Source organism: Actinotignum sanguinis, assembly GCF_003957255.1.
In the GTDB taxonomy this organism is placed as follows: domain Bacteria; phylum Actinomycetota; class Actinomycetes; order Actinomycetales; family Actinomycetaceae; genus Actinotignum; species Actinotignum sanguinis.
The window spans coordinates 1-56,596 of the sequence record NZ_QDIE01000003.1; the positions used below are offsets into that span (position 1 = coordinate 1).

The following is a 56,596-nucleotide window of genomic DNA, read 5'->3' on the forward strand; positions in this document are numbered from 1 at the left end:
GATGAAAACCGAGATTTATTACGGGAAGAAGTGGGCTACAACTGATGAGTTATGCGAGGCGATAGACGAGTATATGCTCTTTTATAACCAGAAGCGTATTACCTTGAAGTTCGATGGTTTAACTATCACGGAGCACCGTCAAACGGTTTTAAGCAATAATGTCCAATAAACAGTCCACAGCCCCAAATCGTTTTGATGTCGTGGGGTTGCATCCTGTGGGTCCCGCTGTCGTGGGGTTGCATCCTGTGAGGTTCGGTGTTGTGGGGTTGCACTTTGCGAGCCGGCGGCGGTGCCCGCGGCTAGCCATTCGAAGAAAGCTCTCGACTACACTGGCACGGGTGAGCCTGGAAACAGATCCGGGTACTAGGTCGCGTACTAGGCCGGATACGAAGTCCGATCCGAAGCTGGATCCGAAACTTGATCTGAAGCCGGGTGCGAGCCTGAAGAGGATAACGAAGACTAACACGAAGACGAACGTGAAAATGACGCAGGAAACGACGACGAATCACAGCCCTGAATCACGCCCAAACCAGAGCTCAACGCAGAGCTCAATGCAGAACCCTACGCAGAGCTCGAAAAACAGCTCGAACCCGAGCTCGAGTGCAGCCCTGAGCTGGCTCCGCTCACCCCGGGTGATATCCCTGCCTGGGCCGCACTGGGCGCGGCGGATCCGTCGCTGCTCCATTCGGCCACCGAGCGCGATCTGCGCGATTTCCTCTCCAATCCGGAGGTCGATCCGGCCACCGAAACCCTCGCGCTCTACCGCGGGGAGCACCTCCTTGCCGGCGCTACGGTGTCCATTATGGGCGACGTCGACCAAGATGATGACCTTGATATTTATATCGGTTATGCCTGCCCGGACCTCAAGTACCTCCCGGAGCTTCTCAGCCGGTGCGAGGAACTTGCCACCGGGCTTGCCGAGCGCTCCGAAATTCGCTATTCCGGACTGTCGGTGCAGGTGGCGCGTGACGATGACGCATCGGAAACGAACGCAGCGCTGGGGGAGCTCGGCTATCACCCCACCCGTAAGTACGAGGTAATGCGCCGCCCGGCCGCCGAACTTCCCGCCACTCACATAGCCGGAGTTAGCTTCCGCGCCCCCACGCTTGCCGACGAAGAACCGCTGCGCCTCGCCCATGCCGAAGCTTTCCGTGACCATTACGGGCGTTATGATTACGACGCCGCATCCTGGCACTCCTTCCTCACCGGGTGGCGCATGCGCCTGGACTGCTCAGTCGTAGCGCACAGCGAAGAAACCGGCGCTGTGGTGGGCTATGCGCTGGCGAATGACTACGGCACGGAGCTGTATATCGAATACCTCGGATCTTTGCGCGCGGTGCGCGGGCGCGGAGTGGGGGGCCAGCTCGTGGATCGTGTTATTACGAACGCGGCGCGGGCCGGGTATGCCACCGTCGGATTGGACGTGGATACCCATAGCTCCACCGGAGCCGGACGACTCTACGTTGCGCACGGTTTCGAAGGATACTGCGCTGAAGTGACCCTGGAAAAACGCTTGCGTTAGCGGAAAGTGACCACGCGGGGCCGCGGCGTCGTCGTGCTGGTGGAGGGGGCGTTGAGCTGCCTCGACGCGCCCGCACTTGCATGTACGCCATTCTTGTGCGAAAGTACTTTCGGACGATGAAGTTCGGATGAGATACCGGTACCACCGTGCGCTGGTATCCCTATATGTGACCCCTCGCATAGGCCGGGGGCCTTGGTTCTTGCCGTTAAAACGTGTAGTGTAGAAACTTGCGTTGACACTCCTATGCCCTTGATCACCTCCGCAGCGCTTTTTGGCGTGATATCGCGGTTTTCGGTGAGGGTGACTGGATTGTCCTTCTGCCAGATTCGTCAGGGAAGGATCCACTTTGGCTGCTTCGCGCACATACTCGCTCGCTACATCTAACGGCAAGCCGGTTGTTGACCGCGTATCTTTCGCGAAAATCCATGAACCACTGCAAGTGCCGAATTTGCTCGGCCTCCAGACCGATAGCTTCGGGTGGCTGATCGGCTCGGATAAATGGGTCGCGGAAAACCCCGGTGCTCAGTCCGGGCTCGAAGAAATCTTCGAAGAAATTTCTCCGATCGAAAACGCCGCGCAAACCATGGGCCTGGTGCTCTCCGCCCCGCATCTCGAGGAACCGAAGTATTCCATCCTCGAATGCCGCGAACGTGATCTCACCTATTCGGCGCCCCTGTACGTCACCGCGGAATTCCAGAACTACGAAACGGGTGAAATCAAGTCGCAGACCACCTTCATTGGTGATTTCCCGCTCATGACGGACCGCGGCACCTTCATCGTTAACGGTACCGAGCGCGTGGTTGTGTCCCAGCTGGTGCGTTCTCCGGGTGTGTACTTCGAACGCACCGCGGATAAGACCTCCGATAAGGACATTTACAACACCAAGGTCATCCCCTCGCGCGGCGCCTGGCTCGAATTCGAAATCGACAAGCGTGACGCGGTGGGCGTGCGTGTGGATCGCAAGCGCAAGCAGTCGGTCACCGTATTCCTCAAGGCCCTGGGCATGACGGAATCGGAAATTCGCGAAACCTTCTCCGAATTCCCCATCCTCATCGACACCCTGGAAAAGGACACCGTCCACAACCAGGAAGAAGCCCTCCAGGATCTGTACCGCAAGCTCCGCCCGGGTGAACCGCCCACGGCGGAAGCGGGCCGCACCCTGCTCAATAACTTCTACTTCAACCCCAAGCGCTATGACACCGCGAAGGTGGGGCGCTACAAGATCAATAAGAAGCTGGGCCTGCCGGAAGATAACACCGCACGCCAGCTCACGCTCACGGATATCACCGCCGCGCTGCGCTACCTCCTCGCCCTCCACCAGGGCATGGACCGCATGGGGGAGGATGGCGAATTCCCGACCATCCTCTGCGCTGAAGGCGCCACCCCGGTGCGCGTGAGCACCGACGATATCGACAACTTCTCCAACCGGCGCGTGCGCGCTGTTGGTGAGCTCATCCAAAACCAGGTGCGCACCGGTTTGGCGCGCCTGGATCGGATGGTGCGCGAACGCATGACCACTCAGGAAGTGGAAGCGATTACGCCCTCCTCGCTCATCAACATCCGCCCGATCGTCGCCGCGATTAAGGAGTTCTTCGGAACATCCCAGCTCTCGCAGTTCATGGATCAGAACAACCCGCTTGCGGGCCTGACCCACAAGCGCCGCCTGTCGGCCCTGGGCCCGGGCGGTCTGTCCCGTGACCGCGCCGGCATGGAAGTGCGCGACGTGCACCCCTCGCACTACGGGCGCATGTGCCCCATCGAAACGCCGGAAGGCCCGAACATCGGCCTTATCGGTTCGCTGGCATCCTTCGCGCAGATCAATTCCTTCGGCTTCATCGAAACGCCCTACCGGCGCGTGGTCGATGGTCGGGTCACGAATGAGATCGATTATCTCCAGGCCGGCGACGAAGACAACCACAATATCGCCCAGGCCGAAGCACCTATTGATGCGGACGGCCACTTCCTGGAAGAAGAAGCGCTCGTGCGCGTTCCGGGTGGCGAGCCGGCTCTCGTTCCGGTAGACGAAATTGATTACATGGACGTGTCCGCGCGCCAGATGGTTTCCATCGGTACCGGCATGATTCCCTTCCTCGAGCATGACGACGCCAACCGCGCCCTTATGGGTGCGAATATGCAGCGCCAGGCTGTGCCGCTGATCCGCCCGGTTTCCCCGTACGTGGGTACCGGCTGGGAGATGCGCTGCGCGGTTGACTCCGGTGACGTGACGGTGGCTGCGGCCCCCGGCGTGGTCACCGAAGTGGACGCCGATGCCGTGCACGTCGAGCAGGACGACGGGCGCCATGTCATCTACAAGATGTCCAAGTTCGAGCGTTCCAACCCCGGTAACTGCATCAACCAGCGCGTGGTGGTCTCCGCCGGGGATCGCCTGGAGGCGGGCACTCTTATTGCCGACGGCGCAGCTACCGAAGGTGGCGAACTCGCGCTGGGGCAGAACTTGCTCGTGGCTTTCATGTCCTGGAATGGCTACAACTACGAAGACGCCATCATCCTCTCCGAGCGCTGCGTGCGCGATGACCTCCTCACCTCGATTCACATCGAGGAACACGAGGTTGATGCGCGCGATACCAAGCTCGGCCCCGAGGAAATCACTCGCGATATCCCCAACGTGTCCGAGGAAATGCTCTCGCATCTCGATGACCACGGGATCATTCGTATCGGTGCGGAAGTGCGCGCCGGCGATATTATCGTGGGCAAGATTACCCCCAAGGGTGAAACGGAGCTCACCAGTGAAGAGCGCCTGCTGCGCGCCATCTTCGGGGAAAAGGCCAAGGAAGTTCGCGATACCTCGCTGCGCGTCCCGCACGGCGAATCCGGCATCGTTATCGATATCCGCCAGTTCGACAAGGAAAATAACGACGAACTTCCCTCGGATGTCAACGAAACCGTCCGCGTTTACATTGCCCAGCGCCGCAAGATCACGGTGGGCGATAAGATGGCCGGCCGCCACGGAAATAAGGGCGTTATCTCCCGCATTCTTCCGGTGGAAGATATGCCCTTCATGGAAGATGGCACCCCGGTTGATATCATCCTCAACCCGCTGGGCGTTCCCGGCCGCATGAACCTCGGTCAGGTTTACGAATTGCACCTGGGTTGGGTGGCTTCCCGCGGTTGGGATGCCAGCGCCGCCCGCGAAGCGGGTGAAGAATGGGCCCTGCGCCTTCCGGAAGATACCGTCAAGGCCGCCCCGGGCACCCGGGTTGCCACTCCGGTATTCGACGGTCTGCAGGCCGATGAGCTGGATGGACTGCTGCAATCCACCCTGCCCGATGCAGAAGGCCACACCCTGGTCAATCGCTTCGGCAAGGCTCGCCTTTTCGATGGGCGTACCGGCGATCCCTTCCCGGATCCGGTCTCGGTTGGCTACATGTACATGCTCAAGCTGCATCACCTTGTGGATGATAAGATCCACGCCCGTTCCACGGGTCCGTACTCGATGGTGACCCAGCAGCCGCTTGGTGGTAAGGCACAATTCGGTGGCCAGCGCTTCGGTGAAATGGAAGTGTGGGCCCTGGAAGCTTACGGTGCCGCGCATACCCTGCAGGAAATGCTCACGATCAAGTCCGACGACACCGTGGGCCGCGTCAAGGTGTACGAAGCCATCGTCAAGGGCGATAACGTCCCCGAAGCTGGTATTCCGGAATCCTTCAAGGTTCTCATGCAGGAAATGCGGTCGCTGTGCCTGAACGTGGCAGCTCTTGACGCCTCCGGGCAGGTCATTGACCTCCAGGATGCGGAAGAAGATCGTATGCGCGCTGCGGCCGGCCCGGAGGAGCCCGTGCTGCAGACCGGTCTGGAGGATCTGTCCACCGGAGCCGACTTCTAAACTCTCAAATCTTCTTAGTGGCGCACAACATCGGAAGTAGGAATCTTGCTCGACGTTAATCGTTTTGACCAGCTCCACATTGGTCTGGCAACCTCGGATGATATCCGTGCCTGGTCGCACGGTGAGGTGAAGAAGCCGGAAACTATCAACTACCGCACCCTCAAGCCGGAAAAGGACGGCCTGTTCGGTGAACAGATCTTCGGGCCCACCCGCGATTGGGAATGTGCCTGCGGTAAGTACAAGCGGCCGCGGTTCAAGGGTATTGTCTGCGAACGCTGCGGCGTGGAAGTCACCCGCTCGAAGGTGCGGCGCGAACGGATGGGCCATATTGAGCTCGCCGCTCCCGTCACCCATATTTGGTACTTCAAGGGCGTGCCTTCGCGCCTGGGCTACCTCCTGGACGTGGCCCCCAAGGACCTTGAAAAGGTCATCTACTTCGCCGCCTATATGGTGACCGAAGTTGATGAAGAGGCGCGCCGCGCGGATATGCCCACCCTCCAGTCTGAATACGAACTGGAGCGCCGCGCCCTGGAAAAGAACCGGGATGTCACCCTCGAAACCCGCCAGCAGGAGCTCGAAAAGGAGCTCGCGCAGGCGGAAGAAGATGGTGCCACCGATTCCCAGAAGCAGAAGATCAAGCGCCAGGCTGATAACGATCTCGCTAAGATCCGCAAGAATACGGATCGTGAACTCGAGCGCCTGGAAACCATGTGGGATCGCTTCACCAAGCTCAAGGTGGGGGATCTGGAAGGCGACGAAGATCTCTACCGGGAAATGGACGCGCACTACGGCGACTACTTCAAGGCCGCCCGTGGTGCGGAAGCGATCCAGGCTCGGCTGCGCTCTTTCGACCTGCAGGCTGAACACGACCGCCTCGTTGAGATCATCGAATCGGGTACCGCTCAGCGCAAGGCTCGCGCCCTCAAGCGCATCAAGGTGGTTAACGCCTTCCTGCACTCGGATACCAAGCCCGAATCGATGGTGCTTGATGCGCTGCCGGTGATCCCGCCGGATCTGCGCCCCATGGTGCAGCTGGACGGTGGCCGTTTCGCGACCTCCGATCTCAACGACCTCTACCGCCGTGTGATCAACCGGAATAACCGCCTCAAGCGCATGCTTGACCTGGGTGCTCCGGAGATCATGGTCAATAACGAAAAGCGCATGCTCCAGGAATCCGTGGACGCGCTCTTCGATAACGGCCGGCGCGGGCGCCCGGTGCAGGGTGCCGGCAACCGTCCCCTCAAGTCGCTTTCCGATATGCTCAAGGGCAAGCAGGGCCGCTTCCGCCAGAACCTCCTGGGTAAGCGCGTGGATTACTCGGGCCGCTCCGTGATCGTGGTGGGCCCGACCATGAAGCTGCACCAGTGCGGGCTGCCGCGCGTCATGGCTCTCGAGCTCTTCAAGCCCTTCGTGCAAAAGCGCCTCGTGGACCTGGAAATCGCCAAGAATATCAAGGCGTCCAAGCGTTTTATCGACCGCCAGCGCCCCGAGGTGTGGGACGTCCTCGAAGAGGTTATGCGCGAACACCCGGTGCTCCTCAACCGCGCCCCAACCCTGCACCGCCTGGGTATTCAGGCGTTTGAGCCGCTCATGATTGAAGGCAAGGCTATCCGCCTGCACCCGCTGGTGTGCTCCGCTTTCAACGCGGACTTCGACGGCGACCAGATGGCTGTACACCTCCCGCTCTCCGTGGAGGCCCAGGCCGAGGCCCGCATCCTCATGCTCTCCTCGAATAACATCCTCAAGCCTTCTGACGGGCGCCCCGTGACCATGCCTTCGCAGGACATGGTGATTGGGCTGTTCTACCTGACATCTCAGGTCGACGGCGCCACCGGGGAAGGCCGCTCCTTCACCTCCATTGATGAAGCGCGGATGGCCTATGACATGGGCAGTCTCGATCTCAATGCCAAGGTCAAGATCCGTTTCGAAGCGGATGTTGTTCCCCCGCGCGGCTGGAAGGCTCCGGAGAACTTCGAAGAAGGGGATCGGCTGCTGCTGGAAACCACCCTGGGCCGCGCGATCTTCAATGATTCGCTCCCCGTGGACTTCCCCTACGTCAACGAGACGGTCGACAAGAAGGTGCTGGGCGGCATCGTCAATCGGCTGGCCGAACGATACGAAAAGGTCTACGTAGCCGCCTCGCTGGACGCCCTGAAGTCGGCCGGTTTCTACTGGGCCGGGCGCTCCGGCGCCACCATTGCGGTATCGGACGTCGTCGTACCCGAATCGAAGCCGGAAATTTTGGCGGAAGCCGAAAAGAAGGCCGCGGTTATCGAAAACCAGTTCCTCACCGGTCGTATCGAGGACGAGGATCGCCGTCGCGACCTCGTGGATCTCTGGTCCGAAGTCACGGACGCGATCGCCGTGGAGATGCGTGAAAACTTCACCGCGGATAACACCGTGAACCGCATGGTGTCCTCCGGGGCGCGCGGTAACTGGGAACAGGTTCGTCAGATTGCCGGTATGCGCGGTCTGGTTGCTGACCCGAAGGGCGCGATTATTCCCCGCCCGATTACCTCGAATTACCGCGAGGGACTCTCGGTTCTCGAATACTTCGTGGCGACCCACGGTGCCCGCAAGGGCCTGGCGGATACCGCGTTGCGTACCGCCGACTCCGGGTACCTTACCCGCCGTCTCGTGGACGTGGCGCAGGATGTTATCGTGCGCGAATCCGATTGCGGGACCAGTCGCGGCCTGCTGAAGACCATCGCAGAAAAGGGCGCGGACGGCACTCTCGTTCCCGATCCGCAGCTGGATACCTCGGTGTACGCTCGCACGCTGGCCAAGGATGTAGTCTCCGACGACGGCGAAGTGTTGGCGGCGGCCGGAACCGATCTAGGCGATGCGATTATCGAGCACCTCATCGAGAACGGTGTCACTCAGGTATCGGTGCGTTCGGTGCTGACCTGCCAGTCGCGTACCGGCACCTGCGCCAAGTGCTACGGCCGTTCCATGGCCACTGGCAAGCTCGTGGATATTGGCGAGGCCGTAGGTATCGTGGCCGCTCAATCCATTGGTGAACCGGGTACCCAGCTGACGATGCGTACCTTCCACACCGGTGGTTCGGCCTCCGCAGACGACATCACCCAGGGTCTTCCCCGTGTGCAGGAACTCTTCGAAGCCCGTACCCCGAAGGGTGAGGCACCGATCGCGGAAGCGGCCGGGCACCTCCAGATCGAGGACGGGGAGCGCGTGCGTCGCCTCATTATTCAGCGCGACGACGGCGAAGAGGACCTTGTCTACCAGGTCGCCAAGCGAGCCAAGCTCTTCGTTCCTGAAGGTGGCCACGTCAATGTGGGTCAGCAGCTCGTGGAAGGCAGTGTCGACCCCAAGAAGGTGCTGCGTATTTCCGGGCGTCGGGTGGCTCAGGAACATATCGTTTCCGAAGTGCAGGCCGTGTACCGCTCCCAGGGCGTGGAAATCCACGATAAGCACATTGAGGTTATTGTGCGCCAGATGCTGCGCCGTATTACGGTGCTGGAAGCGGGAACCACGAAACTGCTGCCGGGCGAATTGGTGGACGTGGCGCGCTTTGAAGATGAGAACCGCGCGGCGATGGCCGAAGGTGGCAAGCCCGCCTCCGGGCGCCCGGAGCTTATGGGTATTACCAAGGCCTCCCTGGCTACGGATTCCTGGCTCTCGGCTGCCTCCTTCCAGGAGACTACCCGCGTCCTCACCGAGGCCGCGCTCAATTCCAAGTCCGACCCGCTCGAGGGTCTGAAGGAAAACGTTATCCTCGGTAAGCTCATCCCGGCCGGTACCGGTCTGGAGACGATGCGCTCGGCCAAGATCGAACCGACTGCCGAAGCTCGGGTGGAGTTCGAAAAGAACAACGGCTTTGCCGCCACCGATTTCGACATGTTCGATGACACCTTCCCGTATACCGACTTCCAAGAGTTCGATCTCGGAGCCGGCTACGGAATGTTCTCCTAAACAAGTTCCCCGGTAGCGGGGGAGTTCCCAGCGGGGCGGCCACGGTGTGGCCGCCCCGCTGCGGCGTCGTCGTACAAAGAAGAACCGGGACGGACCCGCAACCCGTGTGTTTCCTAACACCTCAGCCCGCGAAGCTTTGACGGCTCCTCGTGTTAACCGCTATTCTTGTTTAGGTTGCCTGTTTGCGGGTCTGTTGTGGCGGCCTCCGGCCGTCCCGTAATGAGCGGTGTGCGTTCGGGCAGATTTGGCAAACGTTATAATATTCATCTGTCTATCAGGAGAAGTAGTGCCTACAATTCAGCAGCTGGTCCGCGAGGGCCGCGCGAAGAAGAAGCGCGCTCCTAAGCGCCCGGCGCTTAAGGGGAGCCCCCAGCGTCGTGGGGTGTGCACCCGCGTGTTCACCACCACCCCCAAGAAACCGAACTCTGCGCTCCGTAAGGTTGCCCGTGTTCGCCTGTCCTCCGGTATCGAAGTGACGGCGTACATTCCCGGTGAAGGTCACAACCTGCAGGAACACTCCATCGTGCTCGTTCGCGGCGGTGGCGTGAAGGACCTCCCCGGTGTGCGGTACAAGATTGTCCGCGGCGCCCTTGACACCCAGGGCGTGAAGAGCCGCAATCAGGCTCGCTCCCGTTACGGCGCCAAGAAGGAGAAGAAGTAATGCCTCGTAAGGGTCCGGTTAAGAAGCGTCCGCTGGTCAGCGATCCGGTTTACAATTCTCAGCTGGTGACTCAGCTGGTCAACCGCGTCCTCGTGGATGGCAAGAAGTCCCTGGCGCAGTCCATCGTCTACGGTGCGATGGAAGGCGTGGCGGAAAAGTCCGGGCAGGATGCCCTGGCGGTTCTCAAGCGCGCTATGGATAACATTCGTCCGCAGCTGGAAGTGCGTTCCCGCCGTGTTGGTGGTGCCACCTACCAGGTGCCGGTGGAAGTCAAGGCTGGCCGTTCCACGGCCCTTGGCCTGCGCTGGCTGGTGGAATTCGCGCGCCAGCGTCGCGAAAACACCATGACGGAACGTCTCCTCAACGAAATCCTCGATGCCTCCAACGGCCTTGGTGGCGCTGTCAAGCGCCGCGAGGATACCCACCGCATGGCGGAAGCCAATAAGGCCTTCGCCCACTACCGCTGGTAATCACCAGGGTTATCTGACCCGCGAGATAGAAGAGAGCGAAAAGTGGCACAAGAAGTGCTTACGGACCTTTCCAAGGTTCGCAATATCGGCATCATGGCTCACATCGATGCCGGCAAGACAACGACCACCGAACGCATCCTGCTCTACACCGGCATTAACCACAAGCTGGGTGAAACCCATGACGGCGCATCGACGACCGACTGGATGGAACAGGAAAAGGAACGCGGCATTACGATTACGTCCGCCGCGGTCACCGCGTTCTGGAAGGGTACGCAGTTCAATATCATCGACACCCCCGGCCACGTTGATTTCACCGTGGAAGTGGAGCGCTCCCTGCGTGTGCTGGACGGCGCCATCGCGGTGTTCGACGGTAAGGAAGGCGTGGAGCCGCAGTCCGAAACGGTGTGGCGCCAGGCTGATAAGTACCACGTGCCGCGTATTTGCCTCATCAACAAGATGGATAAGTTGGGGGCCAACTTCGACTTCTCCGTCCAGACCATTCGGGATCGCCTCAGCGCTCACCCGACGGTCATCACGTTCCCGATCGGTGCGGAAAATGACTTCTCCGGTGTGGTGGACGTTCTCAAGATGAAGGCGATCCGCTTCCCCGAAAAGGACGCGCAGGGTAATGACACCTGGGGCGCCGTGGTGGTGGAAGAGGAGGTCCCGGCGGAACTCCAGGCCAAAGCAGAAGAACTGCGCATGGCCGCTATGGAAGATGCCGCGGAAGCTTCCGATGAACTCATGGAGAAGTACCTTGAGGACGGCGAGCTGAGCACCGAGGATATGATCAAGGGTCTGCGTATCCGCACGATCGCCTCGGAAATCTACCCCGTGTACGCCGGTTCGGCCTACAAGAACAAGGGTATCCAGCCCGCGCTGGACGGCGTGGTGCACTTCCTGCCCGCCCCGATTGACGTTCCCGCTATCAAGGGCTTCAAGCCGGGTCACGAAGAAGACGGTGAAACCGAAGAACGCCACCCGAGCGAGAACGAACCGTTCTCCGCGCTGGCTTTCAAGATTGCGGTGCACCCCTTCTACGGCAAGCTCACCTACATCCGCGTGTACTCCGGTAAGGTCTCGGCCGGCACCCAGGTGCTCAATTCGGTCAAGGGCCGCAAGGAGCGCGTGGGCAAGATGTTCCAGATGCACTCCAATAAGGAAAACCCTGTTGAAGAAGCGCATGCCGGGCATATTTACGCGTTCATTGGGCTGAAGGACACCACCACCGGTGATACCCTCTGCGCCCAGGACGCCCCGATTATTCTTGAGTCCATGTCCTTCCCGGAGCCCGTTATTCACGTGGCCATTGAGCCGAAGTCGAAGGGCGACCAAGAAAAGCTTTCCGTGGCTATTCAGAAGCTCGCGGAAGAGGATCCGACCTTCACGGTTCGTCAGGATGAGGAAACCGGCCAGACCGTTATCGGCGGTATGGGCGAACTCCACCTCGACATCCTCGTCGACCGTATGAAGCGTGAGTTCAAGGTTGATGCGAACGTCGGTGCTCCGATGGTTGCCTACCGCGAGACGATCCGCAAGAAGGTCGATAGCGTCGAATACACCCATAAGAAGCAGACGGGTGGTTCGGGCCAGTTCGCACGTGTCATCGTGACGTTTGAGCCGCTTGACTCCAACGAAGACGGCGACACCTACGAATTTGTCAACGCCGTGACCGGTGGTCGCGTTCCGCGTGAATACATCCCGTCTGTCGATCAGGGTATCCAGGAAGCCATGCAAAATGGTGTCCTCGCCGGGTTCCCGGTGGTGGGCGTCAAGGCCACCCTGGAAGACGGCGCTTATCACGACGTCGACTCCTCGGAGCTGGCGTTCAAGATCGCGGGTAACCAGGTGTTCAAGGAAGGCGCACGTCGCGCCAACCCGGTGCTCCTGGAACCCATCATGGACGTGGAAGTCCGCACCCCGGAAGAGTACATGGGCGACGTTATCGGCGACCTGAACTCCCGGCGCGGTATGATCAAGTCCATGGAGGATGCGACGGGCGTCAAGATCGTGCGTGCCAACGTGCCGCTGAGCGAAATGTTCGGCTACGTTGGTGACCTGCGGTCGAAGACCCAGGGGCGCGCGGTGTATTCCATGCAGATGGATTCCTACGCCGAAGTCCCGAAGGCCGTTGCGGAACAGATCATCGCGGAATCTCGTGGTGAATAGTCGCCGGTTTCGTTTACAATAGGTAACTGTTCGGAACAGACCGGATTATGCGCGAGCATCATCCACATAGCTGTAAGTAATTTCTAGAGTCCCAGGAGGGCCCAGTGGCGAAGGCCAAGTACGATAAGTCCAAGCCGCATATGAACATTGGCACCATCGGTCACGTCGATCACGGAAAGACGACCACGACCGCTGCGATCACCAAGGTTCTGTCGGATAAGTACCCGGATCTGAACGAGTACACCCCGTTCGATCAGGTTGACAACGCTCCCGAAGAGCGCCAGCGCGGTATTACCATCAACGTGTCCCACGTGGAATACCAGACCGAGAAGCGTCACTACGCACACGTTGACGCCCCCGGCCACGCGGACTACATCAAGAACATGATTACCGGTGCGGCCCAGATGGACGGCGCGATCCTCGTGGTTGCGGCGACCGACGGCCCGATGGCCCAGACCCGTGAGCACGTGCTGCTCGCCCGTCAGGTGGGCGTGCCCCAGATCATCGTTGCTCTCAACAAGTCCGATATGGTTGACGACGAAGAGCTGCTCGAACTGGTGGAAATGGAAGTTCGCGAACTTCTCTCCTCCCAGGATTACCCGGGCGATGACCTCCCGGTCGTGAAGATCTCCGCTCTCAAGGCGCTGGAAGGCGATCCGAAGTGGGTTGCTTCCATCGAAGAGCTCATGGATCAGGTGGACAACTACTTCGAGGATCCGGTGCGTGACACCGATAAGCCGTTCCTCATGCCGATTGAGGACGTCTTCACCATTACCGGCCGTGGCACCGTGGTCACCGGTCGCGTGGAGCGCGGTATCCTCAACCTCAACGAGGAAGTGGAAATTCTCGGTATCCGCGATACCCAGAAGACCACCGTTACCGGTATCGAAATGTTCCACAAGCAGATGGATTACGCCGAAGCCGGCGAAAACTGCGGTCTGCTGCTCCGCGGCACCAAGCGTGAAGATGTTGAGCGCGGCCAGGTTGTGGCCAAGCCCGGCACCATCACCCCGCACACTCAGTTCGAAGCTCAGGTCTACGTGCTGAAGAAGGAAGAAGGCGGCCGTCACAACCCGTTCTTCTCCAACTACCGCCCGCAGTTCTACTTCCGCACCACGGACGTCACCGGCGTCATCACGCTGCCCGAAGGCACCGAGATGGTCATGCCCGGCGACAACACCGAGATGTCGGTTGAGCTCATCCAGCCCATCGCCATGGAAGAAGGCCTCGGCTTCGCTATTCGCGAGGGCGGCCACACCGTTGGTTCAGGGCGCGTCACCAAGATCATCAAGTAACTTGATGCATCGACGCGAAGTTACTCGGTCACCGGGTAACTGAGCACAACGTCCGCCGCGAGGCGGGAAGGGACCCTAGCATTGCGCTAGGGTCCCTTTGTATTTGCACGACGCCGCAGAACTTGGCAGAGTGGCGCTATGGCTCTCGAGGATGTGTATAGAAAAATCGGGTTTCTCGCTAATCCGGCGGGCGGCGGGGCTGGTGCGGAAAACGCAATCGCGGTAAGCGCGGTCCCGGCGGTGCCGGCCGCGGTGCTCTGGGATATGGACGGCACCCTGGTGGATTCGGAAGAGGAATGGGCCCGGGTATCGGGGAATGTGGTGCGTGCCCACGGCGGAACATGGACGGATGAAGATATCGTGGCTATCCGCGGGGCGGATACCATCGCGCACGGACGGCGCATGATGGATGCGGTGCGCCGCGGCGGGGGAGAGGTGGACCCCTGGAAGATGTTTGCCGAGGTGCTGCGCGCCATGGCCGATCACATGGCAGATGCCCAGCTTATTGACGGTGCGGGGGCGCTTCTCGATGCTTTTTCCGAGGCGGGTATCCCGCAGGCTCTTGTGACGGCCACCCCGGGCCGTCCCGTGGAGATCTTCCTCGCCGGTCCGGGCAGCCGGTTGGAAGCGGCGGTTACCGGGGACGATGATGTCCCCGGTAAACCGAATCCCGCTCCTTACCTCCTGGGTGCTGAGCGCCTGGGCGTTGCTATTGAGAACTGCCTCGCTTTCGAGGATTCCGGGCCTGGATTAGCCGCGGCCCGGAGCGCCGGCGCTTTCACCGTGGATGTGGGGGAGTTCCCCCTGGTTGAACTCGCGGCCTTACTTTAGCTGGTGCGCCGACGAGTTCCTAGCCACATCTGGTGGCGCAGTCGAGGCCGGCAGCGCAGCTAGAGCGCCGCTAGAAGGACGTGATAACCACGCGGCCAATGCCGGCGTGGTGCTCGGCCATCGCCTGATAGGTCGCATCGATATCATCGAGGCTAATCTCGGTGGCAACAAGGTCATCGAGGTGGAGGCGGCCCTGTTGGTAGAACTCTACGTACTGGGGAATATCCGTCTTGATATCGGTATTCCCCATGTACACCGCGTGGATATGGCGCCGGTGCACGAAGAATTCGTTGAGCGGATTGATCGTCCACTCCATCTCCGGCTTAAAGACCCCCGCCACGTACACGTCCCCACCCTGCCGGGTTGCCGCGATGGCCGTTTCCATCGTGGGCACGATGCCGAGCGCCTCGAAGGACTTATCGACCCCGCGCCCATCAGTAGCCGCGAAAATCTGCTCGATAGCGTTCGGATCACCCGCGTTGACGAAATGGGTCATCCCAAATTTCTTCCCAAATTCTTCCTTCTCCGGGTTGGTATCCACCCCGATAATCCGCCCGGCCCCGGCAATGCGGGCGCCGTTGACGATGCTCAGGCCCACCCCGCCCAAGCCCACCACGGCCACGGTGTCGCCGGGGCGCACCTGCGCGGTGTTAAGAGCGGCGCCCGCGCCGGTAATAACCGCGCAGCCGATCACACAGGCCTGCGGGAACGGCATCTCGGGGTCAATTTTCGCCACCTGGTGTTCGTGTACGAGCGCTTGTTCAGCAAAGCCGGCGATACCGTAGGTCTGGAAAATCGGTTCGCCGTTGCGGCTCAGCCGCGGGGCTTCATCTGGGCCGCGCAGCGTTTCCTCCGGGAATTCGCATTCGTACATACGCGATTCCCGGCAGGCCCGGCAGTGCCCGCAGTATTGGATAAGGGAGGCAACCACGTGGTCTCCGACCTTAATTTCCTTCACGTCCGGGCCGACGGCGGTTACAATACCGGCGGCTTCGTGCCCGAGCACCTGCGGGAAGGGGAACCCGAAATTGGTGGTGGAGAGCGTGAGATCCGAGCGGCACAGGCCGGAGGCCTTGACGTCGAAAAGGACCTCGCGGCCGATGGGTTCGGCAATCTCGATATCTTCGATGGTGAACCCGCCACCCACAGAATTTACTACTGCTGCTTTCACTATGACTCCTTTCCTGAAAGCGAGGAGAGAAACTCCGCCGCGGAGATTCCCTCCGGGAGAAGAATCGACTGGATATTGGCGAATTCGCGTACCCCTTCGTAGCCCATCTCGCGCCCGAAGCCGGAGCGCTTGACGCCGCCGAATGGCATGCCGGCGGGAACAGCGGGAACCGGGGAGTTAATGGCAACGGTGCCGGTATCTACCCGAGCGGCAACGCGCGCAGCGTGCGCCACGTTCACCGAATGAACCGTTCCGCCCAGCCCGTAGCACGAATCGTTAGCCAGTCGGATTGCTTCTTCTTCCGAGGATACCCGGTAAACACTCCAGACCGGCCCGAAAATTTCCTCGTAGAAAATGGGATTATCCCGCCCAACGTTTTCCAGAAGCGTCGGCTGCACCCAGGTATCTCCCTCGGGAACAATATGGCCCAGGGGAGTGGCGCTCGCCCCGCCCTCGATAGCCCGCCGGATCTGATCATTGACCGTGGCGGCTTGCTCGCGGGAGGACATGGGCGGCACGGTGGTATCTTCGGCAGCTGGATCCCCGGGTCGCAGCTGCGCGGTGCTCTCTTTGAGCCCGGCCACGAACCTGTCATAGAGAGCATCGGGAACGATCATGCGCTTGGGGGAGGCGCAGACCTGCCCAGCGTTGAAGCAACGTCCCATAATCGCCAGCTGGATGGTGGCCTCAATATCGGCGTCGTCCAAAATAATAAAGGGATCAGAACCGCCCAGTTCCATAACGGATTTCTTCAGGTGCCGGGAAGCGAGCTGTGCGATTTTTGCCCCCGCGGCTTCCGAACCGGTGAGCGTGACAATCCGCACCCGATCATCGCTGATGAGCCGCTCCACTTGCGCGTGGGTGGCGTAGAGATTTTGCCATACCCCGCGGGGTAGTCCGGCATCGTAGAGTACGTGAACGATAGCCGCGGCACATTGGGGCAAAATTGACGCGTGCTTGAGAATAACCGTATTGCCGCAGAGCATTGCGGGAGCGAAGCCGCGAATGGCCTGGTAGTAGGGGAAGTTCCACGGTTCAATTTCGACGACGACGCCCTCGGGGCGATAGGCAATATAGCCTTCAAAAGGCGCGGCGGTGGAGCTGACCGGGCGCGGAGCTAAAATATTTTCCGCTTCATCAGCGAGCCAGCGCAGCATGGTCGGCACGGTGTTACCCGCTTCCCCGGTGGCCTCTCCGATGAGTTTGCCCATTTCCAGGGTCGCCAGCGCCCCCAGTTCGCTCGCGCGCTCTTCCGCGATATCGGCGGCCCGGCGCAGAATCGCGGCACGTTCGGCAAGAGAGGTGCGGCTCCACGTCTGGAAAGTTTCGTGGGCCAGCTCAAGCGCCTTATCCACTTCTTCATCGGTGGCATAGGGGAATTCGGCGAGCACTTCGCCGGTGTAGGGATTTGTTGATCGATAGGACATCTTCGTCTACCTCCTCGGTATGGTGGATGATCACTCGCCCGCGACACCCGCGTCGCTAAGCGATGTAAATCACTTAACGCCATGCTAAGTGGTGGCGCACCCCGGGGCAAGGGTGGGGGAAATGGTGCTATTGGCGGCCCGTGGGGCCGAGAGGTCGAGAGGCGTCGTCGTCGTACTATGACGTGAAGCGCCTCACGACGCGCGTTTCTTGCGTGAGCTGCGGCCTTTCGGTAAAATTTTTACCCGTGCCGGCTGGCCTTCGGGCTCGCTGGAAATGAGAAACGGCGCACGTTCGCCGTGAAAGTCTTGAAAGTAAGCCGAAGCTTTTGGCATACTTAACAAGTTGCTCGGATTACGAGCGAAGGAACTTAATCGGTTACCCAACGCCGATTATCGTATAAAGGGTTCTCCGTAACCTCACATAGGGCATGGCTACTAGATTTACCTCCGGTACGACACGCCCGAGTGCGGGTACCGGGCACCGAAGCTAAAGAGAGGTAGACGCGCCATGGCGGGACAGAAGATCCGCATTCGGCTGAAGTCATATGACCACGAGGTCATTGATAGCGCGGCCAAGAAGCTCGTCGATGAAGTTGCGCGTACCGGCGCGACCGTGGTGGGACCCGTCCCGCTGCCGACGGAAAAAAACGTTTTTTGCGTTATCCGCTCGCCCCACAAGTACAAGGACTCCCGCGATCACTTTGAGATGCGCACACACAAGCGCCTTATTGACATCGTGGATCCCACCCTGAAGACGATTGACAGCCTGCGCCGTCTCGATCTTCCGGCTGACGTCAACGTGGAAATCAAGCTCTGAGGTAATACGCAATGAACTCCAAGCAAGCTGTTGCCAGCAAGCCCGTGAAGGCTTTGCTGGGCACGAAGCTGGGGATGACCCAGCTCTGGGATGAGGACGGGCGCCTCCTTCCCATTACTGTTGTGCGCGTGGGCACCAATGTGGTGACCCAGGTTCGCACCCCCGAGGTCGACGGCTATTCCGCCGTGCAGCTCGCCTCGGGCGACGAAAAGACGAAGAACGTCACCAAGCCGCTCCAGGGCCACTTCGATAAGGCCGGTGTCACGCCGCGCAAGAAGCTGGCGGAAATCCGCACTCCCGATGCCAGCGAATACACGCTCGGGCAGGAACTGACCGCGGATATCTTCGAAGCGGGTCAGTCCGTTGACGTTATTGGTACCTCCCGCGGTAAGGGCTTCGCCGGTGTTATGAAGCGTCACGGCTTCGCCGGTGTTTCGGCCTCCCACGGTGCGCACCGCAACCACCGCAAGCCCGGTTCCATCGGCGCCTGCGCCACCCCCTCGCGCGTCTTCAAGGGTCTGCGCATGGCTGGTCGCATGGGTCAGGACCGCGTGACGGTGCAGAATCTGTCCATCCACTCCGTTGACCTCGAGAACGGCCTGTTGCTCGTGGTTGGCGCCATCCCCGGTGCAAAGGGTGGCTCGGTTGTGGTCCGCACGTCCGTGAAGGGAGCCTAACAATGGCAGACTTCAAGATTGACGTTCTCGATGAAACCGGCAAGGTGACCTCGCAGGCCACCCTCCCGGCTCAGCTCTTTGATCTCGACTTCAATATGGCGCTGGTGCACCAGGTCGTCAACGCGCAGCAAGCTGCGGCTCGCCTGGGTACCCACGCCACGAAGACCCGCGGTCAGGTGTCCGGCGGCGGTAAGAAGCCGTGGCGCCAGAAGGGGACCGGCCGGGCCCGCCAGGGTTCGATCCGCGCTCCGCAGTGGGTCGGTGGCGGCGTCGTCCACGGCCCGCAGCCGCGTGACTACTCGCAGCGCACCCCCAAGAAGATGATTGCGGCCGCGCTGTTGCAGTCCCTCTCGGACCGGGCTCGCCACGAGCGTATTCACGCCGTGACGGCTTTTGTTGCTGGCGAGACCCCGTCCACCAAGGCTGCGCGTGCGCTCATCGAAAAGATGAACGAAGGGCGCAAGGCGCTCGTTGTGGTCCAGCGTGAAGATGATGCGTCGGTACTCTCCGTGCGCAATCTCCCGCAGATCCACGTCCTCTACGTTGATCAGCTCAATAGCTACGACGTTCTTGCTGCTGACGACGTCATCTTCACGGAAGCCGCGCTCGGCGCGTTCGTGGAGAAGAACACCAAGAAGGATGAGAAGTAATGACTGAGAACGGTAACTTCTGGAATAAGAACCCGCACGATGTCATCCTCGCCCCGGTGATGTCGGAGAAGAGCGCGCTGCTCGAAGAACAGGGTAAGTACACCTTCTTCGTGGATCCGCGTTCGAACAAGACCGAAATCAAGCAGGCCGTCGAAGCGATTTTTGGCGTCAAGGTTGCCTCCGTCAACACGCAGAACCGCCAGGGCAAGACCCGGCGTACGCGCAACGGCATCGGGCGGCGCAAGAATACCAAGCGGGCCATCGTGACCTTGCGCGAGGGCTCCATCGACATCTACGGCGAAATCGTCTAATAGGCGATTCGAGGAACTGAGGAATAAGAACTCATGGGAATTCGTAAGTACAAGCCGACGACCCCGGGTCGTCGCGGTGCGAGCGTTGCCGACTTCGCCGAGATCACTCGTTCGACCCCGGAGAAGTCCCTCGTTCGCCCCCTGAAGAAGACCGGTGGACGCAACAACCAGGGACGCATCACCACCCGCCACAAGGGCGGTGGGCACAAGCGCCAGTACCGTCTCATCGACTTCCGTCGCTGGGATAAGGACGGCGTGCCGGCCAAGGTTGCGCACATCGAATACGATCCGAACCGCACCGCGCGTATCGCGCTGCTCCACTTCGCTGATGGCGAGAAGCGTTATATCGTTGCTCCTCGCGGCGTCAAGCAGGGCGATCTCATCGAAACTGGTCCGAATGCGGATATCAAGCCCGGCAACAACCTGCCGCTGCGCAATATCCCCCTCGGTACCACGGTGCACAATGTGGAACTCAAGCCGCTCGGCGGAGCGAAGATCGCCCGCAGCGCCGGCGCTTCCGTGCAGTTGGTCGCCCGCGAAGGCAAGTACGCGCAGCTGCGTATGCCTTCCGGTGAAATCCGTAACGTGGACGTGCGTTGCCGCGCCACTGTCGGTGAAGTCGGAAATGCCGAGCAGGCGAATATCAACTGGGGCAAGGCCGGCCGTATGCGCTGGAAGGGCGTTCGCCCGACCGTCCGCGGTGTTGTCATGAACCCGGTGGACCACCCGCACGGTGGTGGTGAAGGTAAGACGTCCGGTGGGCGCCATCCCGTTAGCCCGTGGGGCAAGAAGGAAGGCCGTACCCGCCGTCCGAACAAGGCCAGCGACAAGCTCATCGTGCGCCGTCGCAAGACCGGCAAGAAGCGCTGAGGAAGGATTAGCTGATGCCCCGCAGTTTGAAGAAGGGTCCGTTCGTCGACGAGCACCTCTACAAGAAGGTCGACGAGCAGAACGAGAAGAACACCAAGAACGTAATCAAGACCTGGTCGCGTCGGTCGGTTATCACCCCCGATTTCCTGGGTCACACCTTTGCAGTGCACGATGGACGCAAGCATGTGCCGGTATTCATTACCGAATCCATGGTTGGCCACAAGCTCGGGGAGTTCGCCCCGACCCGCACCTTCCGCGGGCACGACAAGGACGACCGAAAGGGCCGCCGGCGCTAAGCCGGGGCCTCGAGCGAGAGAGTAAGGCAGAACTATGGAAGCAAAGGCGCAGGCGCGCTTCGTGCGCGTGTCGCCCATGAAGGCCCGTCGTGTCGTGGACACCATCCGCGGCCGGCGCGCCCTGGACGCTATTGACGTACTGCAGTTCGCACCGTTTGCAGCCGCCACTCCGGTTCGTAAGATCGTGGAGTCGGCTATTGCCAACGCGCGCTACGCCGCCGAGCAGGCGGGGGAGCGCTTCGATGAGTCTGAGCTCTTCATCGGCGAAATTTACGCCGACGAAGGCCCGACGATGAAGCGTATCCAGCCGCGTGCTCAGGGCCGGGCGAACCGCATCAACAAGCGGACGAGTCACATCACCGTTATCGTTACCGACGAGAAGCCCAAGACCAAGAACCAGAGGAGGGCCCGCTAGTGGGACAGAAAGTCAACCCTATTGGGTTCCGTCTCGGCATCACGACCGACCACCGCTCCAAGTGGTTCGCTGATTCCACCAAGAAGGGGCAGCGCTACTCGGACTACGTCCTCGAAGATGTCAAAATCCGTGACATGATCGAAAAGACGCTCGAGCGCGCCGGTATTTCCAGCGTGCATATCGAGCGCCGCGCCGAGCGCGTGGTTGTGGATATCCACACCGCTCGTCCCGGTATCGTCATCGGCCGGCGCGGTGCGGAAGCTGATCGCCTCCGCGCCGACCTCGAGAAGCTGACCGGCAAGGCCGTCCAGCTCAATATTCTCGAAGTGAAGAACCCGGAAGCTGACGCCCAGCTCGTAGCGCAGGGTATCGCGGAACAGCTCGCCTCGCGCGTGTCTTTCCGCCGCGCTATGCGCAAGGGTATCCAGTCCGCCGAGCGCGCCGGTGCCAAGGGCATCCGCGTGCAGTGCTCGGGCCGTCTGGGTGGCGCGGAAATGTCGCGTAGTGAGTTCTACCGTGAAGGGCGCGTGCCGCTGCACACCCTGCGCGCGAATATCAACTACGGTTTCTACGAAGCGCGTACCACCTTCGGCCGCATTGGCGTGAAGGTGTGGATTTACCGCGGTGATCTTACCGACGCTGAGTACTACCGCAGCCTCGCGGAAGCACCGCGCGGTGGGCGCGGAGGCCGTTCGGATCGTCGCGGACGTCGCGGCACCGGTCGCGGTCGCGGTGGCCAGCGTGGGGAAGCCCGCAGCGAACAGGCTCAGAGCCCGGCAGCCGGAGCTGAAGCTCCGGTAGCCGCGCCGGAATCAACCGGAACGGAGGCATAACTCATGCTGATTCCTCGTCGTACTAAATGGCGCAAGCAGCACCGTCCGCACCGTAAGGGTATGGCCAAGGGCGGAACGCAGCTGGCTTTCGGTGAATACGGCATCCAGGCGCTCGAGCCGGCCTACATCACCAACCGTCAAATTGAAGCAGCTCGTATCGCCATGACGCGTCACGTCAAGCGTGGCGGCAAGATCTGGATTAACATCTTCCCGGATCGCCCGCTCACGAAGAAGCCGCTCGGCGTGCGTATGGGTTCGGGTAAGGGCCCGGTGGAAACCTGGGTTGCCAATATCAAGCCCGGTCGTGTCATGTTCGAAATGGCCGGTGTTGACGAGGCTCTCGCCCGTGAGGCCATGAGCCGCGCACAGCACAAGCTGCCCATCAAGACCCGCTTTATCACCCGTGAGGAGGTTGAGTAATGGCTAAGGGACTGACCACCGCGGAACTCGACGCGATGACCGACGCGGAGCTTCTCGAGAAGCTTGCCGAGTCGAAGAAGGAACTGTTCAACCTCCGCTTCTCGGCGGTGACTCACCGCCTGGAGGACAGTGGCCGCCTGCGGGAAGTTCGTCGCGAGATTGCTCGCATTTACACCATTAAGAGCGAGCGGGAGAAGAACATTCGAACCGCTCCGGCCGCTCAGTAAGTGAGGATGAGATGAGCGAGAACGCAACCACTGAAACACGTAATCACCGCAAGACGCTGCGCGGCTACGTGGTCTCCGACAAAATGGACAAGACCGTTGTCGTTGAAGTTGAAGATCGCGTTAAGCACCCGCTATACGGTAAAGTTATTACCCGCACCAAGCGAGTGAAGGCGCACGACGAAAATAACGAGGTTCGCGTAGGCGATTTGGTCTCCATTATGGAAACCCGCCCGCTGTCCGCGACCAAGCACTTCCGGGTCGTTACGATCATCGAGAAGGCGAAGTAGTTAGGGCTTTCCTAGCTTTAGCGAATGTGACCGGCCTGAACGCAGGCGGCCCTCGCATGTGGGCCAAAGGCGTTTGGGCCGGCGCAGTTCGCGCAAACCCATTCGTTCGGCAAGGCTCGAATCCGAGAACCGGCACGACAATAGGAGATAGAAACACATGATCCAGCAGGAGACGCGGCTTAGCGTCGCCGATAACACCGGTGCCAAGGAACTTTTGTGCATCCGGGTGCTCGGCGGCTCCGGCCGGCGCTACGCCGGAATTGGTGACACCATCGTCGCCACCGTCAAGGATGCTATTCCGGGCGGAAACGTAAAGAAGGGCGACGTCGTCAAGGCGGTCGTCGTCCGTGCAGTTAAGGAAACGCGCCGCAAGGACGGGTCCTACATCAAGTTCGACGAAAACGCAGCCGTGCTGTTGAAGAACGACGGCGAACCCCGCGGCACCCGTATCTTCGGGCCCGTCGGGCGTGAGCTTCGCGATGCGAAGTTCATGCGCATCATTTCGCTGGCTCCGGAGGTGATCTAATGGCGAAGATTAAGAAGGATGATCTCGTCCAGGTTATCGCCGGGCGCGATAAGGGGATGCAGGGTCGCGTGCTGTCCGTTGACACCAAGCGTGATCGCGTGATCGTGGAAGGCGTCCAGCGCGTGAAGAAGCACGTGCGCGTGGGGCAGACCTCGCGGGGCGGCACCACCGGCGGTATCGAAACCGTCGAGGCACCCATTCACATTTCGAACGTTGCCCTCGTTCACGATGGCAAGCCGATTCGCGTGGGCTACCGTGAGGTAGAAGTTGAGCGCGATGGCAAGAAGAAGATTGTCCGTGAGCGCATCGGACGCCGCGGCGGGAAGGAAATCGAACTGTGAGCGATACCCCCCGTCTCAAGGTGAAGTACCGGGAACACATCATCCCGGAACTCCAGGAAGAATTTAAGTACGTCAACGTTAACCAGGTTCCCAAGATCGTCAAGGTCGTGGTGAATATGGGCGTGGGTGATGCTGCGCGCGATTCCAAGGTGCTCGACGGCGCCGTCGCTGATATGACGGCGATTACCGGCCAGAAGCCGATGATCACCAAGGCCAAGAAGTCCATCGCGCAGTTTAAGCTGCGTGAGGGCCAGGCCATCGGGTGCTTCGTGACCATCCGCGGCGACCGCATGTGGGAGTTCCTTGACCGGCTGATTTCCACCGCGCTGCCGCGTATCCGCGACTTCCGCGGCCTTTCGCCCAAGCAGTTTGACGGCAACGGGAACTACACCTTCGGTTTGACCGAACAGACCGTGTTCCACGAGATCGACCAGGACAAGATTGATCGCGTGCGCGGTATGGACATCACCGTGGTGACCTCTGCCGGGAGCGACGACGAAGGGCGCGCTCTTCTCAAGCATCTCGGATTCCCCTTCAAGGAGGCCTAAATATGGCAAAGACCGCTCTGAAGCAAAAGGCCGCCGGTAAGCAGAAGTTCGCCGTTCGTGCGTACACCCGTTGCAACCGGTGCGGCCGTCCGCATTCCGTTTACCGCAAGTTCGGCCTGTGCCGTATTTGCCTGCGTGAGTTGGCCCTGCGCGGCGAACTCCCCGGTGTTAAGAAGTCCAGCTGGTAAAGACTACGTCGCAGGTCCATCGGAAACCGCGACGAGGAAGGGCCACAGCCCAAAATGACAATGACTGACCCAATCGCAGACATGCTGACGCGTCTGCGTAACGCCAATTCGGCGTTCCATGAGTCGGTGTCTATGCCGTACTCCAAGATTAAGTCCCATATCGCGGACATCTTGAAGCGCGAAGGCTACATCGACTCCTACGAGGTGGAGAGCGCCCAGGTGGGCAAGACCCTCACCCTCACGTTGAAGTACGGATCTAACCGTGAACGCGCCCTCGCTGGCGTCCGGCGCATCTCGAAGCCGGGCCTGCGCGTTTACGCGAAGTCCACCAACCTGCCGCGCGTTCTCGACGGCCTGGGTGTGGCTATTTTGTCCACCTCCTCCGGCCTTATGACGGACCGTGAGGCCAAGGATAAGGGCGTTGGCGGGGAAGTCCTCGCTTACGTCTGGTAATGGGAAGTAGGTGCAATAATGTCTCGAATTGGTAGGCTTCCCATCGCTATCCCCAGCGGCGTCGATGTGTCGGTTTCCGGCCAGAACGTCACTGTCAAGGGCCCCAAGGGTCAGCTCGAGCTCTCGGTAGCCGAGCCGATCGCGGTCAATGTTGATGACAATACGGTTCTGGTGACCCGGCCGAATGACGAGCGCGAATCGCGTTCGCTGCACGGCCTGACCCGCACCCTCGTTGCGAATATGGTCGAGGGCGTCACCAACGGGTACAGCAAGGCGATGGAAATCGTCGGAACCGGGTACCGCGTGGTCGCCAAGGGCTCTGACCTCGAATTCTCGCTGGGCTACTCCCACACGATTCTTTTCGAAGCTCCGGAAGGTATCACCTTCACCGTAGCCACCCCGACCAAGTTCACGGTCTCGGGTATCGATAAGCAGCTCGTGGGCGAAACCGCCGCGAAGATTCGCAAGCTTCGTAAGCCCGAACCCTACAAGGGCAAGGGCGTCAAGTACGCTGACGAAGTTATTCGTCGCAAGGCTGGAAAGGCTGGTAAGTGATGGCTGTTACCATCAAGGGCAAGGGCAAGTACATCGCTCGTGCGCGCCGCCACTTCCGGTTGCGCAAGCGTATTTCCGGTACCGCCGCGCGGCCGCGTCTCGTGGTCTCGCGTTCCAACCGCCACATTTACGCCCAGGTTATCGACGACGTCGTGGGTCGCACTCTCGCGGCCGCCTCGTCCTACGAAGCTGACCTGCGCGAAGCGGAGGGTACCAAGACAGAAATCGCGCGGAAGGTCGGCGAACGTGTCGGTCAGCGCGCCAAGGACGCTGGGATCAGCGCCGTGGTCTTCGACCGCGGTGGCAACCAGTACCACGGTCGCGTTGCAGCTGTCGCCGAAGGTGCGCGCGAAGCTGGACTCGATTTCTAACGGCTGAGGAAAGGCAGAGGAAAATGGCTGCAGAGCAGCAGGATCCGGCCCAGAACGGCCGGGAAAATCGCAACGAAGGTCGTCGCGGACGCCGCGATAACCGTCGTGATAACCGCCGTGACAACCGTCGCGGTGAAGAAAAGAACGCTTATATCGAGCGCGTGGTGACCATTAACCGCGTTGCGAAGACGGTCAAGGGTGGCCGCCGGATGTCCTTCACCGCTCTCGTGGTGGTGGGCGACGGCAATGGCCTCGTGGGTGTCGGCTATGGCAAGGCCCGCGAAGTTCCCGCCGCTATCGCTAAGGGTACCGAGGAAGCGAAGAAGAACTTCTTCCGCATCCCGCGTATCGCGCGGACTATCCCGCACGTGGTGCAGGGCGAAGACGCCGCCGGCGTCGTGCTGCTGCGCCCGGCCGCTCCCGGTACCGGCGTAATTGCCGGCGGCCCGGTGCGTGCCCTCATGGAGTGCGCGGGTATTCACGATGTGCTCTCCAAGTCGCTCGGTTCCTCGAACGCGATCAATATCGTGCACGCCACCGTGGCTGCCCTCAAGCAGCTCGAGCAGCCCGAAGCGGTTGCTGCCCGGCGTGGGCTCCCCATCGAGCGTGTTGTCCCCGAAGCTATGCTGCGGGCGCGCGCCGAAGCGGAAGCCAAGGAACGCGAGATCGAAGAGGCCGAAGCCGCCAAGGCGGAAAATGAGGCCGCGGCCGCGGGAGTTGGTGCGTAATGGCAAATCTTAAGATCACCCAGGTCAAGGGTGTTGTTGGTGCGATCCAGCGCCAGAAGGACACCCTGCGCACGCTCGGGCTGCGTAAGATCGGGCAGTCCGTTGTGCGCGAGGATACCCCCGAGGTGAAGGGCATGGTTCGCGCCGTGGCTCACCTCGTTACCGTGGAGGAGGTTGACTAATGGCGGAAACGGAAAAGGATTCCATCATTAAGCTGCACGACCTGCGTCCGGCTCCGGGTTCGAACAAGGCGAAGATTCGCGTTGGTCGCGGTGAAGGATCCAAGGGTAAGACGTCCGGCCGCGGTACCAAGGGTACCCGGGCGCGTAATACCGTGCGTCCCGGTTTCGAAGGTGGCCAGATGCCGCTGCATATGCGCCTTCCGAAGCTGCGTGGTTTCAAGAACCCGTTCCGGGTTGAATACCAGGTCGTTAACGTTTCGGCGCTCGGCGAGCTCTTCCCGGAAGGTGGGAAGGTAACCTCTGCGGATCTCGTGGCCAAGGGTGCGGTTCGCAAGAACTCCCCGGTCAAGGTTCTCGGAACCGGTGAGATTTCCGTCAAGCTCGACGTCGAAGTGGAAGCGTGGTCGAACTCGGCTAAGGAAAAGATCGAGGCTGCCGGGGGTTCTATCTCCGCGCCGCAGGTCGAATCCAAGTAATACGCGCTGGCCGCACGGCCACCGTTTGACTGAGCACTCACCCACACTCTGTGGATGAACAGTGCGAAATTTGCTCGTCCCCGCTATTATGGCGGGGGCGAGCTTTTTTCTGGGCGCAGGCAGCGTTGCTGAAAGATTGCTTTCAGTGGCGAATACGCAGCGTTGCCAGTGCGCCGTCGTGCGTACTTTCCCCGAAAATACGCTTGTCCCCATTTCCGTCACCCGACGGTTCTCGACGATAACGGACTGCCCCGCGCGATCCGTCACCATCAGGAGGAATCTTGATTAAGGCTTTCGCAGCTGCTTTCCGCACCCCGGATCTGCGCCGCAAGCTGCTTTTCACCATGATGATTATGGTGATTTACCGCTTGGGTAGCTTCATCCCGGCTCCGTTCGTGAGCCTGAGCAATATTCGGGAGTGCACCACGCAGCAATCGGGCGCGCAGGATCTCATCGATATGCTCAACCTGTTCTCAGGCGGCGCGATGATGCAGCTTTCCGTTTTCGCCCTGGGAATTATGCCCTATATTACGGCCTCGATTATTGTGCAGCTGCTGCGTGTGGTCATTCCGCGTTTCCAGGAACTGCATAAGCAAGGCCAATCGGGTACCGCGAAGCTGACGGAATACACCCGCTACCTCACCATCGGGCTGGGCCTGCTCCAGTCCTCGGTCGTGGTAGCAACCGCGAACTTCACCCTGTTCGCCGGCTGTAAAGAACCGGTGATTCCGAACGCCACCTGGTGGACCTACACCATGACCATCCTCGCCATGACGGCCGGCACCGGCCTCATCATGTGGATGGCGGAACTCATCACCGAACGCGGGGTGGGCAACGGCATGTCCATCCTCATCTTCACCGGTATTTGCGCCGGTTTCCCCTCGATGATGGGTCAGATCTACGCCGGGCACGGGGTGGGCACCCTTCTCATCGTCATTGCGGTCTTCGCTCTCATCACCCTGGTTGTTACCTTCGTGGAGCAGTCCCAGCGCCGCATCCCTGTGCAGTACGTCAAGCGCGTTATTGGCCGGCGCACCTACGGCGGGTCCACCACGTACCTGCCTATCAAGATCAATATGGCGAACGTTATCCCGGTGATCTTCGCGTCCTCAATCCTCATGCTCCCCACGATGATCTCCACGTTCGGAAATCAGAATTCTTCCTGGGTGGTCTGGATTCAGCGCAATTTCCAGCACAACGGCTGGGCCTACATCCTCACCTACGCGCTTCTCACTTTCGCCTTCACCTTCTTCTACACCTCGATCGCTTTCGACACGGACGAAGTCGCGGACAATATGAAGAAGTACGGTGGCTTCATTCCGAATGTGCGCGCGGGTAAGCCCACTGCGGATTATCTCCACTTCGTCTCTAATCGCCTCACGTGGGTGGGCGCCACCTACCTCACCATCGTGGCCCTCATCCCGCTGCTGCTCTTCAGCGCGCTCGGTATTGTGCAGTCCGGTTTCGGCGGCACCTCCATCATGATTCTGGTGGGTGTGGGCCTCCAGACCGTCAAGGACATCAACGCCCAGCTCCAGCAGCGCCATTACGAAGGCTTCCTCGGCGGTATCCGCTAACGCGGCCTCGCCCCCTCTTTCCGGCGGGGCGCAGGCGCGCTCCGCACCGATAACACAGAAAGGTGCCACTCATGTCAGTACGTTTGATTTTGGTTGGCCCCCCGGGCGCGGGCAAAGGCACCCAGGCGGCCGGTATTGCGGAGCGTTACGGTATCCCGGCTATTTCCACCGGTGATCTTTTCCGCGCGCATGCCAAGGCTCAGGATGAACTGGGGCGCCTGGCCGCCTCCTACTCGGAAAAGGGCGAGCTGGTTCCCGATTCTGTTACGAACCAGATGGTGGAGGAGCGCCTAGGTGAAGCCGATGCGGCTGCCGGTTTCCTCCTGGATGGCTATCCGCGCAATCTCGATCAGGTGAGCGCCCTCGACGCCATGCTCGGTGAGAAGAACGTGGACGCCGTGGTGGAACTGCAGGCCGACGACGACGTGGTGGTCCAGCGCCTGCTCGGGCGCGCCCAGGAACAGGGCCGGGCTGATGATACGGAAGAGGTTATCCGCCACCGCATCGAGGTCTATCACGCCACCACCAAGCCGATTATCGATGCCTACGCCAGCCGCGGGCTCGTGGTGTCCGTCAACGGCCTGGGCACCGTGGAGGAAGTTGCTGCCGCTATTGATAGCGCGCTGAGCGATTTCTTGGGCCGGTAGGCGCAGCAATGATTAATCTTCGTTCCGAGGCGGATATTCTGGGCATGCGCCAGGCAGCTCTGGTGGTGCGCGCGATTCACGATGACCTGCGGGCCCACGTGGCAGCCGGGATGTCGACGGCGCAGCTCGACCAACGCGCCAAAGCGGTCTTGGAGGCACACGGAGCCGTCTCGAATTTCTACGGGTATTACGATTACCCGGCCCAGACCTGCATCTCGGTGAATAACACCGTGGTGCACGGTATTCCCAGCGAAGAAGAAATCCTGGAGCCGGGGGACCTGGTCTCCTTTGACTGCGGGGCTCTTCTCAACGGCTGGAATGGCGACTCCTGCTTTTCCATAGTCCTCCCGGGTGGGGATGAGAAGCAGATGGCTGCCCGCCAGCGACTCTCCGACATCACGGAAGAGTCCATGTGGGTGGGTATTGCGGCGATGGCGACCGGGAAATTTGTATCTGATATCGGGGCGGCCATTGATGATTTTGTGGTGAGCCAGGATCCCGAACCGGGTATTGTTGAGGAATTCACCGGGCACGGGATTGGGCGCGCCATGCACGAAGATCCCACGGTCTTCAATTACCGCACCCGCGGGCGCGGGCCCCGCCTCAAGGCTGGCATGGTGCTGTGTATCGAGCCGATTCTTACCGCCGGCTCCCAGGAGAACATCACTCTGGCCGATGGTTGGACGGTGAAAACCGCCGACGGCCAGGATGCCTGCCATTGGGAAAGCCAAATCGCGAAGCACGCCGGTGGTATTTGGGTGCTCAACGAACCCGATGGGGGAGCGGCCCGCCTCGCGAAGTACGGAGTGGTTCCGGTTCCTCTCGGGGACTAGGCTGCGCCGTCGTACCGCTTCGCAGCTGGCACGCGATTCCGGTGTTGCGGCCGCGCCTCGCATACACGTGATCCATAACATCGAAGCCGCCCCTTACGTAGGGGCGGCTTCGTGCAGTAGTATTGAACGTCGGTGCCGTGTGCCTGTATGGCGCACGCCTGCGCACCGATTTTGATGCCCCGCACAATCCGGTGCGGGCAACACTGTTAGCGAGGAACATGGCGAAGAAAGACGGCGTCATCGAAGTTGAAGGTAGCGTGATTGAAGCGCTGCCCAACGCGATGTTCAAGGTCGAGCTGGAAAACGGGCACGAAGTTCTGGCCCATATTTCCGGCAAAATGCGTCAGCACTACATTCGTATCCTGCCCGAGGATCGGGTGGTTGTAGAGCTCACGCCCTATGACCTGAACCGCGGGCGGATTGTCTACCGCTACAAGTGATCAACAAGGAAAGTTATTCATGAAGGTCAAGCCGAGCGTTAAGCGCATTTGCGATAACTGCAAGGTCATTCGGCGCCACGGTCGCGTCATGGTGATCTGCAGCTCGAATCCGCGCCATAAGCAGCGTCAGGGCTAAATGCCCCGTTGCACAAGCACTGTTAGCCGCAAGGCAACCCCCGGTCCGGAGGCCGGGGCTCACGGAATAGAGACCCGTGGGAACAGCAGTGCCCGACACCTCCGGCATAACTAAGGGAGCTAAGAAATTGGCACGTCTCTCCGGCGTTGATCTCCCCCGCGAAAAGCGGATTGAGATCGCGCTTACTTACATTTTTGGCATTGGACGCACCCGCGCCCACGAGACCCTCGCCGCTACCGGGGTGAACCCGGATACCCGCGTGCGCGATCTCACTGAAGACGATCTGGTGAAACTCAAGAACCATATCGACGAGAACTACAAGGTTGAAGGCGACCTGCGCCGCGAAGTCCAGGCTGATATTCGCCGCAAGATCGAAATCGGTTCGTACCAGGGCCTGCGTCACCGTCGCGGCCTGCCCGTGCACGGGCAGCGCACCAAGACCAACGCGCGCACCCGCAAGGGCCCCAAGCGCACCGTGGCCGGTAAGAAGAAGGCCAAGTAGGCTTCGTCGTAGTTCAGGAGAAATAGATTATGGCTCGTCAGACTCGTTCTGCTAACGCCGGTGCGCGCCGTCCGCGTCGCAATCAGCGTCGTAATGTCACCGTGGGTCAGGCCCACATTAAGTCCACCTTCAATAACACCATCGTGTCCATCACCGATCCCACCGGTGCGGTTATTGCTTCCGCTTCCTCCGGGATGGTTGGCTTCAAGGGCTCGCGTAAGTCGACTCCCTACGCCGCGCAGCTCGCTGCGGAAAATGCCGCGCGTCAGGCCATGGAACAGGGCATGAAGAAGGTTGACGTATTCGTCAAGGGTCCGGGTTCCGGGCGCGAAACTGCGATCCGTTCCCTGACCGCCTCCGGGCTGGAAGTCACCTCCATTTCCGATGTGACTCCGCAGGCCTTCAACGGGTGCCGCCCGCCCAAGCGCCGTCGCGTCTAGTTGCGGCGCGGTGCGTTGCGGCGTCGCCTTTGTAGGTACGACGCCGGCGCAGAGGCCACGGCCTCTGCGGCACCCCTCCCAGGGCGCGAGCTTTGACAGGAAAAGCCGTGCCCGCACCTCGCGGACAGACAGAGTTTCGCGAGGGTACGCAAACCTCATATAGCGGTTGTTTGCGGAAAGGAAAGAATCGTGCTCATTGCACAACGTCCCGTTCTGAGTGAAGAGAAGATCTCCGAATTCCGCTCCCGGTTCGTCCTCGAGCCGCTCGAGCCCGGATTTGGGTACACGCTGGGTAATTCCCTGCGCCGTACCCTGCTGTCCTCCATCCCCGGTGCTGCGGTCACGTCGATCCGCATCGATGGGGTGCTCCATGAGTTCTCCACCATCCCCGGTGTGAAGGAAGATGTTGCGGAAATCATCCTCAACCTCAAGGAACTTGTTGTCTCCTCGGATAACGACGAACCGGTCCTCATGTACCTGCGGAAGACCGGCCCGGGCGAAGTGACCGCCGCGGATATCACCCCGCCGGCGGGCGTGGAAATCCTCAACCAGGATCTCCATATCGCCACCCTCAATGACAAGGGCAAGCTCGAAATCGACCTCACGGTTGAACGCGGGCGCGGGTATGTTTCCGCGGCTCTCAACAAGGGCGATAACGATGAGATCGGCCGCATTCCGATTGACTCGATCTACTCGCCGGTGCTCAAGGTTTCCTACAAGGTGGAAGCCACCCGTGTGGAACAGCGCACCGACTTTGATCGCCTCGTGGTTGATGTGGAAACCAAGGAATCGACGACGCCGCGGGACGCTCTCGCCTCTGCCGGCAAGACCCTCGTGGAGCTCTTCGGCCTGGCCGTGGATCTCAATGACGAAGCCGAAGGCATCGAAATTGGTCCGGCTCCGGTCACCGAGCAGCGCTCCTCGGATCTGCAGCGTCCGATCACCATCCTCAACCTGCCGGCACGTTCCCAGAACTGCCTGCAGCGCGAAGGTATCCATACCATTGGGGAACTGGTGCAGCGCTCGGAAGCCGATCTGCTCGATATTCGCAACTTCGGGGCGAAGTCCATCGATGATGTCAAGGATGAACTGGCGAAGATGGACCTGAGCCTCAAGGATTCCGGATCGAGTTTCCTCGGTGGCGGATTCGATGACTACGGGATGCAGTTCAGCGACGATTCTCAGGCCTGAGCAGCCACATAATTTACTAGGAGAGTAGACAATGCCTAAGCCCACCAAGGGTCCGCGCCTCGGCGGCAGCCCCGCCCACCAGCGCAAGATTCTTGCCAATCTGTGCAAGGAACTTATTCATCACACGTCGATTAAGACCACTGAAGCGAAGGCTCGCGCGGTGCGTCCTCATATCGAAAAGCTCATCACGAAGGCGAAGAAGGGTGATACCCACAATCGCCGCCTGGCCCTCAAGGTGCTCGGCGATCGTGAAACCGCCTACATCCTCTTCGAGGAACTCGCCCCGCTGTTCGCGGAACGCGAGGGCGGCTACACCCGCATCACCAAGGTGGGCAACCGCCGCGGTGATAACACCCCGATGGCCGTTATTTCGCTGGTGACCGAGAAGGTCTCCCCGAAGCAGGCGGTTGTCAAGGAAGCGGAAAAGGCCGCTGAGCGTGCCGCTGCCGCGGAAGAGGCCGAAGCTGCAGAATCTGCTGAGTCGGCCGAATCTGCTGAAAGTGCGGAGTCCGCTGAATCTGCCGAAAGCGCAGAGTCGGCCGAGTCGGCCGCCAGCGCGGATGAGGCTGCGGAAGCCGAGAAGGCTGAAGAAGCCAAGTAAAAGCCTGCGGTAGGTCCGGCTGCTTGACTGGCCGGGTCGTCCGGGAAGCTTGAGAAAAGGGCTTCGGAAACATGAGTTTCCGGAGCCCTTTTCTGTACGCTTGAGAAGAAGCGCGCTTATCCCTCCGCCCGGGCACGTTCGGAGGCCGCCACTAAATCCCAGGCCCGCACCCCGCCGCTCATCCCGGCCGCATTGGGAATAAATACCACGGAGCCGCTCAGGCGTTCGCGTACCGTATCGGTTATGCGTGCCGCGTTGCCGCCCCCGAGGTAGAGGGTGTCCCAGCGGATTACCGGGTAGAGCGATTCGATAGCGCGCGCCACCTGCCGGCTCCACGCAGCGTCGCCCAGGCGGATACGTTCGATTTCACCGATCACGTCATCGTAGGTGAGTCCCCACCGCAACGGCGCGTGGGAAAACTCCAGGTGGGGGGCCAGCACCCCGTTATCGACGATTGCATTGCCCAAACCGGTCCCGAAGGTCAGCACCACTTCCAGACCGTGACCGGTCACGGTCGCGGCGGCGGCCACTTCGGCGTCGTTGAGAACCAGAGTGGGGCGCGAAAAGCGCGCGGCGAGGGCGGTACGAATATCCAGGCCGTTCCAGACTGCCTCCATATCCGGGTCGAGGCGGGTATGCGGGCCGGCGCGGCGAATGTAATGCGGGGTATACACCACAACGCCGTGGCGTAACATTCCGGGCATGCCCACCGTGAGTCGCTCGAAATCAGCGCCCTCGGCACGCAGCGCGGCGGCATCCGTGGCAATGATATTTTCGAGATCCGCGGGTGAGAAGGGGTAGCGGACCGGGGTACGGCGAGCGGGTCCGATCTGGGTGCCGGCCGCGTCCAATAGCGCTGTTTTGATGCCGCCCCCGCCGCAGTCCACCGCGAAGGTGCGCGGGCCGGAGGCAGCGGCTGCCGGGGTGGTAGTGGCGGCATCCTCCGGGCTGGGCGCGCTTGCGTACAGCGGCGCGGTGCCGCGGGGGAGGGCCGGCTCCTCGTTCTCCGGTATGCGGGCGAAGGGCTCGGCGTGGGAAACTGGATCCATGAGTGACACGCTAGCGCAAAACCTTCGGCTTCGGCTTGATCTTTCCTACGACGGTACCGAATTTCACGGTTGGGCGGCGCAGCCCGACCTGCGTACCGTGGAAGGCACTCTCACGGAGGCGCTCAGCACGGTCCTGCGCGTACCGGTCACGCTCACGGTGGCCGGCCGGACCGACGCGGGGGTGCATGCCCGCGGGCAGGTCGCCCATATGGATGTGCCGCGGGAGGTGCTCGCCGCGGTGCAGGGGCGCTCCGCGGAGGCGCCTACCCGGGTGCTGGTGCGCCGGGTACAGGGTATGCTGGCTCGCGGTGCGAGCGGTCCACGGGGGAGTGCCGATATTGTGCTGCATAGCGCCCGTGAGGTTCCTCCTGATTTTGACGCGCGTTTTTCGGCGGTTTCGCGCGAATACACGTACCGTATTGCGGTGGGTCACTTCGATCCTTTACGACGACGCGACGTCCTCTGGCTGGCCGGTCCGCTAGATCTCACTGCGATGCGGGAGGCCGCGGCCTCCCTTCTGGGCGAACACGATTTCCTCTCCTACTGCAAACCTCGCGCGGGAGCGACGACGATTCGGGAGCTCCTGGCGCTGGACGTTGCCGAGGAAGGCGAGTTGGTGACCATCCACGCCGTCGCGGACGCGTTTTGCCATTCCATGGTGCGCACCCTCGTCGGCTCGCTGCTCCGGGTGGGTGAGGGACAGCGCGACGCCGCCTGGCCGGCCCGCCGCCTACGCGAAGCGAGTCGGGATGGGGAAGTAGTGGTAGCTCCGCCCCATCCGCTCACCCTGGAACGCGTGAATTACCCCGAGCCCGGTGAATGGGCCGTGCGCGCGGAGGCTTCGCGGGCCATCCGGACGCTGCTGGAGGACTAACCGAGAGTGTCGTAGGCCCCGGGTAAAATCGATAACGTGACTCAGGAACAAAGCCAAGCTGCGCAATCTACGCCGGTACGCTCGGTGCGGCACAGCGCTGACCAGCGCTGGCCGGTTCCCTCGCGCCCGCCCGCCTATGCACGCCTGCCCCGGCAGCGGCTGCGGCGGGGCTTTCCTCTGTATGCCGTATTGGCAGGGCTCTTCGTCGTCGTCGCTCTTATCTATAGTTTCTAGTTGGCCGTGCTCCTTTTGTTGCGCGGGTTGCCCGGGCAGCCGTTGTGGTGGCTGCACCTGTTGGTGTTTTGGGCGCTCGCGGCGTATTTCGCTTTCCCGCGGCTGCATCAGCTGTTTTCGCTCATGTACGTGCCGGATTATTTCTTCGGGCGCACCAAAACTGCTGATGGTATTCTCGGGGACCCGGTCAATATTGGCTGGGAGGGGAGCGAGGTGGATATTCACGCGGCTATGCGGGCCGCGGGCTGGATCGAAGCCGAACCCATTACTTTCCGCACGTCCTGGCGTATTATCGTGGCCGCGGTGCTGCGTCGCTCCTATCCTTCCGCGCCGGTCTCTGATCTGTATTTATTCTCCCGAAAGCAAGAATTCGCCTACCAGCAGGAAGTGGACGGAAATGCGGCCCAGCGCCACCACGTGCGTTTCTGGCGCTGCCCGCCGGATTGGACACTCCCGGGCGGGGAACGGATCACCTGGCTCGCGGCCGGAACTTTTGATCGCAGCGTGGGCCTGTCTATTTTCACCGGGCAATTCACCCATAAAATTGACCCGAATATCGATGCCGAACGGGACTTCATTATCAATACGGTGCGCTACGCGGATCCCGAAAGCCACGTGAGCGTTATCGAGCAGTATTTCAACGCCTATAGTTCGCGCAACGGCGGCGGTGATGAGATTCAAACCGATGGCGATCTGCCCATCCTCGATGTCACCGGGGCGGCCGCGCGGCTGGAGGAACGCCAGCCGGATGCGCAGGGAACGTGCGGCCAAGGCGGTGCCGGCGCGGGAAGGGCTGCGCTTCCGGGCCACCGGCGAACGGGCGATCAGCGTTTGGGGCCGCGGCGCGGTGGCTCCGCGGGCAAAGCGGGGTGGCGTAACTCAAGTGTCATGGCAGAAAAAGCCACTGAGCTGGCACGTAATGCTGCTGAACATCGTGTGCCGCCCGGGGCCTTGCTCTTCTCCGCCGTGGCGATCACGGTGCTGCTCGGCACCGCGCTGGTCACCGATATGATGCCCGCCTCCGCGGTGGACGTGGTGCTCTACCTGGTCATGCTGCTGCTTTTGCTCGGGGTAGCAAACCATTCCCGGGTGGCCTGGGTGTTTTTCCTCGCCTGTGAGGCAGGTATCGCGCTGCTCTATCTCCTGCTGGCAACCACGGGGGCAACCGCGGCCATGTACCCGGCGGGGATTTCGGTGCTGGTGGTCTTGGCTATTACCGCGCCGCATGTCCGCTTGTGGGTGACGGAAGGCCGGGCCGAACCCGTGGTGGACCTGCCCACTCCTATTTTGTAGCGCATTTTGTAGCGCACTCGCGGCCGGGGCAGCGCGGCGGAAAGCGACGTGCGCACGAAGGTGAGGCGGCGGGCCCGTGCGGCGTCGTCGTACTTCCACGCGCAAGCGCCGGTGGAGTACCTCACAGCGCTGGTAAAGCTTTGACCGGTATAGGTGCTACGGGTATGATAGAGCGTTGTTGTCCATACCATCGGCGCGATGCTTATTCCCACTCGTCGCGCGCTGTGAAGGGCACATCTAACTTTTGACCGTTACGGTTTCGCCCGCCACCACGGCGGATGTTCGGAACCAATATCAGAAACGAAGGCTACGCACGTGCGCACGTACACTCCTAAGCCCGGCGACATTGAGAAGAAGTGGTACATCATTGACGCCACCGATGTTGTCCTCGGGCGCTTGGCAGCTCAGGTTGCCGCCCTGCTCCGTGGGAAGCACAAACCGAATTTTGCTCCTCACATGGATACCGGCGATTTCGTTATTATCACGAATGCGAGCAAGGTGACCCTCACGGGAAGCAAGGCAACGCAGAAGATGGCTTACCGGCATTCCGGTTACCCGGGGGGCCTCAAGGCTACCTCGTACGCCGAACTCCTTGCCTCGAATCCCGAGCAGGCCGTTATTAAGGCGGTGCGCGGCATGCTTCCGCACACGTCTCTCGGACGCCAGCAGCTGAAGAAGCTGAAGGTTTTCGCCGGCGCTGAGCATCCGCACGGAGCTCAGAAGCCCGAACCTTACGAGCTGAAGAAGATCGCCCAATAAGCGAGTCGCGTTCGGCCGCTTTTTTCGGAACAGGATTTACATCAATGTCAGAAACTCATGTTGACACCCAGGTGGAGGAGGAGTTCAGCGGCTCCTACACCACGGAGACCGAAACCGCTAAGGTTGGTCAGGGTGTATCCGCCGCTGTCCCGGGTCAGGCACTCGGCCGCCGCAAGGAAGCCGTTGCCCGCGTCCGGCTCGTCCCCGGCTCGGGGGAATGGAAGGTAAACGGTCGCGACCTGGCCGATTACTTCCCCAATAAGCTCCATCAGCAGCTCGTGAAGTCCCCCTTCACCCTGCTCGATCTCGAAGGCCGTTTCGACGTCATCGCCCGTATCAACGGCGGCGGCACGTCCGGCCAGGCCGGTGCGCTGCGTCTTGGCATCGCCCGCGCCCTCAATGAAATTGACCGCGAAGCGAATCGCCCGGCCCTCAAGAAGGCCGGCTACCTCACCCGCGATGCTCGCGCGGTGGAACGCAAGAAGGCCGGCCTGAAGAAGGCCCGCAAGGCTTCGCAGTTCTCCAAGCGTTAAGCTGTGGCGCTATGCCCCTAGCTGGGCGCCGCGCTCACGTCTTACAAGGGAGGTCCCGATCCGGGGCCTCCCTTGTTGCATGTGGCGTGGATGCTTATGCTCCCTACTGGCGTGGGGGCTCTAGCGATTCTCCCAGACTCATAATGCAACTCTAGCTACATAATTAATTGGATTACATGTCGTGGGGTTGCATTGTGTGGTGGGTGTTGTCGTGGGGTTACATCCTGTGCTCGGCTGCATTCAACCGTCCACTCCGCGTTCCTTTTTCCGCCAGCCGGCCGCGCGCGTTACAGTAGAACACAGCGCACCCGCGGTGCCAGCAGCAGCCGGCAGTAACTATCGGCTCCACGCCGGGCTGTCCATAGCGGCCGCCGCCGCGGGCGAGGTCAGAATACGAGGGAAGAACAACACGGCGCGGCCTGGCCGCGCCCCGGCGAAAGGCTGAGCAATGCCACGACTTTTTGGAACAGACGGCGTTCGCGGACTCGCAAACCGCGCTCTCACGGCGGATCTCGCGGTGAAATTGGGTGAAGCCGCAGCTCGGGTTCTCACCCGCGAATTCGATGGGGAAGGCCGGCCGCGTGCGGTTATTGGCCAGGATTCTCGTGTCTCGGGCGGGATGCTCTCGCAGGCCGTCGCTGCCGGGCTAGCTGGGGCCGGGGTGGATGTGGAACATGTGGATGTTATCCCCACCCCCGGTATCGCTTTCCTCACCGCGGAAGGTGGCTATGACCTGGGCGTGATGATCTCCGCGTCCCACAACCCCATGCAGGACAACGGCATTAAATTCTTCGCCAAGGGCGGCTTCAAACTCGAGGACAGCCTCGAGGACGAAATCGAAGAACTCCTCGGCACGGATTGGGGCCGCCCCACCGGCGCCGGTATTGGCCGCATTAGCGATACCGCAGAATTTGGGGATCGGCTCTACTTGGACCACCTGACCACCGCGATCACCACCCGCTTGGATGGCCTGACCATCGTCACCGATTGCGCGAACGGCGCGACTTCTGCCATCGCTCCCGAGGCACTGCGCCGCGCCGGAGCCAAGGTTATTGTTATTAATGCGGATCCCTCCGGCTACAACATCAACGACGGTTGCGGCTCCACGCACCCGGAGGCTCTTCAGCGCGCGGTCGTGGATAACGGCGCTGATTTCGGGGTGGCTTTCGACGGCGACGCAGACCGCTGCCTCGCGGTCGATCACGAAGGCGAGCTCGTGGACGGCGATCAAATCATGGCTATCCTCGCTCTCGCCCTTAAAGAGGCCGGCAAACTCGCAAAGGACACCCTCGTTGTCACGGTCATGTCCAATCTGGGCCTGCTGCTCGCGATGAAGGAGCACGGCGTGCGCACGGTCCAAACCGGGGTGGGGGACCGCTACGTCCTTGAAGAGATGCGCCGCGGGGGCTACAGCCTGGGCGGCGAACAATCCGGTCACGTTATTTCCCTCGCCAAGGCCACCACCGGCGACGGCTCGCTCACCAGCTTGCTGCTGGCCCAGCAGGTCGCGGCATCCGGGCGCAGCCTGCGCGAACTCGCCAGCGTTGTCACCCGCCTCCCGCAAATTCTCGTGAATGTGCCCAATGTTGATAAAGCCGCGGCTTCGACGAATGAGCAGGTTCAGCGCGCGGTGCGCGAGGCGGAGGAACGCCTGGGGGAGACCGGCCGGGTGCTGCTGCGCCCCTCGGGCACCGAACCGCTGGTGCGCGTTATGGTCGAAGCTGTCACCCAGGAGGAGGCGGACGCCGTGGCCCACGAACTCGCGGATGTGGTGGCCACGAACCTCGCGCTATAACTTACGCAAGTGAATGCGCTGCACCCGGTGGTCGGCACCCTTGCAGAGCATGATATCGGCGCGCTCACGGGTGGGCTGGATATTTTCCAACAGATTGGGAAGGTTGATGGCATTCCAGATCTCGAGGGAACGGGCCCGCAATTCTTCGTCCGGCATATGGGCGAATTGGTGGAAATAGGCGCCGGGCAGGTTAAAGGCGACGTCGCGCAATTTGAAAATACGCGAGAGATACCAGGTTTCTAGATCCTCGGGGGAGGCATCTACGTAAATCGAGACGTCGAAGAAATCGGAGACCGCGGTGAGGTTCCCGGTGTAGAAAGCAGGATCCGTGGGGGTGAGGCGCGCCGGAGAACCGGCTGGAGAACCGGCCGGGCAGCCGGATAGTTTTCCGGCCCCGGTGCGCCCACCTGCGGCAAGCAGCGGCGGCTGGAGCACATTAAGCCCTTCCAGGATGAGAATATCCGGGTGGGCCACCACCTGGTGCTGGCCGGGCACAATATCGTAAATCACGTGATCGTAGCGGGGAACTTCCACGCGCTCCTCCCCGGATTTGACCCGCCGCAGAAAATCGAGAAGGGCGGCGTGATCATAGGATTCCGGGAAGCCTTTGCGGTCCATGAGGCCACGTTCGGCCAGCACCGCATTGGGGTAGAGGAAGCCGTCGGTTGTCACCAGGTCCACGCGGGGAGTGTAGGGCCAGCGGCGCAGGAGCTCTTGGAGTAGACGCGCCGTCGTCGATTTCCCTACCGCAACCGACCCGGCAATTCCGATCACAAAAGGCGTGCGCTGTTCCCGCAAGCCCAAAAAATCGGAAGTTTTGCGGTGGAGATCGCCGATTTCCTGGGCGTACATTTGCAGCAGCGCGGACAGCGGGCGGTAAATAGCGTCCGCTTCGGCTAGGTCAATCGGGTCGCCAAGAGCTTTGAGGTGGCGCACATCGGTGTGCGTGAGGGGGAGGGGCGCGTTTTTAGCGAGGGCGCTCCATTCGTCGTGCGTGAACGTGACGAGGTGACGGTTGGACTCCATGGGGCCAGCCTACTAGTTGGGCGCGCGGTTGCGCGGCCCGGTTGCGCGCCCCGTTTCGGCGGCCCGGCTGCGCGACCCGGTTCCGGGGGCGCTGCGCGCGTTACGATACCAGTATGTTGCGTACCTATGATGCCGCGACCGTGCGAGCCGCGGAAGAACCACTGCTGGCGGCCGGTGAGCCGCTTATGGCGCGGGCGGCCCGGGCGCTCGCGAATGCAATTATCTGGGAGTTGCGCAGGCGTTCCATCCGTGTGAGCGGGACCCGCATCGCTATTTTCGCCGGGGCGGGTAATAACGGTGGGGATGCCCTCTACGCTGGCGCGTATCTGGCGCGGCGCGGGGCAGCCGTGGTGGCGGTGGCGCCGCTGGCGGCGTATCACCGGGAGGGAGCGGCGGCTCTCGAGCGGGCCGGCGGGAGCCTCATCCGGGAGGCGAGCGCGGCGCAGGCGGTGGGCGTTGCGCGGCGCAGCGCTGTCTGGGTAGACGGCTTGCTCGGCATCGGGGCGCGCGGGGCGGCCCGCGAACCCCTGGCATCGGTGCTGCGCGCGCTGGAGACCGAGCGTCTGGCCAGCCCGGTGGAGCCGCTCGTGGTGGCGGTGGATACTCCCTCGGGTATCGGGGTGGACGACGGCGCCCTCCCCGGCCCGTACCTCTCCGCCCACCTCACCGTAACCATGGGGGCGGCCAAAGCAGGTTTGGTGCTGGAGCCGGCGCGGCGGGCTGCGGGGCGCGTCGAGGTGGTGGAGCTCGGTTTCGGCCCGTACCTGGGCGAGCCGGCCGTACTGCAACTGGGCGATGCCGATGTGGCGGACCTGTGGCGGGTACCGGGCGCGGATGACCACAAATACACCCGCGGCGTGGTGGGAGTTGTGGCCGGTTCCGTGCAGTATCCGGGTGCGGGGTTATTAACGACGACGGCGGCGCTGGCAGCGGGACCCGGGATGGTACGGTACCTCGGCGAGAGTGCGGTAGCGGAGCTGGTCATCGCCGAGCATCCGGAAGTGGTGGCTGCTGCGGGGCAGATCCAGGCTCTCACGGTTGGTTCGGGTGATCCTCCGGGGGCGCCGGCCCTGCTGCGGGCGGCATTGAAAAATGAATCCCCGGTGGTGGTGGATGCCGGGGCTCTGCCCGAGCTTGGCCATATGGTGTGGCGTGAGGGCAAGGAGCTCGGCGAACACGTGGTGCTCACTCCGCACGCCGGGGAAGCGGCCACGCTGGCCGCTCAACTGGATCTTCGTAGCGCGGATGGCACTCCTTTCAGCCGCGCGGTGATTGAATCATGCCCGGTGGCGGCGGCGCGGGCGCTCGCGGCCCGAATGGGAGCGACGGTGGTGCTCAAGGGCGCCGTTGATGTGGTGGCCAGCCCGAGCGGAGCGTGTTATGCCCAGGGTGGGGCGCCCGGGTGGCGCGCCGTGGCCGGAGCCGGAGATGTTCTAGCCGGGCTGATCGGTGCCCTGCTCGCGCAGTACGTTGGGAGTGAACAGCATGCTGGGTTTGCGCAGCACGCGGAACCCACCGGTGCTGCTCCCGACGGGCCCGGTGCTGTTCCCGACGGGCCCGGGGCGAGCGCCCTTGCCCCCGGGGCAGCTGCCCGCATTGCGGCCGCCGCCCTGCATGTGCATGCCCGCGCCGCCGCGCTCGCGGCCGGAACTCCTTTCGGGGCGGTGGGTACCAGCGCTCTCGGAGAAGCCGCGCCGCTGCCGGGCCGGCCCATCACCGCAGCTCAGATTGCCGCGCGCATTCCGGAGGTCATCGGCCAGATCCTGGCCGGCGGCGCGTAGAATACAGGCACATCCGCGCCCCGCACCTTTCCACCCCGGCCCGTTCCGCTCTCCAACAGGAAGAACACATGCTTAGCCTTGATCCCGCAGTTTTCACCTCCCGAGCTACCATCAGCCTGGGTGCGCTCGAACAGAACCTCACCCGGGTACGGGCTCATCTCACGGGCCAGAAAATCATGGCGGTTATTAAAGGAGATGCGTACGGCCACGGGTTGCTTCCCGCCGCGCGCGCCTTCGCGCGCGCGGGAGCGGACTACCTCGGGGTTGCCCAGCTTGCCGAAGCACTCGAGCTGGTGCGGGAATGGGGGGAGCTACCCGCGGAAGGTGAAGCGCTGGCCGGCCACCCGACCCTGCCCCCGGTTTTCTCATGGATCTATACCCCCGATAGCGACCTCACCCCCGCGCTGAAAGCCGGAATTGAACTCTCGGTGGGGGATACCTGGATGATCGAGGCGGTGGCGCGGGCAGCTGCGGCTACCGGCCGCACGGCGCGGGTCCACTTGAGTGTGGATAGCGGGATGAGCCGCGAAGGTTTCAACGTGGAGGATATCCCGGCGGCAGCGCAGCTGCTGGCCGGCCACGAACAAGCCGGCCGCCTCAAGGTTGTTGGCATCTGGAGTCACCTGGCCTGCGCGGACGACCCGGAAAGCGATGCCACCGCCAGCCAGATCACCGCTTTCGACGAAGCCCGCCGCTTCGCCGCAAGCGCCGGCCTGGCCCCGCGCCTGGCTCACCTGGCCGCCTCCAGCGGGGTCCTCTGGCACCCGGGAGCCCGCTACGATATGGTGCGCCCCGGCATTATTCTTTACGGCCTCAGCCCCGAACCGCGCCGCACCCTGGCCTCCGACCTCGGGCTGCGCCCCGCCATGCGCCTGGAATCTGAGCTGCTTACCACCCGCCAGCTCTCCCACCGCGCCGGCGTTTCCTACGGGCACACGGCCGTTGTTGAGGACGGGGCCGTGCTCGGCGTCGTACCGCTGGGATACGCCGATGGTGTTCCGCGGGCACTATCAAATAAGGGCTATGTCACGGTCGGGGAGGGGGCCGCCGCCCAGCGCGCGCCCATGACCGGGCGGGTATGCATGGATCAGTTTGTGGTACGCCTGGACGGGCCGCTGCCGGCCGGCACCCCGGTGGTGCTGTTCGGGGATCCGGCCCGTGGGGAAGTGAGCGCCGCGCAATGGGCGCTGGCCGGCGGCACGATTTCTTATGAGATTATTACCAGGGTTGCGGCCCGGGTCCCGCGCGTCTACGTGAAATAGGTACGCGCCCGAGGAATAAGCGCGTTACTTGCGGTGCCCTGTGGCTTAGGGTGGCCTACGCCCGCGGCTGCGAAGCGACGTAGAATAGCACGGTGACTGAGAAGATCCTTATTGCGGACGCCGATGCGATGCACGCGGTGGGCCGTGCCCTCGGAAAGCTCCTGCGCGGCGGCGACCTCATCATGCTCAACGGGCCGCTGGGCGCCGGGAAAACCACAATGACCCGCGGGATCGCGGAAGGGATGAACGTGGGCGGGCGCGTAACTTCCCCAACCTTCGTTATTGCTAATGTGCACCGCGCGCGGGCGGGCGGTCCCGACCTCGTCCACGTGGATGCTTACCGCCTCACCTCCCTGGAAGAACTGGACGCCCTGGACCTGGATTCCTCCCTGGAAGAATCCGCCACCGTGGTGGAATGGGGCGAGGGCAAAACTGAAGTCCTCACCAATGACCGCCTCGATATAGATATTGATCGGCCCGTTGGCTCGGAAGCGGGTAGCGATGTGCTTGACCTGTACGTTGATTCGCCGCGCACCCTCACGCTGCGTGCCTCCGGCCCGCGTTCGCGCCAGCTCGCTGCCGACTTGCTCGCCTCGTACCACCAGGAGAATGCTTCATGAATATTTTGACCATTGATACCAGCGATCTGTCCGTGGTGGGCCTGGTTCGTGTGGATCGTTTCGGGAACGACGGCGCCACCGGGAACATCGCCACCTTGGCCCGTGAAGTTTCTGCGGATTCGCGCCACCATGCGGAAACCCTCACCCCGATGGTTGCCGCAGTGCTGAAGGCAGCCGGGGTGGAACGCGCGGACGCTATCGTGGCGGGAACCGGGCCCGGAGCATTTACCGGCTTGCGCGCCGGCCTCGTGACTGCCCGTACTCTTGCCTTTGCCTGGGATGTTCCGCTATACGGCGTCTCATCTCTGGAAGTGCGGGCCCTGGGCGCGCTGCGCGAGGGTGCTGCCCGTGCCCTCGCGGTGATTGATGCCCGGCGTAAGGAACTCTACGTGTTGGCAGCCGAAGCGGTCGCGGGTGCTCCGGAAGCGGGTGCTGGCGCAGTGTCTGGTGCGACCTCGGAGGCGGCTGCCTGCGGTAACGCACTCAGTGGCGCGCTGCGCGTGGTGGACGGCCCCCGGATTATCCGCCCGGCCGAGGTGCCGGAATTGCGCGGCGAACATACTAGCGTCGTCGTTTCCCATGAGGATATGTATCCGGAACTGAGCGGGGCGCACGTGGTGGAATGCGAACCGGAGCTCATGGTGGCGCGCGCGGCGGCGAAGCTTGCCGCGGGTGAGGTGCTCGATACCGAACCGCAGTATTTGCGGCGCCCCGATATCGCGCAGGGGGTGGCCCAGCCGGCGGGCAGCGGTTACCTGGGCAGCTAGGCGCGGACGATGACGGCCAATATGCCGCGGCATTGGCGCGATGTGCCGGTGCGGCGGGTGGTAGCTGATGCGAGCTGGGCGCGCGACCTGGCGCGTTTCGATGCGGCGCAATTTGGAACGCGAGAAGCCTGGCCGCGTGGAGCCTGGGAACAGGCGCTGCGGGCCAGCAGTGAAGTGTATCTGCTCTACACGGTGGAGCCTCCGCGGGAGTTAGCTGAGGCGTGCAATTCCGTTCCTTCCATTAATGCGCTAGATGATATTCATCCTCCTATCCTGGCAGCCGGTGGGGTGAGCCTAGGGGTGGAATCCGAAATTCTCACCCTCGCGGTCGCGGTCGCGGAGGCGGTGCGCGGGCAGGGCCTGGGCGGCGCGCTCTTGGATGACCTCATGACGCTCGCGCGTGATGCCGGTGGGGAAACCATGTTCCTGGAAGTGCGTTCGGAGGACCCGATTGCCACCGGGCTCTACGCTTCGCGCGGCTTTATCGCGGTGGGCCGGCGCCCGGGCTACTACCACGGGGCGGATGCCACGATTATGCGGTGCGCGCTGCGCGGCCATGCAGAAACCGGTGTTGGTGAGCAAGCCGGCGGCGGTGAGAGCGCGGCCCCCGATGCCGGTGAGGAATGAGCACTAACTGAGCAAACTCTGAGTTAGCTCGTTGCGGCGTGGTGGGATTCGTATTGGCGTATAATCCTGGGCTTTTATCGCGCCAGAGGACTGAATTCCTGACGCAACCGCAGGGGAGGATCACCCTTCGAGAGCTTGTAGAACACTGGCACGGTTATCGCGCACAACGGCTTTCAGCTGGATCTCCTCCCACTTCTGCATGCCTTGCTGGAGTGCTGCGCGAGCTTGTGGTGTGCATTGGACCCCGAATTCGTCGATAACGAAAAGGAGGATTTCTTCCAAGCAGGGCCGGAATCTACGCCCGCCTACCGGGAAGTGAACATCGGAAATACGGGGAGTGCGGGCTTCGTTCTTGGTGCGTCGGCGTGAGCGGCGGGAGTGGTGGCCGCCCAGGAGCAAAGCATGTGTCCATTCATCACGATGGGCATGCACTTGGACATGCGCGCAGGGAATATGTGAGCGTGGTGAGCGAATATAGTCCCAACGCGCCAAAGGCTCTTTTCCGTCCTTCCCACGGATCACCGAGAACGTTGACCATTAGCACACTCATCCAAGTGTACGTTCACCACGGTAATACTCCTCGAAGCGGTCTAGACCTTCCATCTCAATGTAGGCGTGAGTTTCTTTTGGACCGAGCTGGTAGTTATCGGCCCGGCGGTCGAATTCTTCCCGGGTCATTCTGACCTCCCGCAAGATTTCTTCCTTGCGCTCGAGAACCTCCTCTAGTGAATTGTAAACACGGTCCGGAAAATACAAACGGTCCGGCTGCGCAGTCATATCTGTCACTCCCTTGCTCCCATAGTTCCGGGTGGTTATCCCCGTCCTTCTTCGCCATTCTCGCATGGCATAGAGACACAAAAAAGAGCTAGCTATTTCCCTGTGGAAAAGGGCAGCGCTTGGCGATTTTGTGGATAACTTCTCGCCCATTGCTACCACCGACGCAGGTGAGAGCGTGGCCCCGATGCCGGTGAGGAATGAGCGTTAAAGGAGTAAGATTGGCGGGCGTGAGTACAACAGTTTTGGGAATCGAAACCTCGTGCGATGAAACGGGGATCGGCATCGTACGTGACGGCGAGCTGCTGGCGGATGTCACCGCCACCTCAATGGATGAATATGCCCGTTACGGCGGCATTATTCCCGAGATTGCTTCGCGTGCTCACCTCCAGCAAATGGTCCCCACCTTGAATGCCGCCTTGGAGAAAGCCGGTGTGGGGCTGCGCGACCTGGATGCCATTGCGGTGACCGCCGGCCCGGGGCTTATCGGATCGCTCACCGTAGGGGTATCCGCGGCGAAATCCCTGGCCTTGGCTCTGGACATTCCGCTGTACGGAGTTAATCATATTATCGGGCACCTGGCGGTGGACCAGCTGGCCAGCGGGCCTTTCCCGGAGAGCTTTATCGGCCTGGTTGTTTCCGGTGGGCATTCGTCGATTCTGCACGTGCGTGATATTGCCGGGGATGTCACCGAGCTGGGTGGCACGCTGGATGATGCCGCCGGCGAAGCTTTCGATAAAGTGGGGCGCCTCCTCGGCCTGCCCTACCCGGGCGGCCCGCATATTGACCGACTCTCGCGTACCGGTAACCGCGATGCCATCCGTTTCCCGCGCGGCCTGGAAGGCGGGAAGAACAAAGCCCGCCACCGTTATGATTTCTCCTTCTCCGGCCTGAAAACCGCGGTGGCTCGCTATATCGAGGGCCTGGAGGAACGCGGCGAAGAGGTCAATGTCCCCGATATTGCCGCTGGATTCACCGAAGCGATTACCGATACCCTCACCGATAAAGCCCTGCGCGCCTGCGAAGATAAAGGCTGTGACACCCTGGTGGTGGGCGGGGGATTCTCCGCAAATTCCCGGCTGCGGGAACTGGCCGCCCAGCGCGGCGCCGAACGCGGGATCACCGTGCGTATCCCGGCACTGCGCTACTGCACCGATAATGGCGCCATGATTGCGGCCCTCGGTTACAGCGTGGCGGTGAGCGGACGGGCGCCGTCGGCTCTCGATATTACGGTGGACACGAATATGCCCCTCGATCTGGTAGCTTTTTAAGCTTCTACCACCCTTCGCGTTCGGCCACGATAGCGCGGTGCTCGCCGAGGATCCGGGTGAGGATCACCGTGGCCTCGGCATCCCCGGCGTTCTTGTGCAGCTTGAGTTGTTTGCGGAAGATCGCCGGGTCAATATCGGTTCCGCGTTTTTTGATTTCTGCCCGCACCACGCCGCGTTTGCGCAGCTCGGCAGCTACGGTTTTAGCGTGCAGCGGGAGTACGTCGAGTATTTTGAAACGGGCGAGGAGCGGAGAGGCGACGGCGTCGCCACTTAGATACGCGAGCCCGGGCGAAATCGGAGCTAAATCAAAATCGCTACACACCTGGTCGAGGCCGCCGGCGCGCATGAGCGCCGGATCCGGCTCATACAGGTAGGCATCCAGGGGACGGGCCGGCAGGGGAGCGGCGGACTGGCTCGGATCCCCGCGCCAGGTGCGGTAGTAGCCGACCAAGTTCCCGGGAGCGGGGCTGGTGGAAGTGGCGGACGTGGTGCCGCGGTGCTGCCCGGCCTTTTCGGTGAGGATCGTGGCGCCGCGCCCCGGATCGCGCGTACCAAACCACGCCACCGCCTCCACGAGGTCTCCGTCCACGCTCACCCAATCGACAAACGCATCGGCGGGCAAATCCGCGTAGCGAATCCCGGGCCCGAGCTTAATCCCGGTCACCCGGAACTCCCGCGCGAGCGCAATGGCATCGCTGAGGGCCGGCTGCCAGTGCTCCGGGTACGGAATGCGCTTCCCCCGCGCATCGCGCCGCGCCGGATCTAACCACAGTCCCTCGCGGTTGTCGTACTGCTCCAGCAGGGCGTACCCGTCTGTTGGTACGACGGCACAGCCGGCATTAGCCTGCGCGAAATGAGCGGTGACCGGGTCGCGCTCCACTCCCAGGGCGGTCAGGCCGCCGTCCACAAAGGCTTGGCAATCCGCCCCGATCCCGCACCCGAAATCGAGCACGGAGGTGACCCCGGCACGCTGGAAGACCGAGGCGTGCTGGCGGGCCACGCTGGCGCGGGTGGATTGCTGGAGGCCGGCGTCGGTGAAGAACATGTGCGCGGCACGTTCCCCGAATTTTGCGCGGGCGGCATCGCGCAAGCGGGTCTGGGTGAGAACAGCGGAGCTTTGCGCGGGGCTGAGGCCGCGTTCACGCAGCTCAGCGGAAAGTTTGAAAGCGTCGGCCACGTTGTGAGCCGGCATGGTGGCGAGGAGGGCCTGCCCGGCGGGGGAGGTGAGCCAGTGGGCGACGTCGAGCTGTTCCACGCTCCTAGCCTAGCGTGCCCGGAGAGGTGGAACCTAACGTGCTTGGGAGGTGAAACCTGGCGAGGTCGGCCCACACCTGGCACACTATGTGATATGGCTAATATTCCGACAGTAACATTGAACGACGGACACACCATTCCGCAGCTCGGCTTCGGCGTTTTCCTGGTGGAGCAGAAAGACGCGGAGCGCGTGGTGAGCGAGGCGCTGGCCACCGGGTATCGGCATATTGACACCGCAGCCATTTACGGAAATGAAGCTGAGGTGGGGCGCGCGATTGCGGCCTCCGGTATCCCGCGCGAGGAGCTGTTTATCACCACGAAGCTGTGGAATGACCGGCAGGCCGATGCTCCGGCCGCGCTGGCGCAATCCCTGGAGAAACTCGGGCTTGATTACGTGGATCTGTATCTCATTCACTGGCCGGCACCCCAGCAGGGGTTGTACGGGGAGGCATGGAAAGATCTGGTGAGCTTCCGGGAGTCCGGGTTGGTCCGTTCGGTGGGCGTATCCAATTTCCAACCTGCGCATCTCAATCACATCCTGGCCGACGGCGGCGTCGTACCGGCCGTGAACCAAGTTGAGCTGCACCCGCGTTTCCAGCAACGCGACGTTTCCCAGTATTGCGCCGCGCGCGATATCAAGATCGAGGCATGGGGGCCGCTGGGGCAGTCCAAGTACGGGCTTGATGAGCTGGGGCCGATTGCGGCCGCGGCTCGCGCGTACGGGAAAACGGCCGCGCAGGTGACGCTGCGCTGGCATCTGCAAAGCGGGCATATTGTTTTCCCGAAAACTACCCACCGGGCGCGTATGGAGGAGAATATCGATATCTTCGATTTTGAGCTCAGTGCCGCGCACATGCAGGCGATTGCCGGGCTGGATGCCGGGGAAGCCGGGCGGGTGAGCTCTCACCCTGATGAGGTGAACTAAGCGCGCGTGCGAGAAACTTCGCTTTTCGCAAATCCTTAGCACTCACCTTGACTGAGTGCTAAGTGCGGCTTACCTTTAATAGCGGACGTAGTTCATGCTACGGCTTGTGCTTAGTGCGGGCCCGGCCCCCGCGACGGCGGGTCCCGGTTCTGAGCGCGTTTGTAGTGCACGAGTTGAGAAGTAAGGAGGAGCCGCATGTCGGTCTCCATTAAGCCGCTTGAGGATCGCGTTGTTATCCGCCAGGCAGAAGCAGAAACGACCACCGCTTCCGGTCTGATCGTTCCCGATACCGCTTCGGAAAAGCCCCAGGAGGGCACCGTGCTGGCGGTGGGCCCGGGTCGTATTGATGACAAGGGCAACCGCGTCCCCATGGATGTCAAGGTGGGGGACGTTGTGGTGTACTCCCGCTACGGTGGCACCGAAGTCAAGTACGGCGGGGATGAATTCATCATCCTTTCCGCGCGTGACGTGCTCGCCGTGGTGGAAAAGTAACATCACCTAGGCAGCGCCGTTTTTGCGGCAACTAGTAGCGCCGCGATTCGGCGGCAGCGTAGTACGTGGTGGGGCTGGCTCGTTTGGGCCGGCCCCACCACGTTTTTGCATACACTTGTGTTCAACATGTTGCATAAACGTTCTACGGGGTGTGATGGATAGCGTTCCAAATGAAGAAGGATTCGATGCTCAGGCGGATGCTGGGCAGGTGTTGATCTACCGCAACCCTGATAGCGCTGCTGATATTGAGGTGCGCCTTGAAGGGGAAACAGTCTGGTTGACTCAAGCACAGATGGCAGAGTTGTTTCAGTCCTCGAAATCCAATCTCAGTGAGCACATCAAGCATATTTTCGAAGAAGGTGAACTGGACGAAGAATCAGTTGTTCGGAAATTCCGAACAACTGCCGCTGACGGTAAACGCTACCTGGTCGCCCACTACAACCTCGACATGATTATTTCGTTGGGTTACCGGGTGAAATCCAAGACGGCAACCCAGTTTCGCAGGTGGGCAACTGAGCGGCTGAAAGAGTATCTGGTCAAGGGCTTTGTTCTTGATGATCAGCGGTTGAAAAACTTTGGTGGTGGCGCCTACTGGCGTGAGCTGCTGGAGCGCATTCGGGACATTCGCTCGTCAGAAAAGGTGATGTACCGGCAAGTGCTTGACCTGTATGCCACGAGTGTTGATTATGACCCGCGTAGTGCTGAGTCAGTTGCGTTTTTTAAAATGGTGCAAAACAAACTCCATTACGCTGTGCATGGGCACACTGCTGCTGAGGTGATCTATGAACGTGCTGATGCCACTCAGCCGTTCATGGGGCTAACTACGTTCAAAGGTGACTTGCCGGTATTATCCGAGGTCAAAATCGCGAAGAATTACCTGAGTGAAGATGAGCTTAAAATCTTGAACAGGTTGGTGTCGGGTTATTTTGATTTCGCTGAAGTCCAGGCAATGAGCCACAATCCGATGCGTATGGCCGACTATGTCGAGCATCTCGACAAACTTTTGGCCGCTACCGGCAAACCAGTGCTCTGTGGCGCTGGAAAGATCAGTCACCAGCAAGCCGTGGATAAAGCGATCAGCGAGTACCGCAAATTCCAAACTCAGACTCTATCTCCGGTTGAGAAAGACTATCTTAGAGCGATCAAGGAGATTGAGGGTGAGGCAAAACAAGCCTCCAGGGGCGACTAGCTAATAGCATGTGAAAGAAATGCTGATGTAATGCTTGGAGCCTAAATTGAGGCGCCAATAGGTGGCAGTTTGGTTGTGACGGAACACGGCGAGGAGCAGGCGCAAGTTTTGAATCTGGACAGGGTGCGCATTCCGGACCGTTCGGGCCGTCAAGTGTGCGTCAGGAACAGAAAATTAGCGGAAAACTGTCCGTCGCGCACACTTTGCACATGCGTCGAGTGAAGGGATAGCTATGGTTCGTGTTTCTCCGGATCCGGATTGGACGCCGGTGCCTTTCCGCCAGTCATGGAGCGGGCACCTCATTGTCGGCACGCTGACCGCGATAGGTATCGTGATTGCGCTGGCGCTGAGCAGGTTGTTCCTCTCTCATCAGGTGAATTTTTTCGCTCTGCTGCTCATTGTTGTGCTGAGCACCGTGGCTGTTGAATTTCTTTCGACCATCCCGCACCTGTGGCAACAGCAAAGGTACCATCACCCCCACCCGGGAGGATGGCTTCCTCCGCTGAGCCGGATTGCATTCTTCGCAGGGGTCTATTTTCTTGTCGCGCTCGCACTGACGTGGGACTCTCGGCAGGCACTCATCTGTGGTGGTGTGGCTACCGCGGTCGCGATTATTGAGGTGATCGGGATACGGCAGTGGAAATCCGGCTTGACCATAGCGGAGGAGAGAGAAGCCGCTCTGAAAGCCAAGAAAGCACTTCAGGAACTCATCATAGAAACCCGCATAGAGCGGCGGGAGATAGCTCGGCGCAGAGCGGTCGAGCGCCGCAAGCGGCTCGGTTTACCGGAGGACACCAGTACGATTATTACGGTAAAGCCGGGTGGTTTTGAATTCAGGCCGCACCGCGTTAACTTTATTCCGCCGCGTGCCGAGCCCGACGCCGCGGGGCAGCCTGATGCGCACTCAGATCCGCACTCTCAAGAGGACCGGGGCTAGCTCGACAGTTAATTGCGGTGCAGCTGGGCTCACGGCCAGCCGATCCCAGATCAGCTACGCACAAGTCTCACAGTGCATTCCGGACCGTTCGGGCCGTCAAGTGTGCGTCAGGAACAGAAAATTAGCGGAAAACTGTCAGCCACGTCCACTTTGTTTCTAGCTGAACGTGAGGGAAGGGGAGACCCCGGATAATCCGGGGTCTCCCCTTCCGTTTGTCATGGGTGGGATGCTGGCCGGTGGGCGAGCATCCCGCGGGCGTTAGTTGTTAGCAGGCTGCAAGCAATGCTGTGTTAGCGGCGGAGCATTGGCGTATCTACGCCATCACCATCCCAATCGCCCACGAGCAGCTGGTCGCCGGGATTTCCGTACGCCAGCGCCACATCAGCATTGCCGCTCTTGAGTGAATTTGCTAGGAATACCTGGTTGCCGCGGCGCACCGCGAAGGTATCCACGCCATCGCCATCCCAGTCACCTACCAAGACTCGGTCACCAATCCTTCCAAAGGAGAAACTCACCTCAGCCTTACCACCCGTGAGCGAGTTAGTCACGAAGAACTGATTGCCACGCTGAACCGCGAAGCTGGCCTTCCCATCACCGTCAAAATCACCGCTGACCAAGGTATCGCCGTCGCGCCCGAAGCTCACGGTTGCATCAGCTGCACCCGAACGAATCGAGTTGAGAACGAAGATCTGGTTGCCGCGCCGGACCGCGAAGGTATCCTTACCATCGCCATCCCAGTCACCGACCGCAATAGTGTCATCAGCGCGCCCGAAGGAGATCACCTCATCTGCGATTCCACCAGCGAGGCTGTTCTTGATGTAGATCTGGTTGCCACGGCGGACAGCCAAAGTTTGCTGACCATCACCATTCCAGTCCCCGGCCAGGACTTCGTCACCGGCTCGCCCGTAGGAGAATTCTTGCGGGGCTCCCGCTGAATCCCAATCATTGGACAGGTAGAACGTATTGCCGGTGTTACCCGGTTTTTCCGGAACATCAGTTGCGCTCGGGCTAGGCGCCGGAGTCGAGTCAGGCGCCGGAGTCGGGTCAGGGGACACCGTGGGAGTCGGCTGCACTGTTGGATCCGGCTTTTCTGTAGGAGCTGGCTTCACTGTTGGCGTCGGCTGGGCCGTAGGCGCCGGCGGCACCGGGGGAGTGGGCGTAGCCGAGGGAACGGGCTGTGCCGAAGGTGCCGGTTTCTCGGTAGGCGTCGTCGTTACTGAAGGAACGGGTTTCGGATCGGGTTGCGCAATACCTGCTGATTGCTCAAGCCCAGCCAGGGTGAATTTCGCTTGTTTGATATAGGCCAGATCGGTGCGCACATCGTACCCACGCCCGGACGTTCCCTTCCACGAATGTGAAAAGTCCTTATCCCAGTGGCCGTAGGAATGCATGATAAACGTGCCATCGGGCAGCGTTGTGATGCCCGTGTATCCGGTATCCCCGCCGTAACGGTTATTCGACCAGTCCCGCTCCAGGAGAATGCGATACTGGCCTGCGCGCTGGTTCATCAAATCATCAAAAGTGCCGACCCAGGCCACCCAGTTGCCGGCTTTCCAGTCACTAGCCCCATCGTGGCGCCCGTTCCCGTTGAGGTCGTAGCGGATTTCCCGCATCGGAACCACCACACGGCCCGAAACGGGATCATATGTCGGCTTATGCCGTTCTCCGGCGAGGGAACCGGGAAGCTCGACCGGCTGCGACCACGTCTTCCCCTCATCCTTCGACACAATCATCGTGGGGAGATGGGCGTGGGACTGGCTGCGCGCCAAACCCACGATTTGCTTGCCATCGGGAGAACGGAACATTCCGATCTCACACATCTGATGGGACTTTTCAATATCCCGGTATTCCGCAAGATAAGGAACCGGATCAGACCACTTCTCAACACCGTTCTCGAAGGTCAGGTAGGTCTTGTAATTGACGAAACTGTAGTCGTGGTACACACCCATCCATTTTTGAATCGGCTGACCTGCGTCATCGCGCAGCTGCACCAGTGACGCCATGGCCACAATCGCGGCGTTTGCCTTCCCGTCGTGCTGACGTACCGGGTGGAAATTCTTGTATTCGCTCCACGTCTCGCCATTGTCATCCGAATAGGAGGTATTCCACCCGTAGCGGTTGCCGGCATTATCAACGCCCCAGCCCGGGTTAGCAGTGATGAGCATGAGGCGCTCCGAGCCGTCCTCCCGGATCAGGGAATACAGCGTGGGAGTCTCCTGCGAACCGGTCCACGACTTCGGGGTATCGGTTTTCTCTGTCCAGGTGGCTCCCTGGTCATCCGAGACCATCATAACCAGCGGACCTTTACCGTGCCCGGCCGGGAAAGCGGAAATCAAGCGCCCCGTTTTCGTTTGAACCACATCGGGTTGGCCCAAGTACTGGCGGTTACCACCCGGCTGGCGCATAACGGTGCTCACGTTATCGGCGCTGAGCTTGTATTCGGGGATGGTATTGCGCAGCGGTAGCTGAGCTTGCGCAGGTTCATCTTGATCCGGCTGATCTGGAACCGGATTTCCCGGATCTGGATTTTCTTGGCCGGAATTCTGCGGCCGCTCCTTGTCATAAAGGGCCTTCACATCAGCCGCGCTCAGCGCAGAGGCGTAAACCGCCAGCTCATCAATGGCACCGGTGAAACCCGTTCCACCAATGATGTCCGCTGGGATGAGGGCGCGGTGGTTCTTTGTCCAGGCATTTGTATCAACGGCTTGTCCGTTGACATACATCGTCATGCCAGCGGATTTCGACTGCGTCCACGCGACGTGATACCAGGTGCCACCGGCAAAATCGTATTTGAAGGTGAGAACATCACCGCTTCGCTGACCTACATGGAATCCAGCTTGGCGGCCGGCAGCTAATTTGAGATCAAAAGAAAAATTCTTCTCTTTATCCATGAGGACTGATGAGCGCTCACGCGGCGCCGCATCCGAGCGCACCCAGTAACTCACCGACCACGGGTCGTTCTCACCAATCGAGATCGGCTGGGAAAAGCTCAGGCCCTTACCGTTTTCGACCCGCAGGGCTGTGCCGGATACGCCGGCCACCAGCGGCGCCTGTGCCTGATCTGGATTGCGTTGGCCCGCAGAATCCGCGAGGTCGGTATTGAAGGAGTATTTATGAATCGGGGCTGCTCCCTCGGCCTCCTCCGCCGCGTGCGCGACGAGCGTGCCCCCGGCTGGCAAGGCGAGCAGGAACGCGCTTGCGCATGATATGAATCTATATAACCGTTTCACCAGTCTTCACTTTCGATGGATTGCTATATGTGGAGCACCTCGC

62 protein-coding genes are annotated in these 56,596 nt (G+C 61.3%); 55 read left to right on the plus strand and 7 right to left on the minus strand.

The features are described 5' to 3' along the window. Nucleotide 1: 1 nt before the first annotated feature. The 9 genes from DDD64_RS09165 (at nt 2) to DDD64_RS01330 (ending at nt 14,725) form a co-directional block, all read left to right on the plus strand. Complete coding sequence (locus tag DDD64_RS09165) at nt 2-169, plus strand: IS3 family transposase (RefSeq protein ID WP_164545869.1); 168 nt, start codon at nt 2-4, stop codon at nt 167-169. A 633-nt stretch (nt 170-802) separates the two neighbouring features. Next, nucleotides 803-1,522, plus strand: coding sequence for a GNAT family N-acetyltransferase (locus DDD64_RS01295; RefSeq protein ID WP_126134682.1), 720 nt, complete (start codon nt 803-805; stop codon nt 1,520-1,522). A 346-nt stretch (nt 1,523-1,868) separates the two neighbouring features. Next, nucleotides 1,869-5,366, plus strand: a complete 3,498-nt coding sequence (gene rpoB, locus DDD64_RS01300; protein WP_126134683.1) for a DNA-directed RNA polymerase subunit beta — start codon at nt 1,869-1,871, stop codon at nt 5,364-5,366. A 45-nt stretch (nt 5,367-5,411) separates the two neighbouring features. After that, nucleotides 5,412-9,299 (plus strand): DNA-directed RNA polymerase subunit beta', encoded by a 3,888-nt coding sequence (locus tag DDD64_RS01305; RefSeq protein ID WP_126134684.1) that lies wholly within the window; start codon nt 5,412-5,414, stop codon nt 9,297-9,299. Between the two features lie 286 nt (nt 9,300-9,585). Then, complete coding sequence (gene rpsL, locus DDD64_RS01310; protein WP_016443111.1) at nt 9,586-9,960, plus strand: 30S ribosomal protein S12; 375 nt, start codon at nt 9,586-9,588, stop codon at nt 9,958-9,960. Next, nucleotides 9,960-10,430, plus strand: a complete 471-nt coding sequence (rpsG, locus tag DDD64_RS01315; RefSeq protein WP_016443110.1) for a 30S ribosomal protein S7 — start codon at nt 9,960-9,962, stop codon at nt 10,428-10,430. Before rpsL ends, rpsG begins: the two co-directional genes overlap by 1 nt. A gap of 42 nt (nt 10,431-10,472) precedes the next feature. After that, nucleotides 10,473-12,599, plus strand: coding sequence for an elongation factor G (gene fusA / locus DDD64_RS01320; protein ID WP_126134685.1), 2,127 nt, complete (start codon nt 10,473-10,475; stop codon nt 12,597-12,599). A 104-nt stretch (nt 12,600-12,703) separates the two neighbouring features. Then, a complete protein-coding gene (tuf, locus tag DDD64_RS01325; protein WP_026428288.1) occupies nt 12,704-13,894 on the plus strand; it encodes an elongation factor Tu in 1,191 nt (396 codons plus the stop codon). 138 nt (nt 13,895-14,032) lie between these two features. Further along, nucleotides 14,033-14,725, plus strand: coding sequence for an HAD family hydrolase (locus DDD64_RS01330; RefSeq protein WP_126134686.1), 693 nt, complete (start codon nt 14,033-14,035; stop codon nt 14,723-14,725). A 70-nt stretch (nt 14,726-14,795) separates the two neighbouring features. Here DDD64_RS01330 and DDD64_RS01335 read toward each other — a convergent pair whose 3' ends face one another. Both DDD64_RS01335 and DDD64_RS01340 read right to left on the minus strand, forming a co-directional pair. Further along, nucleotides 14,796-15,896, minus strand: coding sequence for a zinc-binding dehydrogenase (locus DDD64_RS01335; protein WP_126134687.1), 1,101 nt, complete (start codon nt 15,894-15,896; stop codon nt 14,796-14,798). Then, nucleotides 15,896-17,323: an aldehyde dehydrogenase family protein gene (locus tag DDD64_RS01340; RefSeq protein ID WP_126134688.1), complete on the minus strand. Its 1,428-nt coding sequence runs from the start codon at nt 17,321-17,323 to the stop codon at nt 15,896-15,898. Before DDD64_RS01340 ends, DDD64_RS01335 begins: the two co-directional genes overlap by 1 nt. Before the next feature lie 508 nt (nt 17,324-17,831). Between DDD64_RS01340 and rpsJ the strand changes: the two genes are divergently transcribed. The 30 genes from rpsJ (at nt 17,832) to rplQ (ending at nt 33,861) form a co-directional block, all read left to right on the plus strand. Further along, nucleotides 17,832-18,140, plus strand: a complete 309-nt coding sequence (gene rpsJ, locus DDD64_RS01345; RefSeq protein ID WP_016443104.1) for a 30S ribosomal protein S10 — start codon at nt 17,832-17,834, stop codon at nt 18,138-18,140. An 11-nt stretch (nt 18,141-18,151) separates the two neighbouring features. Then, nucleotides 18,152-18,817 (plus strand): 50S ribosomal protein L3, encoded by a 666-nt coding sequence (gene rplC, locus DDD64_RS01350; protein WP_126134689.1) that lies wholly within the window; start codon nt 18,152-18,154, stop codon nt 18,815-18,817. A gap of 2 nt (nt 18,818-18,819) precedes the next feature. After that, nucleotides 18,820-19,467: a 50S ribosomal protein L4 gene (gene rplD / locus DDD64_RS01355; RefSeq protein ID WP_126134690.1), complete on the plus strand. Its 648-nt coding sequence runs from the start codon at nt 18,820-18,822 to the stop codon at nt 19,465-19,467. After that, entirely contained in the window at nt 19,467-19,778 is a 312-nt protein-coding gene (rplW, locus tag DDD64_RS01360; protein WP_016443101.1) for a 50S ribosomal protein L23, read from the plus strand. The genes rplD and rplW overlap by 1 nt, the downstream gene beginning before the upstream one ends. A gap of 33 nt (nt 19,779-19,811) precedes the next feature. After that, complete coding sequence (rplB, locus tag DDD64_RS01365; protein ID WP_016443100.1) at nt 19,812-20,648, plus strand: 50S ribosomal protein L2; 837 nt, start codon at nt 19,812-19,814, stop codon at nt 20,646-20,648. Nucleotides 20,649-20,662: 14 nt separating this feature from the next. Then, entirely contained in the window at nt 20,663-20,944 is a 282-nt protein-coding gene (rpsS, locus tag DDD64_RS01370; protein WP_026428282.1) for a 30S ribosomal protein S19, read from the plus strand. Between the two features lie 34 nt (nt 20,945-20,978). Next, entirely contained in the window at nt 20,979-21,359 is a 381-nt protein-coding gene (gene rplV / locus DDD64_RS01375; RefSeq protein WP_016443098.1) for a 50S ribosomal protein L22, read from the plus strand. Then, entirely contained in the window at nt 21,359-22,192 is an 834-nt protein-coding gene (rpsC, locus tag DDD64_RS01380) for a 30S ribosomal protein S3 (protein WP_016443097.1), read from the plus strand. Before rplV ends, rpsC begins: the two co-directional genes overlap by 1 nt. 3 nt (nt 22,193-22,195) lie before the next feature. Then, complete coding sequence (rplP, locus tag DDD64_RS01385; RefSeq protein WP_016443096.1) at nt 22,196-22,612, plus strand: 50S ribosomal protein L16; 417 nt, start codon at nt 22,196-22,198, stop codon at nt 22,610-22,612. Next, a complete protein-coding gene (rpmC, locus tag DDD64_RS01390; protein ID WP_016443095.1) occupies nt 22,612-22,839 on the plus strand; it encodes a 50S ribosomal protein L29 in 228 nt (75 codons plus the stop codon). The genes rplP and rpmC overlap by 1 nt, the downstream gene beginning before the upstream one ends. 11 nt (nt 22,840-22,850) lie before the next feature. Then, the gene (gene rpsQ / locus DDD64_RS01395) at nt 22,851-23,126 is read left to right on the plus strand and encodes a 30S ribosomal protein S17 (protein ID WP_126134691.1); all 276 of its coding nucleotides are present in this window, start codon (nt 22,851-22,853) and stop codon (nt 23,124-23,126) included. A 157-nt stretch (nt 23,127-23,283) separates the two neighbouring features. Then, complete coding sequence (rplN, locus tag DDD64_RS01400) at nt 23,284-23,652, plus strand: 50S ribosomal protein L14 (protein WP_016443093.1); 369 nt, start codon at nt 23,284-23,286, stop codon at nt 23,650-23,652. Further along, nucleotides 23,652-23,993, plus strand: coding sequence for a 50S ribosomal protein L24 (rplX, locus tag DDD64_RS01405; RefSeq protein WP_016443092.1), 342 nt, complete (start codon nt 23,652-23,654; stop codon nt 23,991-23,993). Before rplN ends, rplX begins: the two co-directional genes overlap by 1 nt. Then, a complete protein-coding gene (gene rplE, locus DDD64_RS01410; protein WP_016443091.1) occupies nt 23,990-24,541 on the plus strand; it encodes a 50S ribosomal protein L5 in 552 nt (183 codons plus the stop codon). The genes rplX and rplE overlap by 4 nt, the downstream gene beginning before the upstream one ends. A 2-nt stretch (nt 24,542-24,543) precedes the next feature. Then, nucleotides 24,544-24,729: a type Z 30S ribosomal protein S14 gene (locus tag DDD64_RS01415; protein ID WP_016443090.1), complete on the plus strand. Its 186-nt coding sequence runs from the start codon at nt 24,544-24,546 to the stop codon at nt 24,727-24,729. Between the two features lie 54 nt (nt 24,730-24,783). Beyond that, a complete protein-coding gene (gene rpsH / locus DDD64_RS01420) occupies nt 24,784-25,182 on the plus strand; it encodes a 30S ribosomal protein S8 (RefSeq protein ID WP_026428278.1) in 399 nt (132 codons plus the stop codon). A gap of 18 nt (nt 25,183-25,200) precedes the next feature. Beyond that, nucleotides 25,201-25,737: a 50S ribosomal protein L6 gene (gene rplF, locus DDD64_RS01425; protein WP_126134692.1), complete on the plus strand. Its 537-nt coding sequence runs from the start codon at nt 25,201-25,203 to the stop codon at nt 25,735-25,737. Then, the gene (rplR, locus tag DDD64_RS01430) at nt 25,737-26,108 is read left to right on the plus strand and encodes a 50S ribosomal protein L18 (protein WP_016443087.1); all 372 of its coding nucleotides are present in this window, start codon (nt 25,737-25,739) and stop codon (nt 26,106-26,108) included. Before rplF ends, rplR begins: the two co-directional genes overlap by 1 nt. A gap of 23 nt (nt 26,109-26,131) precedes the next feature. Beyond that, nucleotides 26,132-26,836, plus strand: a complete 705-nt coding sequence (gene rpsE, locus DDD64_RS01435; RefSeq protein WP_126134693.1) for a 30S ribosomal protein S5 — start codon at nt 26,132-26,134, stop codon at nt 26,834-26,836. Continuing rightward, nucleotides 26,836-27,018, plus strand: coding sequence for a 50S ribosomal protein L30 (gene rpmD, locus DDD64_RS01440; protein ID WP_026428275.1), 183 nt, complete (start codon nt 26,836-26,838; stop codon nt 27,016-27,018). Before rpsE ends, rpmD begins: the two co-directional genes overlap by 1 nt. Beyond that, entirely contained in the window at nt 27,018-27,494 is a 477-nt protein-coding gene (gene rplO, locus DDD64_RS01445; protein ID WP_126134694.1) for a 50S ribosomal protein L15, read from the plus strand. The genes rpmD and rplO overlap by 1 nt, the downstream gene beginning before the upstream one ends. A gap of 281 nt (nt 27,495-27,775) precedes the next feature. Then, nucleotides 27,776-29,071 (plus strand): preprotein translocase subunit SecY, encoded by a 1,296-nt coding sequence (gene secY / locus DDD64_RS01450; protein WP_126134695.1) that lies wholly within the window; start codon nt 27,776-27,778, stop codon nt 29,069-29,071. A gap of 71 nt (nt 29,072-29,142) precedes the next feature. After that, nucleotides 29,143-29,718: an adenylate kinase gene (locus DDD64_RS01455; RefSeq protein WP_126134696.1), complete on the plus strand. Its 576-nt coding sequence runs from the start codon at nt 29,143-29,145 to the stop codon at nt 29,716-29,718. 8 nt (nt 29,719-29,726) lie between these two features. Then, entirely contained in the window at nt 29,727-30,551 is an 825-nt protein-coding gene (gene map / locus DDD64_RS01460) for a type I methionyl aminopeptidase (RefSeq protein WP_126134697.1), read from the plus strand. A 218-nt stretch (nt 30,552-30,769) separates the two neighbouring features. Next, complete coding sequence (infA, locus tag DDD64_RS01465; protein WP_016443080.1) at nt 30,770-30,991, plus strand: translation initiation factor IF-1; 222 nt, start codon at nt 30,770-30,772, stop codon at nt 30,989-30,991. 19 nt (nt 30,992-31,010) lie between these two features. Continuing rightward, on the plus strand, nt 31,011-31,127 hold the full coding sequence (rpmJ, locus tag DDD64_RS01470) for a 50S ribosomal protein L36 (RefSeq protein WP_016443079.1): 117 nt from the start codon (nt 31,011-31,013) through the stop codon (nt 31,125-31,127). A 127-nt stretch (nt 31,128-31,254) separates the two neighbouring features. Next, nucleotides 31,255-31,629 carry a 30S ribosomal protein S13 gene (gene rpsM / locus DDD64_RS01475; protein WP_026428270.1) on the plus strand — a complete coding sequence of 125 codons (375 nt, stop codon included), beginning with the start codon at nt 31,255-31,257 and terminating at the stop codon, nt 31,627-31,629. A 29-nt stretch (nt 31,630-31,658) separates the two neighbouring features. Beyond that, nucleotides 31,659-32,069 carry a 30S ribosomal protein S11 gene (gene rpsK / locus DDD64_RS01480; protein WP_016443077.1) on the plus strand — a complete coding sequence of 137 codons (411 nt, stop codon included), beginning with the start codon at nt 31,659-31,661 and terminating at the stop codon, nt 32,067-32,069. Nucleotides 32,070-32,258: 189 nt separating this feature from the next. Further along, the gene (locus DDD64_RS01485; RefSeq protein WP_016443076.1) at nt 32,259-33,260 is read left to right on the plus strand and encodes a DNA-directed RNA polymerase subunit alpha; all 1,002 of its coding nucleotides are present in this window, start codon (nt 32,259-32,261) and stop codon (nt 33,258-33,260) included. A gap of 31 nt (nt 33,261-33,291) precedes the next feature. Beyond that, a complete protein-coding gene (gene rplQ, locus DDD64_RS01490) occupies nt 33,292-33,861 on the plus strand; it encodes a 50S ribosomal protein L17 (RefSeq protein WP_126134698.1) in 570 nt (189 codons plus the stop codon). Between the two features lie 116 nt (nt 33,862-33,977). Here rplQ and DDD64_RS01495 read toward each other — a convergent pair whose 3' ends face one another. Continuing rightward, nucleotides 33,978-34,910 carry an ROK family protein gene (locus DDD64_RS01495; RefSeq protein ID WP_241227330.1) on the minus strand — a complete coding sequence of 311 codons (933 nt, stop codon included), beginning with the start codon at nt 34,908-34,910 and terminating at the stop codon, nt 33,978-33,980. Between DDD64_RS01495 and truA the strand changes: the two genes are divergently transcribed. The 6 genes from truA (at nt 34,909) to glmM (ending at nt 40,398) form a co-directional block, all read left to right on the plus strand. Continuing rightward, a complete protein-coding gene (truA, locus tag DDD64_RS01500; RefSeq protein WP_126134699.1) occupies nt 34,909-35,784 on the plus strand; it encodes a tRNA pseudouridine(38-40) synthase TruA in 876 nt (291 codons plus the stop codon). The two genes, DDD64_RS01495 and truA, sit on opposite strands and share 2 nt — an antisense overlap. A 36-nt stretch (nt 35,785-35,820) precedes the next feature. Then, nucleotides 35,821-36,018 (plus strand): hypothetical protein, encoded by a 198-nt coding sequence (locus DDD64_RS01505; protein WP_126134700.1) that lies wholly within the window; start codon nt 35,821-35,823, stop codon nt 36,016-36,018. Between the two features lie 6 nt (nt 36,019-36,024). Then, a complete protein-coding gene (locus DDD64_RS01510; protein WP_241227338.1) occupies nt 36,025-37,311 on the plus strand; it encodes an LssY C-terminal domain-containing protein in 1,287 nt (428 codons plus the stop codon). Between the two features lie 315 nt (nt 37,312-37,626). Continuing rightward, nucleotides 37,627-38,070, plus strand: a complete 444-nt coding sequence (rplM, locus tag DDD64_RS01515; protein WP_087070545.1) for a 50S ribosomal protein L13 — start codon at nt 37,627-37,629, stop codon at nt 38,068-38,070. A 44-nt stretch (nt 38,071-38,114) separates the two neighbouring features. Then, complete coding sequence (rpsI, locus tag DDD64_RS01520) at nt 38,115-38,603, plus strand: 30S ribosomal protein S9 (RefSeq protein ID WP_126134702.1); 489 nt, start codon at nt 38,115-38,117, stop codon at nt 38,601-38,603. Nucleotides 38,604-39,051: 448 nt separating this feature from the next. Continuing rightward, complete coding sequence (gene glmM, locus DDD64_RS01525; RefSeq protein ID WP_126134703.1) at nt 39,052-40,398, plus strand: phosphoglucosamine mutase; 1,347 nt, start codon at nt 39,052-39,054, stop codon at nt 40,396-40,398. Here the strand turns inward: glmM and coaA are convergent. Beyond that, nucleotides 40,393-41,424, minus strand: a complete 1,032-nt coding sequence (gene coaA / locus DDD64_RS01530) for a type I pantothenate kinase (RefSeq protein ID WP_126134704.1) — start codon at nt 41,422-41,424, stop codon at nt 40,393-40,395. The two genes, glmM and coaA, sit on opposite strands and share 6 nt — an antisense overlap. Nucleotides 41,425-41,537: 113 nt before the next feature. On the opposite strand from coaA, the gene DDD64_RS01535 reads away from it, so the two are divergent. The 5 genes from DDD64_RS01535 (at nt 41,538) to DDD64_RS01555 (ending at nt 46,481) form a co-directional block, all read left to right on the plus strand. Further along, nucleotides 41,538-43,205, plus strand: a complete 1,668-nt coding sequence (locus DDD64_RS01535; RefSeq protein WP_126134705.1) for an NAD(P)H-hydrate dehydratase — start codon at nt 41,538-41,540, stop codon at nt 43,203-43,205. 68 nt (nt 43,206-43,273) lie between these two features. Next, nucleotides 43,274-44,467, plus strand: a complete 1,194-nt coding sequence (gene alr, locus DDD64_RS01540) for an alanine racemase (RefSeq protein ID WP_126134706.1) — start codon at nt 43,274-43,276, stop codon at nt 44,465-44,467. 92 nt (nt 44,468-44,559) lie between these two features. Then, nucleotides 44,560-45,087: a tRNA (adenosine(37)-N6)-threonylcarbamoyltransferase complex ATPase subunit type 1 TsaE gene (gene tsaE, locus DDD64_RS01545; RefSeq protein WP_274733314.1), complete on the plus strand. Its 528-nt coding sequence runs from the start codon at nt 44,560-44,562 to the stop codon at nt 45,085-45,087. Then, on the plus strand, nt 45,084-45,854 hold the full coding sequence (gene tsaB / locus DDD64_RS01550) for a tRNA (adenosine(37)-N6)-threonylcarbamoyltransferase complex dimerization subunit type 1 TsaB (RefSeq protein ID WP_126134707.1): 771 nt from the start codon (nt 45,084-45,086) through the stop codon (nt 45,852-45,854). The genes tsaE and tsaB overlap by 4 nt, the downstream gene beginning before the upstream one ends. 9 nt (nt 45,855-45,863) lie before the next feature. Further along, the gene (locus tag DDD64_RS01555; RefSeq protein ID WP_126134708.1) at nt 45,864-46,481 is read left to right on the plus strand and encodes a GNAT family N-acetyltransferase; all 618 of its coding nucleotides are present in this window, start codon (nt 45,864-45,866) and stop codon (nt 46,479-46,481) included. 120 nt (nt 46,482-46,601) lie between these two features. On the opposite strand, the gene DDD64_RS01560 is transcribed toward DDD64_RS01555, so the two are convergent. Continuing rightward, a complete protein-coding gene (locus tag DDD64_RS01560) occupies nt 46,602-46,913 on the minus strand; it encodes a hypothetical protein (RefSeq protein ID WP_241227331.1) in 312 nt (103 codons plus the stop codon). A 542-nt stretch (nt 46,914-47,455) separates the two neighbouring features. Here DDD64_RS01560 and tsaD point away from each other — a divergent pair. Next, on the plus strand, nt 47,456-48,526 hold the full coding sequence (gene tsaD, locus DDD64_RS01570) for a tRNA (adenosine(37)-N6)-threonylcarbamoyltransferase complex transferase subunit TsaD (protein ID WP_126134709.1): 1,071 nt from the start codon (nt 47,456-47,458) through the stop codon (nt 48,524-48,526). A gap of 4 nt (nt 48,527-48,530) precedes the next feature. Here tsaD and DDD64_RS01575 read toward each other — a convergent pair whose 3' ends face one another. Further along, a complete protein-coding gene (locus DDD64_RS01575; RefSeq protein WP_126134710.1) occupies nt 48,531-49,781 on the minus strand; it encodes a class I SAM-dependent methyltransferase in 1,251 nt (416 codons plus the stop codon). 93 nt (nt 49,782-49,874) lie between these two features. Here DDD64_RS01575 and DDD64_RS01580 point away from each other — a divergent pair, with 93 nt between their 5' ends. From DDD64_RS01580 to DDD64_RS01595, 4 genes are all read left to right on the plus strand, one after another. Further along, a complete protein-coding gene (locus tag DDD64_RS01580; RefSeq protein ID WP_126134711.1) occupies nt 49,875-50,705 on the plus strand; it encodes an aldo/keto reductase in 831 nt (276 codons plus the stop codon). Nucleotides 50,706-50,900: 195 nt separating this feature from the next. Then, nucleotides 50,901-51,197, plus strand: coding sequence for a co-chaperone GroES (gene groES, locus DDD64_RS01585; protein ID WP_016443059.1), 297 nt, complete (start codon nt 50,901-50,903; stop codon nt 51,195-51,197). A gap of 154 nt (nt 51,198-51,351) precedes the next feature. Then, nucleotides 51,352-52,386 (plus strand): virulence RhuM family protein, encoded by a 1,035-nt coding sequence (locus tag DDD64_RS01590; RefSeq protein ID WP_126134770.1) that lies wholly within the window; start codon nt 51,352-51,354, stop codon nt 52,384-52,386. Between the two features lie 232 nt (nt 52,387-52,618). Further along, complete coding sequence (locus DDD64_RS01595; protein ID WP_126134712.1) at nt 52,619-53,323, plus strand: hypothetical protein; 705 nt, start codon at nt 52,619-52,621, stop codon at nt 53,321-53,323. A 290-nt stretch (nt 53,324-53,613) separates the two neighbouring features. Here DDD64_RS01595 and DDD64_RS01600 read toward each other — a convergent pair whose 3' ends face one another. Next, the gene (locus DDD64_RS01600) at nt 53,614-56,502 is read right to left on the minus strand and encodes a LamG-like jellyroll fold domain-containing protein (protein ID WP_164545870.1); all 2,889 of its coding nucleotides are present in this window, start codon (nt 56,500-56,502) and stop codon (nt 53,614-53,616) included. Nucleotides 56,503-56,596 lie beyond the last annotated feature (94 nt).

Bases quoted from the DNA above. Each gene is read 5' to 3' on its own strand.
- DDD64_RS09165 (WP_164545869.1), top strand. From the start codon at position 2: ATGAAAACCGAGATTTATTACGGGAAGAAGTGGGCTACAACTGATGAG.
- DDD64_RS01295 (WP_126134682.1), top strand. From the start codon at position 803: ATGGGCGACGTCGACCAAGATGATGACCTTGATATTTATATCGGTTAT.
- rpsG (WP_016443110.1), top strand. From the start codon at position 9,960: ATGCCTCGTAAGGGTCCGGTTAAGAAGCGTCCGCTGGTCAGCGATCCG.
- DDD64_RS01330 (WP_126134686.1), top strand. From the start codon at position 14,033: ATGGCTCTCGAGGATGTGTATAGAAAAATCGGGTTTCTCGCTAATCCG.
- DDD64_RS01340 (WP_126134688.1), bottom strand. From the start codon at position 17,323: ATGTCCTATCGATCAACAAATCCCTACACCGGCGAAGTGCTCGCCGAA.
- rpsJ (WP_016443104.1), top strand. From the start codon at position 17,832: ATGGCGGGACAGAAGATCCGCATTCGGCTGAAGTCATATGACCACGAG.
- rplC (WP_126134689.1), top strand. From the start codon at position 18,152: ATGAACTCCAAGCAAGCTGTTGCCAGCAAGCCCGTGAAGGCTTTGCTG.
- rplD (WP_126134690.1), top strand. From the start codon at position 18,820: ATGGCAGACTTCAAGATTGACGTTCTCGATGAAACCGGCAAGGTGACC.
- rplW (WP_016443101.1), top strand. From the start codon at position 19,467: ATGACTGAGAACGGTAACTTCTGGAATAAGAACCCGCACGATGTCATC.
- rplB (WP_016443100.1), top strand. From the start codon at position 19,812: ATGGGAATTCGTAAGTACAAGCCGACGACCCCGGGTCGTCGCGGTGCG.
- rpsS (WP_026428282.1), top strand. From the start codon at position 20,663: ATGCCCCGCAGTTTGAAGAAGGGTCCGTTCGTCGACGAGCACCTCTAC.
- rplV (WP_016443098.1), top strand. From the start codon at position 20,979: ATGGAAGCAAAGGCGCAGGCGCGCTTCGTGCGCGTGTCGCCCATGAAG.
- rplP (WP_016443096.1), top strand. From the start codon at position 22,196: ATGCTGATTCCTCGTCGTACTAAATGGCGCAAGCAGCACCGTCCGCAC.
- rpmC (WP_016443095.1), top strand. From the start codon at position 22,612: ATGGCTAAGGGACTGACCACCGCGGAACTCGACGCGATGACCGACGCG.
- rpsQ (WP_126134691.1), top strand. From the start codon at position 22,851: ATGAGCGAGAACGCAACCACTGAAACACGTAATCACCGCAAGACGCTG.
- rplN (WP_016443093.1), top strand. From the start codon at position 23,284: ATGATCCAGCAGGAGACGCGGCTTAGCGTCGCCGATAACACCGGTGCC.
- rplX (WP_016443092.1), top strand. From the start codon at position 23,652: ATGGCGAAGATTAAGAAGGATGATCTCGTCCAGGTTATCGCCGGGCGC.
- DDD64_RS01415 (WP_016443090.1), top strand. From the start codon at position 24,544: ATGGCAAAGACCGCTCTGAAGCAAAAGGCCGCCGGTAAGCAGAAGTTC.
- rpsH (WP_026428278.1), top strand. From the start codon at position 24,784: ATGACAATGACTGACCCAATCGCAGACATGCTGACGCGTCTGCGTAAC.
- rplF (WP_126134692.1), top strand. From the start codon at position 25,201: ATGTCTCGAATTGGTAGGCTTCCCATCGCTATCCCCAGCGGCGTCGAT.
- rplR (WP_016443087.1), top strand. From the start codon at position 25,737: ATGGCTGTTACCATCAAGGGCAAGGGCAAGTACATCGCTCGTGCGCGC.
- rpsE (WP_126134693.1), top strand. From the start codon at position 26,132: ATGGCTGCAGAGCAGCAGGATCCGGCCCAGAACGGCCGGGAAAATCGC.
- rpmD (WP_026428275.1), top strand. From the start codon at position 26,836: ATGGCAAATCTTAAGATCACCCAGGTCAAGGGTGTTGTTGGTGCGATC.
- rplO (WP_126134694.1), top strand. From the start codon at position 27,018: ATGGCGGAAACGGAAAAGGATTCCATCATTAAGCTGCACGACCTGCGT.
- DDD64_RS01455 (WP_126134696.1), top strand. From the start codon at position 29,143: ATGTCAGTACGTTTGATTTTGGTTGGCCCCCCGGGCGCGGGCAAAGGC.
- map (WP_126134697.1), top strand. From the start codon at position 29,727: ATGATTAATCTTCGTTCCGAGGCGGATATTCTGGGCATGCGCCAGGCA.
- infA (WP_016443080.1), top strand. From the start codon at position 30,770: ATGGCGAAGAAAGACGGCGTCATCGAAGTTGAAGGTAGCGTGATTGAA.
- rpmJ (WP_016443079.1), top strand. From the start codon at position 31,011: ATGAAGGTCAAGCCGAGCGTTAAGCGCATTTGCGATAACTGCAAGGTC.
- rpsK (WP_016443077.1), top strand. From the start codon at position 31,659: ATGGCTCGTCAGACTCGTTCTGCTAACGCCGGTGCGCGCCGTCCGCGT.
- rplQ (WP_126134698.1), top strand. From the start codon at position 33,292: ATGCCTAAGCCCACCAAGGGTCCGCGCCTCGGCGGCAGCCCCGCCCAC.
- truA (WP_126134699.1), top strand. From the start codon at position 34,909: ATGAGTGACACGCTAGCGCAAAACCTTCGGCTTCGGCTTGATCTTTCC.
- DDD64_RS01495 (WP_241227330.1), bottom strand. From the start codon at position 34,910: ATGGATCCAGTTTCCCACGCCGAGCCCTTCGCCCGCATACCGGAGAAC.
- rpsI (WP_126134702.1), top strand. From the start codon at position 38,115: ATGTCAGAAACTCATGTTGACACCCAGGTGGAGGAGGAGTTCAGCGGC.
- glmM (WP_126134703.1), top strand. From the start codon at position 39,052: ATGCCACGACTTTTTGGAACAGACGGCGTTCGCGGACTCGCAAACCGC.
- coaA (WP_126134704.1), bottom strand. From the start codon at position 41,424: ATGGAGTCCAACCGTCACCTCGTCACGTTCACGCACGACGAATGGAGC.
- DDD64_RS01535 (WP_126134705.1), top strand. From the start codon at position 41,538: ATGTTGCGTACCTATGATGCCGCGACCGTGCGAGCCGCGGAAGAACCA.
- alr (WP_126134706.1), top strand. From the start codon at position 43,274: ATGCTTAGCCTTGATCCCGCAGTTTTCACCTCCCGAGCTACCATCAGC.
- tsaB (WP_126134707.1), top strand. From the start codon at position 45,084: ATGAATATTTTGACCATTGATACCAGCGATCTGTCCGTGGTGGGCCTG.
- DDD64_RS01555 (WP_126134708.1), top strand. From the start codon at position 45,864: ATGACGGCCAATATGCCGCGGCATTGGCGCGATGTGCCGGTGCGGCGG.
- tsaD (WP_126134709.1), top strand. From the start codon at position 47,456: ATGAGCGTTAAAGGAGTAAGATTGGCGGGCGTGAGTACAACAGTTTTG.
- DDD64_RS01580 (WP_126134711.1), top strand. From the start codon at position 49,875: ATGGCTAATATTCCGACAGTAACATTGAACGACGGACACACCATTCCG.
- groES (WP_016443059.1), top strand. From the start codon at position 50,901: ATGTCGGTCTCCATTAAGCCGCTTGAGGATCGCGTTGTTATCCGCCAG.
- DDD64_RS01590 (WP_126134770.1), top strand. From the start codon at position 51,352: ATGGATAGCGTTCCAAATGAAGAAGGATTCGATGCTCAGGCGGATGCT.
- DDD64_RS01595 (WP_126134712.1), top strand. From the start codon at position 52,619: ATGGTTCGTGTTTCTCCGGATCCGGATTGGACGCCGGTGCCTTTCCGC.